The 55,979-nt window shown below is 71.7% G+C and carries 55 protein-coding genes (2 of these 55 only partly in view); 32 read left to right on the forward strand and 23 right to left on the reverse strand.

Annotation, left to right across the window (positions count from 1 at the left end; translation table 11 throughout):
- The 9 genes from DPM19_RS01690 to DPM19_RS01730 form a co-directional block, all read left to right on the forward strand.
- A protein-coding gene (locus DPM19_RS01690) for an NAD(P)-dependent oxidoreductase (protein ID WP_199484774.1) crosses the window boundary here: on the forward strand, window positions 1-251 show its end. 589 nt of this gene lie to the left of the window's left edge; 251 of the gene's 840 nt are visible here — the last part of the coding sequence; its start codon lies beyond the left edge, outside the window; the stop codon is at window positions 249-251.
- 69 nt (window positions 252-320) lie between these two features.
- Entirely contained in the window at window positions 321-1,784 is a 1,464-nt protein-coding gene (locus tag DPM19_RS01695; RefSeq protein ID WP_111862955.1) for an aldehyde dehydrogenase family protein, read from the forward strand.
- 38 nt (window positions 1,785-1,822) lie between these two features.
- Window positions 1,823-2,014, forward strand: coding sequence for a ferredoxin (locus DPM19_RS01700; protein WP_111862956.1), 192 nt, complete (start codon window positions 1,823-1,825; stop codon window positions 2,012-2,014).
- Window positions 2,015-2,047: 33 nt separating this feature from the next.
- Window positions 2,048-3,436: a cytochrome P450 gene (locus DPM19_RS01705; RefSeq protein WP_111862957.1), complete on the forward strand. Its 1,389-nt coding sequence runs from the start codon at window positions 2,048-2,050 to the stop codon at window positions 3,434-3,436.
- Window positions 3,437-3,496: 60 nt separating this feature from the next.
- Entirely contained in the window at window positions 3,497-5,182 is a 1,686-nt protein-coding gene (locus DPM19_RS01710) for a thiolase C-terminal domain-containing protein (protein ID WP_111862958.1), read from the forward strand.
- A 31-nt stretch (window positions 5,183-5,213) separates the two neighbouring features.
- A complete protein-coding gene (locus tag DPM19_RS01715) occupies window positions 5,214-5,513 on the forward strand; it encodes a hypothetical protein (protein WP_111862959.1) in 300 nt (99 codons plus the stop codon).
- 5 nt (window positions 5,514-5,518) lie between these two features.
- Entirely contained in the window at window positions 5,519-6,721 is a 1,203-nt protein-coding gene (locus DPM19_RS01720; protein WP_199484775.1) for an NAD(P)/FAD-dependent oxidoreductase, read from the forward strand.
- A 14-nt stretch (window positions 6,722-6,735) separates the two neighbouring features.
- A complete protein-coding gene (locus DPM19_RS01725) occupies window positions 6,736-7,512 on the forward strand; it encodes a FadR/GntR family transcriptional regulator (protein ID WP_111862961.1) in 777 nt (258 codons plus the stop codon).
- Between the two features lie 76 nt (window positions 7,513-7,588).
- A complete protein-coding gene (locus tag DPM19_RS01730) occupies window positions 7,589-8,350 on the forward strand; it encodes a FadR/GntR family transcriptional regulator (protein ID WP_199484776.1) in 762 nt (253 codons plus the stop codon).
- A 9-nt stretch (window positions 8,351-8,359) separates the two neighbouring features.
- On the opposite strand, the gene DPM19_RS01735 is transcribed toward DPM19_RS01730, so the two are convergent.
- The 5 genes from DPM19_RS01735 to DPM19_RS01755 all read right to left on the reverse strand — a co-directional run bounded on the left by DPM19_RS01735 (window position 8,360) and on the right by DPM19_RS01755 (window position 13,034).
- On the reverse strand, window positions 8,360-9,253 hold the full coding sequence (locus DPM19_RS01735) for an enoyl-CoA hydratase/isomerase family protein (protein WP_111862962.1): 894 nt from the start codon (window positions 9,251-9,253) through the stop codon (window positions 8,360-8,362).
- Between the two features lie 83 nt (window positions 9,254-9,336).
- A complete protein-coding gene (locus DPM19_RS01740; RefSeq protein WP_111862963.1) occupies window positions 9,337-10,140 on the reverse strand; it encodes an enoyl-CoA hydratase/isomerase family protein in 804 nt (267 codons plus the stop codon).
- Window positions 10,141-10,219: 79 nt separating this feature from the next.
- The gene (locus DPM19_RS01745; RefSeq protein ID WP_111862964.1) at window positions 10,220-11,425 is read right to left on the reverse strand and encodes a thiolase family protein; all 1,206 of its coding nucleotides are present in this window, start codon (window positions 11,423-11,425) and stop codon (window positions 10,220-10,222) included.
- Entirely contained in the window at window positions 11,415-11,828 is a 414-nt protein-coding gene (locus DPM19_RS01750; protein WP_111862965.1) for a Zn-ribbon domain-containing OB-fold protein, read from the reverse strand. The genes DPM19_RS01745 and DPM19_RS01750 overlap by 11 nt, the downstream gene beginning before the upstream one ends.
- Before the next feature lie 336 nt (window positions 11,829-12,164).
- Window positions 12,165-13,034 carry a hypothetical protein gene (locus tag DPM19_RS01755; protein WP_111862966.1) on the reverse strand — a complete coding sequence of 290 codons (870 nt, stop codon included), beginning with the start codon at window positions 13,032-13,034 and terminating at the stop codon, window positions 12,165-12,167.
- Between the two features lie 176 nt (window positions 13,035-13,210).
- Here DPM19_RS01755 and DPM19_RS01760 point away from each other — a divergent pair, with 176 nt between their 5' ends.
- The 4 genes from DPM19_RS01760 to DPM19_RS01775 all read left to right on the forward strand — a co-directional run bounded on the left by DPM19_RS01760 (window position 13,211) and on the right by DPM19_RS01775 (window position 16,924).
- Window positions 13,211-14,416 (forward strand): amidohydrolase family protein, encoded by a 1,206-nt coding sequence (locus DPM19_RS01760; protein WP_199484777.1) that lies wholly within the window; start codon window positions 13,211-13,213, stop codon window positions 14,414-14,416.
- Between the two features lie 179 nt (window positions 14,417-14,595).
- Window positions 14,596-15,507: an enoyl-CoA hydratase gene (locus DPM19_RS01765; RefSeq protein WP_111862967.1), complete on the forward strand. Its 912-nt coding sequence runs from the start codon at window positions 14,596-14,598 to the stop codon at window positions 15,505-15,507.
- Window positions 15,507-16,298, forward strand: a complete 792-nt coding sequence (locus DPM19_RS01770) for an SDR family NAD(P)-dependent oxidoreductase (RefSeq protein WP_111862968.1) — start codon at window positions 15,507-15,509, stop codon at window positions 16,296-16,298. The genes DPM19_RS01765 and DPM19_RS01770 overlap by 1 nt, the downstream gene beginning before the upstream one ends.
- Before the next feature lie 44 nt (window positions 16,299-16,342).
- Complete coding sequence (locus tag DPM19_RS01775) at window positions 16,343-16,924, forward strand: TetR family transcriptional regulator (protein WP_158566673.1); 582 nt, start codon at window positions 16,343-16,345, stop codon at window positions 16,922-16,924.
- Between the two features lie 21 nt (window positions 16,925-16,945).
- On the opposite strand, the gene DPM19_RS01780 is transcribed toward DPM19_RS01775, so the two are convergent.
- From DPM19_RS01780 to DPM19_RS01815, 8 genes are read right to left on the reverse strand one after another with little or no spacing between them, the layout of a single operon-like run.
- Window positions 16,946-17,773, reverse strand: a complete 828-nt coding sequence (locus DPM19_RS01780; RefSeq protein ID WP_199484779.1) for an amidohydrolase family protein — start codon at window positions 17,771-17,773, stop codon at window positions 16,946-16,948.
- Entirely contained in the window at window positions 17,770-19,446 is a 1,677-nt protein-coding gene (locus tag DPM19_RS01785) for a class I adenylate-forming enzyme family protein (protein ID WP_111862970.1), read from the reverse strand. Before DPM19_RS01785 ends, DPM19_RS01780 begins: the two co-directional genes overlap by 4 nt.
- A 36-nt stretch (window positions 19,447-19,482) precedes the next feature.
- The gene (locus DPM19_RS01790) at window positions 19,483-20,211 is read right to left on the reverse strand and encodes an enoyl-CoA hydratase/isomerase family protein (protein WP_158566674.1); all 729 of its coding nucleotides are present in this window, start codon (window positions 20,209-20,211) and stop codon (window positions 19,483-19,485) included.
- Between the two features lie 5 nt (window positions 20,212-20,216).
- Window positions 20,217-21,416 (reverse strand): amidohydrolase family protein, encoded by a 1,200-nt coding sequence (locus DPM19_RS01795; protein ID WP_199484780.1) that lies wholly within the window; start codon window positions 21,414-21,416, stop codon window positions 20,217-20,219.
- Between the two features lie 55 nt (window positions 21,417-21,471).
- Complete coding sequence (locus DPM19_RS01800) at window positions 21,472-22,629, reverse strand: acyl-CoA dehydrogenase family protein (protein WP_111862972.1); 1,158 nt, start codon at window positions 22,627-22,629, stop codon at window positions 21,472-21,474.
- Window positions 22,629-23,648, reverse strand: coding sequence for an acyl-CoA dehydrogenase family protein (locus tag DPM19_RS01805; RefSeq protein ID WP_111862973.1), 1,020 nt, complete (start codon window positions 23,646-23,648; stop codon window positions 22,629-22,631). The genes DPM19_RS01800 and DPM19_RS01805 overlap by 1 nt, the downstream gene beginning before the upstream one ends.
- 11 nt (window positions 23,649-23,659) lie before the next feature.
- Entirely contained in the window at window positions 23,660-25,207 is a 1,548-nt protein-coding gene (locus DPM19_RS01810) for an AMP-binding protein (RefSeq protein ID WP_111862974.1), read from the reverse strand.
- A 10-nt stretch (window positions 25,208-25,217) separates the two neighbouring features.
- Window positions 25,218-26,513, reverse strand: a complete 1,296-nt coding sequence (locus DPM19_RS01815) for a cytochrome P450 (protein WP_111862975.1) — start codon at window positions 26,511-26,513, stop codon at window positions 25,218-25,220.
- Between the two features lie 146 nt (window positions 26,514-26,659).
- Between DPM19_RS01815 and DPM19_RS01820 the strand changes: the two genes are divergently transcribed.
- A complete protein-coding gene (locus tag DPM19_RS01820; protein ID WP_111862976.1) occupies window positions 26,660-27,295 on the forward strand; it encodes a TetR/AcrR family transcriptional regulator in 636 nt (211 codons plus the stop codon).
- A gap of 1 nt (window position 27,296) precedes the next feature.
- Complete coding sequence (locus DPM19_RS01825) at window positions 27,297-28,118, forward strand: acyl-CoA thioesterase domain-containing protein (protein WP_111862977.1); 822 nt, start codon at window positions 27,297-27,299, stop codon at window positions 28,116-28,118.
- A gap of 14 nt (window positions 28,119-28,132) precedes the next feature.
- Here the strand turns inward: DPM19_RS01825 and DPM19_RS01830 are convergent, their stop codons facing one another.
- Window positions 28,133-28,738 carry a TetR/AcrR family transcriptional regulator gene (locus DPM19_RS01830; RefSeq protein ID WP_111862978.1) on the reverse strand — a complete coding sequence of 202 codons (606 nt, stop codon included), beginning with the start codon at window positions 28,736-28,738 and terminating at the stop codon, window positions 28,133-28,135.
- A gap of 472 nt (window positions 28,739-29,210) precedes the next feature.
- Here DPM19_RS01830 and DPM19_RS01835 point away from each other — a divergent pair, with 472 nt between their 5' ends.
- The 9 genes from DPM19_RS01835 to DPM19_RS01875 all read left to right on the forward strand — a co-directional run bounded on the left by DPM19_RS01835 (window position 29,211) and on the right by DPM19_RS01875 (window position 36,956).
- Window positions 29,211-30,269, forward strand: coding sequence for a ferredoxin--NADP reductase (locus DPM19_RS01835; RefSeq protein WP_111862979.1), 1,059 nt, complete (start codon window positions 29,211-29,213; stop codon window positions 30,267-30,269).
- Between the two features lie 97 nt (window positions 30,270-30,366).
- Entirely contained in the window at window positions 30,367-31,110 is a 744-nt protein-coding gene (locus tag DPM19_RS01840) for an SDR family NAD(P)-dependent oxidoreductase (RefSeq protein ID WP_111863343.1), read from the forward strand.
- A 75-nt stretch (window positions 31,111-31,185) separates the two neighbouring features.
- Window positions 31,186-32,442: an aromatic ring-hydroxylating oxygenase subunit alpha gene (locus DPM19_RS01845; protein WP_111862980.1), complete on the forward strand. Its 1,257-nt coding sequence runs from the start codon at window positions 31,186-31,188 to the stop codon at window positions 32,440-32,442.
- Between the two features lie 5 nt (window positions 32,443-32,447).
- Window positions 32,448-32,783, forward strand: a complete 336-nt coding sequence (locus DPM19_RS01850; RefSeq protein ID WP_111862981.1) for a hypothetical protein — start codon at window positions 32,448-32,450, stop codon at window positions 32,781-32,783.
- A 46-nt stretch (window positions 32,784-32,829) separates the two neighbouring features.
- On the forward strand, window positions 32,830-33,672 hold the full coding sequence (locus tag DPM19_RS01855; protein WP_111862982.1) for a TauD/TfdA dioxygenase family protein: 843 nt from the start codon (window positions 32,830-32,832) through the stop codon (window positions 33,670-33,672).
- A gap of 59 nt (window positions 33,673-33,731) precedes the next feature.
- Entirely contained in the window at window positions 33,732-34,997 is a 1,266-nt protein-coding gene (locus DPM19_RS01860; protein ID WP_111862983.1) for an aromatic ring-hydroxylating oxygenase subunit alpha, read from the forward strand.
- A 5-nt stretch (window positions 34,998-35,002) separates the two neighbouring features.
- Window positions 35,003-35,338: a hypothetical protein gene (locus DPM19_RS01865; protein WP_111862984.1), complete on the forward strand. Its 336-nt coding sequence runs from the start codon at window positions 35,003-35,005 to the stop codon at window positions 35,336-35,338.
- Window positions 35,335-36,576, forward strand: a complete 1,242-nt coding sequence (locus tag DPM19_RS01870; protein WP_111862985.1) for a metal-dependent hydrolase family protein — start codon at window positions 35,335-35,337, stop codon at window positions 36,574-36,576. The genes DPM19_RS01865 and DPM19_RS01870 overlap by 4 nt, the downstream gene beginning before the upstream one ends.
- Before the next feature lie 59 nt (window positions 36,577-36,635).
- On the forward strand, window positions 36,636-36,956 hold the full coding sequence (locus tag DPM19_RS01875; protein WP_111862986.1) for a DUF4286 family protein: 321 nt from the start codon (window positions 36,636-36,638) through the stop codon (window positions 36,954-36,956).
- Window positions 36,957-37,047: 91 nt separating this feature from the next.
- Here the strand turns inward: DPM19_RS01875 and DPM19_RS01880 are convergent, their stop codons facing one another.
- Window positions 37,048-38,418, reverse strand: coding sequence for a permease prefix domain 1-containing protein (locus tag DPM19_RS01880; RefSeq protein WP_199484781.1), 1,371 nt, complete (start codon window positions 38,416-38,418; stop codon window positions 37,048-37,050).
- The gene (locus DPM19_RS01885) at window positions 38,415-38,789 is read right to left on the reverse strand and encodes a PadR family transcriptional regulator (protein WP_111862988.1); all 375 of its coding nucleotides are present in this window, start codon (window positions 38,787-38,789) and stop codon (window positions 38,415-38,417) included. Before DPM19_RS01885 ends, DPM19_RS01880 begins: the two co-directional genes overlap by 4 nt.
- 171 nt (window positions 38,790-38,960) lie before the next feature.
- Here DPM19_RS01885 and DPM19_RS01890 point away from each other — a divergent pair, with 171 nt between their 5' ends.
- Together DPM19_RS01890 and DPM19_RS01895 are read left to right on the forward strand one after the other, a co-directional pair.
- Window positions 38,961-40,037: an NAD(P)-dependent alcohol dehydrogenase gene (locus tag DPM19_RS01890; RefSeq protein WP_111862989.1), complete on the forward strand. Its 1,077-nt coding sequence runs from the start codon at window positions 38,961-38,963 to the stop codon at window positions 40,035-40,037.
- A gap of 61 nt (window positions 40,038-40,098) precedes the next feature.
- On the forward strand, window positions 40,099-41,130 hold the full coding sequence (locus DPM19_RS01895; RefSeq protein ID WP_111862990.1) for a DUF2889 domain-containing protein: 1,032 nt from the start codon (window positions 40,099-40,101) through the stop codon (window positions 41,128-41,130).
- Here the strand turns inward: DPM19_RS01895 and DPM19_RS01900 are convergent.
- The 3 genes from DPM19_RS01900 to DPM19_RS01910 all read right to left on the reverse strand — a co-directional run bounded on the left by DPM19_RS01900 (window position 41,115) and on the right by DPM19_RS01910 (window position 44,280).
- Window positions 41,115-42,425, reverse strand: a complete 1,311-nt coding sequence (locus DPM19_RS01900) for an MFS transporter (protein ID WP_111862991.1) — start codon at window positions 42,423-42,425, stop codon at window positions 41,115-41,117. The two genes, DPM19_RS01895 and DPM19_RS01900, sit on opposite strands and share 16 nt — an antisense overlap.
- Window positions 42,426-42,555: 130 nt before the next feature.
- Window positions 42,556-43,842 carry an RNA polymerase sigma factor gene (locus DPM19_RS01905; protein WP_111862992.1) on the reverse strand — a complete coding sequence of 429 codons (1,287 nt, stop codon included), beginning with the start codon at window positions 43,840-43,842 and terminating at the stop codon, window positions 42,556-42,558.
- Window positions 43,843-43,857: 15 nt separating this feature from the next.
- Entirely contained in the window at window positions 43,858-44,280 is a 423-nt protein-coding gene (locus tag DPM19_RS01910) for a YciI family protein (RefSeq protein WP_111862993.1), read from the reverse strand.
- 335 nt (window positions 44,281-44,615) lie between these two features.
- Between DPM19_RS01910 and oxc the strand changes: the two genes are divergently transcribed.
- The 6 genes from oxc to DPM19_RS01940 all read left to right on the forward strand — a co-directional run bounded on the left by oxc (window position 44,616) and on the right by DPM19_RS01940 (window position 53,133).
- Window positions 44,616-46,343, forward strand: coding sequence for an oxalyl-CoA decarboxylase (oxc, locus tag DPM19_RS01915; RefSeq protein WP_111862994.1), 1,728 nt, complete (start codon window positions 44,616-44,618; stop codon window positions 46,341-46,343).
- A gap of 28 nt (window positions 46,344-46,371) precedes the next feature.
- A complete protein-coding gene (locus DPM19_RS01920; protein ID WP_111862995.1) occupies window positions 46,372-47,607 on the forward strand; it encodes a CaiB/BaiF CoA transferase family protein in 1,236 nt (411 codons plus the stop codon).
- Window positions 47,604-49,250 carry an AMP-binding protein gene (locus DPM19_RS01925; protein WP_111862996.1) on the forward strand — a complete coding sequence of 549 codons (1,647 nt, stop codon included), beginning with the start codon at window positions 47,604-47,606 and terminating at the stop codon, window positions 49,248-49,250. The genes DPM19_RS01920 and DPM19_RS01925 overlap by 4 nt, the downstream gene beginning before the upstream one ends.
- Before the next feature lie 69 nt (window positions 49,251-49,319).
- Window positions 49,320-50,291 carry an NAD(P)-dependent alcohol dehydrogenase gene (locus DPM19_RS01930; protein WP_199484782.1) on the forward strand — a complete coding sequence of 324 codons (972 nt, stop codon included), beginning with the start codon at window positions 49,320-49,322 and terminating at the stop codon, window positions 50,289-50,291.
- Window positions 50,292-50,382: 91 nt separating this feature from the next.
- Window positions 50,383-52,113 carry a SpoIIE family protein phosphatase gene (locus tag DPM19_RS01935; RefSeq protein WP_111862998.1) on the forward strand — a complete coding sequence of 577 codons (1,731 nt, stop codon included), beginning with the start codon at window positions 50,383-50,385 and terminating at the stop codon, window positions 52,111-52,113.
- A 72-nt stretch (window positions 52,114-52,185) separates the two neighbouring features.
- On the forward strand, window positions 52,186-53,133 hold the full coding sequence (locus tag DPM19_RS01940) for a DUF5954 family protein (RefSeq protein WP_111862999.1): 948 nt from the start codon (window positions 52,186-52,188) through the stop codon (window positions 53,131-53,133).
- Window positions 53,134-53,148: 15 nt separating this feature from the next.
- Here the strand turns inward: DPM19_RS01940 and DPM19_RS01945 are convergent, their stop codons facing one another.
- The 4 genes in view from DPM19_RS01945 to DPM19_RS01960 are tightly spaced (at most 16 nt apart) and all read right to left on the reverse strand, a layout consistent with a single transcriptional unit that may run on beyond the window.
- Window positions 53,149-54,273, reverse strand: coding sequence for an alanine racemase (locus DPM19_RS01945; RefSeq protein ID WP_111863000.1), 1,125 nt, complete (start codon window positions 54,271-54,273; stop codon window positions 53,149-53,151).
- Window positions 54,270-55,097, reverse strand: a complete 828-nt coding sequence (locus DPM19_RS01950) for an amidohydrolase family protein (protein WP_158566675.1) — start codon at window positions 55,095-55,097, stop codon at window positions 54,270-54,272. The genes DPM19_RS01945 and DPM19_RS01950 overlap by 4 nt, the downstream gene beginning before the upstream one ends.
- Complete coding sequence (locus tag DPM19_RS01955) at window positions 55,094-55,954, reverse strand: IclR family transcriptional regulator (protein WP_111863001.1); 861 nt, start codon at window positions 55,952-55,954, stop codon at window positions 55,094-55,096. The genes DPM19_RS01950 and DPM19_RS01955 overlap by 4 nt, the downstream gene beginning before the upstream one ends.
- 16 nt (window positions 55,955-55,970) lie before the next feature.
- Window positions 55,971-55,979, reverse strand: partial view of an N-acyl-D-amino-acid deacylase family protein gene (locus DPM19_RS01960; RefSeq protein WP_111863002.1) — the 3' end only. Its footprint extends 1,569 nt past the window's final position; the window shows 9 of its 1,578 coding nt (coding positions 1,570-1,578); the start codon falls outside the window, past its right edge; the stop codon is at window positions 55,971-55,973.

Genomic DNA, 55,979 nt, shown 5'->3' on the forward strand with positions numbered 1-55,979 from the left:
CCCAGGAGCTGGACGTCGATCCGGAGCAGCTCGCGGTCGTGCTGTCGAAGGGCTCGGGCAACAGCTTCGGGACGAGCATCGTGGGGCGGCCGGACTTCACGCTCGGCCCGATGGGCCAGGCCGCCGGCGGGCTGCTGAACAAGGACGTCGGCCTCGTCGCCGACCTGGCCGAGGCCGCCGGCGCCAAGTCCGCCGCCACCGTGCTCGACGCCGCGGACGCCGCGCTCCGGTCGATGGGGCACCCCCGATGACCGGCCCGGCACCCGCCGACATCCCCGTGCCTCCGGCGGAGGCCCCCACCCACGACCTGGAGGTCCGCAATGGCCGCTCTTAACGAACGGATGCTCATCGACGGAGAGTTGGCGGCGGCCGCCGGCGGCCGTACCTTCGCCAACCTCAACCCGGCGACGGAGGAGGTGATCGGCCAGGTCCCCGAGGCCGAGGTCACCGACCTGGAGCGCGCGATCCACGCCGCCCGGCGCGCCTTCGACACCACCGACTGGTCCACGAACGTGGAGCTGCGGAGCCGCTGCCTGGTACAGCTGCGCGACGCGCTGCGCGAGAACGTCGAGACGCTGCGGTCCCTGTACGTGGCCGAGACCGGCTGCCCGGTGGGCCAGACGCCGGGCGTCGCGCTGGACGCGGCGATCGGCTACCTCGACCACTACATCGGGCTACTGGCGGGCTACGAGTTCGAGCACCCGATCCCGACCAAGACCATCATGGGCATGCCCGCCAACCGGGTGATCCGGCGGGAGGCGGTCGGTGTGGTCGCCGCCATCACCCCGTGGAACTACCCGTTCTACCTGAACATCTGCAAGGTGAGCGCGGCGCTGGCGGCGGGCTGCACGATCGTGCTGAAGCCCGCCCCCGACACCCCGTGGAGCGCGCTGGTGCTCGGCGCACTCGCGGCCGAGCACACCGACATCCCGCCCGGCGTGCTGAACGTGGTCACCACCAGCGACAACGAGGTGGCCCAGGTGCTGGCCACACACCCGGAGGTCGACGCGGTCACCCTGACCGGCTCGACCGCCACCGGCCGCAAGGTGATGGCGGCGGCGTCCGGCACCGTCAAGCGGGTGACGCTGGAGCTGGGCGGCAAGTCGGCCGCGGTCTTCCTGGACGACTTCCCGCTGGAACTCGTCGCCGGGCCGCTGGCCGGCGCCGTGTGCATCCACGCGGGCCAGGGCTGCACGCAGCTCACCCGGCTGCTGGTCCCGCGGGCCCGCCTGGACGAGGCGGTCGACCTGGCCGCAGCGGCCATGGGGCAGGTCCAGTGGGGCGACCCGACCGACCCCGCCAACGTCATGGGGCCGGTCATCAACGCCGCGCAGCGCGACCGGATCCTGGGCTACTACGAGTCCGCCGCCAAGGACGGCCGGGTCGTCGTGGGCGGCAAGCCGACCGACCGGTTCGAGCGCGGCTACTTCGTCGAGCCCACCCTGATCACCGATGTGGACCCCGGCGCGACCGTCGCACAGGAGGAGATCTTCGGCCCGGCGCTGGTGGTGCTGCCCCACGACGGCGACGACGACGCCGTCCGGATCGCCGACGGCACCATGTACGGCCTGTCCACGGCCGTCTTCGGCGTCGACCAGGAGCGGGCGATGGGGCTGGCCCGCCGGTTCCGGACCGGCACGGTCAGCGTGAACGGCGCGCAGTGGTTCGACGTCGAGTCGCCGTTCGGCGGCTACAAGCAGAGCGGCCTCGGCCGCGAGTGGGGCACCGAGGGCCTGGAGGACTTCCTGGAGGTCAAGACCATCTCCTTCCCGCCCGCCCGCTGACCGCGGCGCCGATCACCATCCGAGAAAGAGGATCACCCGTGCAGGTCCGCGTCGACTCCGACCTCTGCCAGGGCCACACGCTGTGCGCGATGGCCGCCCCCGACCTCTTCGCCCTGCGGGACGAGGACGGTCACGCCTACGCCCCCGACGAGAACGTCCCGGCCGCACAGGAGGAACGGGCCCAGGAGGCGGCCCGTTCCTGTCCCGAGCGCGCGGTCCAACTGTCGTGACGACCATCGGCCGCCTCCGGCCTGGAGAAGTTCATGGACACTGAAGAGAGCCGCACCGAAGAGAACCGCGCCGGTGACGCGGAGCGCAGGAAGCCCGCCATCAGCCTGGACCGGCTCTCCTCCCGCTACCGCCTGGAGTTCGAGGAACTCTCGACCGAGTTCCACGGCAAGTGCCCGGTTGCCTGGAACGACACCCACGGCGGCTACTGGTTCACCAGCGGCCACAAGGAGTTGTTCGATCTCGCCCGGCGCGCCGACGTCCTGTCCAACGACTTCGACGTCGAGGGTGTCAGGCGCGGCTACCAGGGGATCAGCATCCCGTCGCCGACCGGTGAGCGCCGCTTCCGGGGCGGGTTCCTGGAGATGGACCCGCCGGAGCAGCGGTACTACCGGCAGGCGCTGAACCCCTACCTGTCGCCGGCGGCGGTCCAGGGATGGAAGCCGGTGATCGAGGAGATCACCCGGGCCTGTCTCGACGAGAAGATCGAGAGCGGCCGGATCGACTTCGTCGACGACCTGGCCAACATCGTGCCGGCGGTGCTCACCCTGGCGCTGCTCGGCATGCCGCTGAAGGACTGGGACGTCTACTGCGAGCCCATCCACGCCATGGTGTACACCCCGATGGACTCGCCGCTGTACGAGCGGGTGCGGGAACTCCAGATGACCATGGGCGTCCACATGATGGAGACGATCAACGGCATCCGGAACAACCCGCGCCCGGGTCTGATCGACGAGCTGGTCACCTGCGAGATCAACGGTTACCGGCCCGACGACATGGAGATCTTCGGCGTCCTCCTGCTGCTGATCGGCGGCGGGTTCGACACCACGACCGCGCTGACCGCGCACTCGCTGGAGTGGCTGTCGGAGCACCCCGACCAGCGGGAGCGGCTGAGCCGGGAGCGGGAGACGCTCCTGGACAGCGCTACCGAGGAGTTCCTGCGGTTCTACACCCCCGCGCAGGGCGACGGGCGCACGATCTCCCAGGACTGCGTGATCAACGGCACGGAGTTCAAGGAGGGCGACCGGCTGTGGCTGTCGTGGGCGATGGCCAACCGGGACGAGAAGGTCTTCGAGGACCCCCACACCATCCACCTGGACCGGAAGGGCAACCGGCACAACAGCTTCGGGCTGGGCATCCACCGGTGCATCGGGTCGAACGTGGCCCGGGCGACCTTCAAGATCATGCTCACCCAGGTGCTGGACCGGATGCCCGACTTCGTCTGCGACCCCGCCGGCGCCGTGCACTACGACACCACCGGCGTCATCAACGGCATGAAGCACCTGCCGGCCACCTTCACCCCCGGCAAGAGGCTGGGCGCCGGCCTGGACGAGACGATCGCGAAGATGCAGCGCGTCTGCGACGAGCAGCGTCTCGCCGAGCCGGTCACCGTCCGCAAGGCCCGGGCGAAACTCGATGACTGAACGATCGGAGTACCACGTGATCCAGCTGGTGAACGGCCCGGCGGCACGGGAACCGGGCCGGTGAGCGCGCCGCGCCGGCCGCTGCCGTTCGTCACCCCCTGGAACGAGTTCTACTGGACGGCGGGTGCGGACGGGCGGCTCCGGATCCAGGAGTGCGCGTCCTGCGCGGCACTGATCCATCCGCCGAAGCCGTCGTGCCCGCACTGCCGGGGTGCGGAGGTGGGCGTGCGGGAGGTGTCGGGGTTCGCGACGCTGTTCGGGTTCACCGTCAGCCACCGGTTCGCGCTGCCGGGGCTGCCGACCCCCACCATCGTCGCCCAGGTCGCGTTGGAGGAGGACCCGCGGGTCCGCCTCACCACGCGCCTGGTGGATTGCGTCGAGGAGGATCTTCGGCTCGGTATGCGGATGGAGGTGACGTTCGAGCAGGTCGAGGACGTGTGGTTGCCGTTGTTCCGGCCCACCGCCGAGCAGCCCGAGCAGCCGGCCCCGCTGCCGGAGGACGAGCTGCCCGCCGCGGCGGCCCGGGCCCTGTCGGCCCGGCTGTCGGCCCGGACCGCGCCGGCCGGCCGCAAGTTCGAGGACGACGTCATCCTGTCGGGAGCCGGGCACTCGGCGATCGGCCGCCGCCAGATGCGCGACCCGCTCGCGTTGACGGTGGAGGCGTGTCGGGCGGCGGTGGCCGATGCGGGTCTGGCGATGGAGGACATCGACGGTCTGTCGACGTATCCGGGTGGTGGCCTGGAGCACGGGATGGGTGAGGGTGGGGTCACCGCGTTGGAGGCGGCGCTGCGGATCCGTCCTGCCTGGTTCAACGGTGGTGGGGAGACGTTCGGGCCGGGCGGGTCGGTGATCGCGGCGATGCTGGCGGTCTCCGCCGGGCTGGCCCGGCACGTGCTGTGCTTCCGGACCGTGTGGGAGTCCACGCACACCCAGCTGCTGAAGGAAGGCCGCCTGCGCCTGGGCGGGGGCGGCCGCGTCACCGGTGACATGGGCTGGGGCATGCCGTTCGGCGCGACCTCGGCCGCGCACGTCCTGGCGCAGACCGCCCAGCGGTACATGCACCGCTACGGCGCCACCCGGGAGACCCTGGGCTGGATCGCGCTCAACCAGCGGGCGAACGCGGCGCTCAACCCCACCGCGGTGTACCGCGAGCCGATGACGATGGACGACTACCTGGGCGCACGGATGATCACCACGCCGTTCGGGCTCTACGACTGCGACGTCCCCTGCGACGCCTCGGTCGCGGTGATCGTCTCGGCCGCCGACACCGCGGGCGACCTGCGGACCCGCCCCGTCCGGGTCGAGGCCGTCGGCACCCGGATCACCGAGCGGCTGGAGTGGGACCAGAGCACGTCCACGCACGAGCCCCAGGTGATGGGCCCGGCCGCGCACCTGTGGACCCGGACGTCGCTGCGTCCCGACGACGTGGACGTGGCGCAGCTCTACGACGGCTTCACCTTCAACTGCCTGTCCTGGATCGAGGCGCTGGGTTTCTGCGGGATCGGGGAGGGCCGGGATTTCCTGGACGGTGGCAAGAACATCGCCCGGGACGGGGTGCTGCCGCTGAACACCCACGGCGGGCAGCTCTCCCACGGCCGCACCCACGGCATGGGCCTTCTCCATGAGGCGATCGTGCAGCTCCGCGGCGACGCCGGAGAACGCCAGATCGACAACGCCCGCGTGGCCGTGGTCAGCAGCGGCGGCCTCACACCCAGCGGAGTCATGCTGCTCCGCACCGACACCTGACGGCATCGAGCGGACCGATACGGAGGACACGATGAGATTGCGCGTAGGACAGACGATCCGCAGCGCGGTGGACGCGACGGCGCTGGTGGTCATCCGGTGCCCGGACGACGACCTGACGGTCACCTGCGGCGGGCGTGAGATGACCGAGGAGGGCGGGACGGGGGAGCAGGCGACCGCGGCCGGCGGCCCCGGCATGGCGCTGGGCAAGCGCTACACCGCCGACGGCGTCGACATCGAACTGCTCTGCGTCCAGGCCGGAGACCACCCCGTCGCCGTCAACGGCACGGAGGTGGCGCAGCAGAACGCCAAGCCGCTGCCCGCCTCGGACTGACCGACGTGCCGAAAACACCTGAGACACCTGAGCACGTCGTGGTGGTGGGCGCCGGCCTCGGCGGCCTGCGCACGATCGAGCGGCTCCGCGCGGACGGGTACCCGGGCCGGATCACCCTCATCGGCGCGGAGGAGCACGAGCCCTACGACCGCCCGCCGCTGTCCAAGCAGGTGCTGTCGGGCGACTGGGAGCCGGGCCGGGCGGTCCTGCGGGATCGGGCGGGCCTGGCCGGGCTCGACGTGACCGCACGGCTGGGCACCGGCGCCGTCGCCCTGCACGGTACGACCGTCGAGCTGGACGACGGCGGCACCGTCGCCGGCGACGCGGTGGTCATCGCGACCGGGCTGGTGGCGCGGCGGTTGCCGCACCAGCCGGACGGGGTGGCCGTGCTGCGCACCCTCGACGACGCCCTCGCGCTGCGGCGGGCGCTCGGCACGGCCCGCTCGATGATCGTCATCGGTGCGGGGTTCGTCGGCGCGGAGGTCACGTGCGCGGCGCTCCGCAGGGGCGTCCGGGTCACCGTGCTGGAGGCGCTGGACGCGCCGTGCCAGCGGGTGCTGGGGCGGCGGGTCGGCGAGCTGGCGACCCGGCTGTTCACCGAGGCGGGCGCCGACCTGCGCTGCGGGACGCGGATCGGCCGGCTGCTCGACGGCCGCACGGTCGAGCTGGCCGACGGGAGCGTGCTGTCGGCCGACCTCGTGCTCGCCGGCGTCGGTGCCGTCCCGGACCTGCGCTGGCTCGACGGCGCCGGGGTGCGGGTGAACGACCGGCTGGCGTGCAACGAGCGCGGCCGGGTCGTCGGCATGAGCGGCGTCTGGGCGGTCGGGGACGCGGCCGCCTGGTGGAACCCGGCGACCGGCGATCACCACGGCGGCGAGCACTGGACCCTGACCGGTGAGCAGGCGGCCCGCGCCGCCTGCGACATCCTCGGCACCGAGCCGCCGGCGGCCGGGCCACCGTATGTGTGGTCCGACCAGTTCGGCCTCAAGGTACAGGTCATCGGGCGGACCGACACCGCCGACGAGCTGGTCCAGCTGCATGGCACCGGCCTCGACGGCGGACCCGTCAAGGGCACCGTGGTCGGCTACCTCGCCGGCGGAGTCCTGGCCGGGGCCGTCTCCTTTGGCGCCCCGGCCCGCTTCGCCCGCTACCGCGCGCTCGTCGCGTCCGGCGCGCCCCGCGAGAAGGTGCTCGCTACCATCGAGTAGGGGGAAGACGGGCCATGACTGGAGGGCGTGTGGCCGACGGCAGGCGGGACGGGACCCGGCCGCGGGAGAAGCCGCATCGGATCGCGGACGAGCTGCGCGCCCTCATCGCGTCGGGTGAGCTCGGCGAGGGCGACTCGCTCGGCCGGGAGCCCGAGCTGGTCGAGCGGTTCGGGGTGTCGCGGCCGTCGCTGCGCGAGGCGCTGCGCATCCTGGAGGCCGAGGGCCTGATCACCATCGTGCGCGGCGTGCGCGGCGGCGTCGTCGTGCACGAGCCGCACGAGCGGATGGCGGCGCGGACCGCCGCGCTCGTGCTGCAGTCCAACGACGTGCCGATCGACGACGTGTTCGAGGCCCGCGCGATGGTCGAGCCGCTCGCGGCGAAGCTGATCGCCGGGCGGCCCGGGCGGGAGGCCGCGGTCGGCGAGCTGCGCGCGCTGGTGGAGCGGCAGCGCGGCCGCGTCGACGACCCCGAGGAGTTCCACCTGGCCAGTGCCGAGTTCCACGAGCGGCTGGTCTCCCTGGCCGGCAACCAGACGCTGAACCTGGTGGCCGAGATGGTCACCGAGATCCTGTACCGGGCGGTCACCGCCGTCCGGGAGGACGGCCACACCGTCGGCTCGGTGTCCAGCCGGCGGCGCAGCATCCGGTCGCAGGAGCGGCTGCTCGCGCTGCTCGCCGAGGGCGACGCGGACGGCGCCGAGAAGCACTGGCGCGCGCACATGCAGGCCGTCCGGCGCGTCCTGCTGGGGCACATGGGCATGACCGTCGTGGATCTGGAGCACCACTCCTGAGCCCGCGGGCACGATACGATCAGGACGATCAGGCTGGAAGCCGACACGCGCGCCGGCCGATGTGGGGACGGTTCAGGTGGTTGCCGAAAAGCAGGGCGAGGGCCGTTCCCGGGGGAAGCCGCAGCGGATCGCGGACGAGATCCGCGCGATGATCGTCAGTGGCCGGCTGGGCGAGGGCGACCTGCTCGGCCGGGAGCCCGAGCTGGTCGAGCGGTTCGGGGTGTCGCGGCCGTCGCTGCGCGAGGCGCTGCGCATCCTGGAGGCGGACGGTCTGATCACGGTGCTGCGCGGGGTGCATGGCGGGGTCATCGCGCACCGGCCCGACCAGCGGATGACGGCGCGCACCGGGTCGCTGGTGCTGCGCGCCCGCAACGTGTCGCTGGCCGACGCGTTCGAGGCCCGGGCGCTGCTCGAACCGCTCGCCGTGCGCGCGATCGCGGCCCGGCGGCACCGCCGCACCGCCATCGCCGAGCTGCGCGCCCTGGTCGACCGGCAGGAAGAGACGATCGAGGACCTGGAGCGGTTCGCCGTCGCCAACGCGCGCTTCCACGAGCGGCTGGTGGCGCTCGGCGGGAACCGGACGCTGGCGGTCGTCGTCGAGATGCTCAACGAGATCGTCGTCCGGTCGATCGCGGCGGTGGGCGACACCGGCGACGGGGCCGGGTCGCCGGCGACGCGGCGGCTCGGCCTGCGCTCCCAGCGGCGCCTGGTGGAACTGCTGGAGGCCGGGGACCCCGCGGCCGAGGGGTACTGGCGGGAGCACATGACCGCGGTCGGGCGGGTCATGCTGGGGCAGGAGGCGTCCCGGGTGGTCGATCTGCTCGTCCGCGACGCCTGACCGGGGAGCCTAGGGCTCGGGAACCTCGAAGTGCTCGTCGCGGAGCTGGAACGCCCGCTTCACCCCGTGCTCGGCACGGACCTTCACGAAGTTGAACTCGTCGTCCTCGAACTGGAGGTTCGTGCCGAAGGCGTGGAACAGGTAGCTCGCGACCTCCTCGCCCTGGTACGCCTGCAACTGCTCCACCAGCCGGAAGGCCTCCTTGGCCATGACGATGCCGTCGGCGGGCATCTTGGCCGCCTTGCGCGCCCACCAGGCCGCGCGGTCGGCGACGCGGGCGTCGTCGTCGAGCACCTCGGTGAAGACGCCCAGGTGCGCGATCTCCGCCGCCTCGATCGTGTCGCCGGTGAGGAGCATCCGGCGGGCGAGCACCGGCCCCAGCCGGTGGAAGAACATGTGCAGCGATCCCAGGGCCGGGCCGAGGAAGCGGGTCGCGGGCATGCCGATCCTCGCGTTCCCCGCGACCACCGCGATGTCGGCCATCAGCGCCAGCTCGAAGCCGCCGCCGAGGGCGAAGCCGCGCACTTCGGCGACCGTGACCTTCGGGTAGCCCATGAACTCGTGGTAGAAGTCGAACGTCCGGCGGTCGACGCCGAGGCGCCTGCGCTGGCTGGGCCGCCGCCGCTGTCGCGCGCCGCCCGGGGCGCCGCCCTCGCCGCCGCGCGCCTTGTCGCCGTACCAGGCGTAGGCGTTGCCCATGTCGGCCCCGGTGCTGAACACCCCTTCCGCGCCGCGCAGGTGGACGACCTTGACGGCGTCGTCCATCGCCAGGTCGTCGAGGTGCTCGCCCAGCCGCCGGCGCATCGCGGCGTCGTAGGAGTTGCGCCGTGCGGGGTTGTTCAGCGTGATGAGCGCGACGCCCGTCTCTTCATCACGTTCCAGCAGGACCCGATCGTCGGTCACGTGAATCGTGCCCTCCGTTGGTTGCGGCCGCTCCGACCCGCAACGATAATATCTAGATATTTTATCGGTAAATATCCAGCTCTTCAGCGGGCGCGCCAGACCGGTTCCCGCTTCTCGACGAACGCCCGCGGCCCTTCCAGCGCGTCCTCGGTGAGCTTGACCCGCTCCCGGAACGCCTCGGCGAGGATCTCGCCCTCGTGCAGAGGCAGGTCCAGGGTCTTGTGGATCGCCAGCCGGGTACCCCGCACGGCCAGCGGCGCGTTGCGGTTCACCAGCCCGGCCACCTCGCGGGCCCGCTTCAGCAGCATGTCGTGCGGCACGACCTCGGAGACGAGCCCGAGCTCGTAGGCGCGCTCCGCGCCCATCCGCTCGTGCCGGCCGGTCAGCGCCATGCGCAGCGCGACGGTCCGGGGGAGCACCTTGGCCAGGCGCACCGACTCGCGGCCGGAGACCAGGCCGATGCTCACGTGCGGGTCGAAGAACTCGGCCCGTTCCGAGGCGATGACGATGTCGCCCGTCGTCACCAGGTCGAGCCCGGCGCCGCAGCACAGCCCGTTCACCGCGACGATGATCGGCTTGGCCATCGTCCGGAACGGCGGGGTCGCCTCCTGCGGCGCCTCCCAGTGCGCGTACCTCGACAGGAACGGCTCGGGGGCGATGCCCTTGCCGTCCTCGGGGATGTCGGTGACGTCGGCGCCCGCACAGAACGCCCGGCCGTTGCCGGTGACCAGCACCAGCCACACGTCGTCGTCGTCTTCGGCGGCCCGGTAGGCGATGTCCAGTTCGCGGATCATCGCCGGGTTGACGGCGTTGAGCCGGTCGGGCCGGTCGAAGGTGATGGTGGCCACGCGGTCGGCCACGTCGTACCGGATCGTTTCGAAGTCCACGAGCTGTCTCCCCTCACCGGTGGCCGGCCCGGCCCGCACGGCCGGCGCGTGCGCCGGCCGTGTGGGCGGACGGACACGGTCACGCGGCGGCGCGCTCCAGGATGTGCACGCCGCAGGCCGAACCGAGCCCGATCACGTGGGCCAGGCCCACCTTCGCGCCCTCGATCTGCCGGTCGCGGCCCTCGCCGCGCAGGTGCTGGCAGACCTCCCAGATGTTGGCGATCCCGGTCGCCGCCACCGGGTGGCCCTTGGACTGCAGCCCGCCGGACACGTTCACCGGGGTGGAACCGTCCCGCCAGGGGGCGCCCGACTCGAAGAAGTCGACGGCGCCGCCCTCCTCGCACAGCATGAGGTTGTCGTAGTGCACGAGCTCGGCGGTGGCGAAGCAGTCGTGCAGCTCCACCAGGTCCAGGTCGGACGGGCTCACCCCGGCCTGCTCGTATGCCTGCTTCGCCGCGTTGCGGGTCAGCGTGTTCACGTCCGGCAGGACCTGGCACGCCTCCTGCCACGGGTCGGAGGTCAGCACCGACGCCGACACCTTCACCGCGCGGCGCTGCTGCTCCTTCGGCAGGGTCTTCAGGACGGAACCCGAGGTCACCACCGCGGCGGCGGCGCCGTCGCAGTTGGCCGAGCACATCGGCCGGGTGTTCGGGTAGGAGATCATGATGTCGTTCATGATCTCTTCGAGGGTGAACCGCTTCTGGTAGGCGGCCAGCGGGTTCAGCGTCGAGTGCGCGTGGTTCTTCTCGCTGATCCGCGCGAACAGTTCGAAGCTCGTCCCGCCGTACTTGTGCCCGTACTCCTGGCCGATCTGCGCGAACACGCCGGGCATCGTGCCGGTCCCGACATGCCCCTCCAGGCCGGCGACCGCGCCCTGCCGCCCCCGCGGCGTCCACGTGTCGTCGGCGGGACGTGCGGCCTGCTGGCCGAGCAGCCCGGCACCCGACAGCTTCTCGACGCCCACCGCGAGTCCGTAGTCGGCCTCGCCGGCCTTCACCGCCATGATGGCGGTGCGCAGCGCGGTGGCGCCGGTCGCGCACGCGTTGGCGACGTTGTACACCGGGATGCCGGTCTGGCCGATCTGCTTCTGCAGTTGCTGGCCGATCCCGGCGTTCGCCGCCATCAGGTTGCCGGCGGCCAGCACGCCCATCTGCTTCATGGTCACGCCGCTGTCGGCCAGGGCGCCCATCGCCGCCTCGGCCGCGAGGTCGACGGTGTCCTTGTCCTTGTGCTTGCCGAACTTGGTCATGTGGATCCCGAGGATCCAGATGTCGTCACTGGCCATCGATCGTCGTCTCCAGGGGCTCGAAGCCGAAGCCGATCGCTTCGGTGCCTGCGCTGTCGGTACCGACGAGGTACGTCGTCAGCCGTACCTTCATGCCGAGCCGCACGTGCTCGGGGTCGGGTGTCACGTTCACGAGGTTCGCCTTCACGCTCGTGCCCGCGCAGTCGACCGTGGCCGCGACGAACGGGACGGGGACTCCGGGGGCGGCCACGGCCACGATGGTGAACGCGCGCACCTCCCCGGCGGTCGCGACCGCCGCCTTCCGGAACTCCGTGCCGAAGCACGCCGCGCACGCGTTGCGCCGGTCGAAGTAGCGCGCGCCGCAGCCGGCGCACTCGTTGGCGACGAGATGTGGCTCCTCGCCCAGCATCAGGTAGTCGACCAGGGGAACTTGCTCTGGCATGCCGGTGGCCTCCTCAAAGCCTGCGCGGGAACGGGGGCGTGGCGGGCGTGGGCCGGAACACGCGCTCGGCGTCGCCGCGCAATGGTTTCGGTGAACTCCCATTCCGTGAAGTTTTCCGCTTCGTGCTCGCTCTATATCTCGCGAGCGGTGGGCGCATATCGCTTCTGAATGGTGCCGAACGCCTGGGCTGATCCGTCGTTGGTAGCGGGCGGGGATGGTTGCCCGTACTATTCTGCACTACGCGATGAACGCATATCGACGGCACCCCTGCTTCGGGATTCACGGGTCCAGGGTAACGGTGTTTTATCCGCATTGGAAGGGGGCCTGAGCTGCGGTTCAGGGGCTGTCCGCCGGGGGCACGACCTTGAGCACCGCCGAGGCCGAGGTCACCCTGCGGTCCTCGTTGCCCTCGTCGTGCAGGGTCAGCCGGACGCCGACCCGGCCGCCGGTGCCGTGCACCGCCTCTCCCTCCGCGCGGAACGGGCCGGCCTTCCCGCGGGCGAGGAACATGACGTGCCAGGTCTCCATCTGCAGGCGATCGGTGCCGGTCAGGGCGGCGGCCAGGTCGATCGCGGCCGTTTCGAGCAGGACGTGCTGCGGCCCGATGTGCAGCGCGGCGTCGGGCGAGGCGAGCTCGACCTGGAGTTCGGGCAGGGCCCAGCGGCCGTCGGCGCGGCGGAAGGCGCCGAACGCCTCCCAGAGCGGCGGCAGGTCGGGGGAGTCCACGATCTCCAGCCTGTCCTCGGGCATCTTCTCCAGCCCCTCGGGCACCGCGCCGATCCGGACGCCCTGCCCCTCCATGAACGCGATCACCCGGTCCGGGTCGTCCGCGTCGACGATCTTGGACCTGCTGTAGCCCATGCGGGTGCCCGAGTGCAGGACCTGCGACTCCACCACCTCGATGCGCCGCACGTCGCGGGCGCCGTCGAGGATCTGGCATGAATGGATCACCGGGTTCGGCACGGTCTCCAGATCCGACCCCACGCTGCCCTCGGGTGCGCTGATCGACAGCGGTGCGACAAGCAGGCCGCCGGCGGCGTTGCGCATGTCGCGGCGCAGGGTCACGGTGTTGTCCTCCGGCCCGGTGTTCATCGCGCCGTGGTTCCGGCCGATGTACCGGTAGCTCAGCAGCCCGGTCCAGCGCCGGCGCAGTTCGGCCTGGTACGCCGTCGGGTCGTCCTTCAGCTCTCGGATGTCGCGCAGCATGCGGCCTCCCAGGCCGCCGGAGCGGCCCGTGTCGTTTCTTGTCTCCGGTTGAAGGTAAGGGCGTCGGAGTCGCCGGACAAGGGGCTTCCGAGTTGCGGAAAACGATGTTACCGTCACCTTGAAACACGCTTACCACGAGGCTGGAGGTCGCGGTGTCTCGCCGACTTGATTTCCCGGTGTTCGATGCGGACAACCACATGTACGAGACCACGGACGCCTTCACGAAATACCTGCCGGAAAGCCATGCGGGACTCGTGAAGTACGTCCAGATCAACGGCCGTACGAAGATTGCCCTGAAGAACACGATCAGTGAGTACATTCCCAACCCCACCTTCAACAAGGTGGCCCCGCCCGGCGCGCAGGAGCTGGAGTTCAGGCTGAAGAACCCCTCCTCCAAGACGCGGCCCGGCGACAAGGAGATCGCGCCGCCGCCGAAGTACATCGAGTCGCCGCCCGCGTTCTTCAACCCGGCGGACCGGCTGGAGCTCATGAACGAGCTGAGCATCGACCGGGCGCTGATGTGGCCGACGCTCGCCAGCCTGCTGGAGGAGCGGCTCGCCGACGACCCGGAGGCCACGCACGTCGTCGTGCACGCCCTGAACCGGTGGATGCACGAGCACTGGACCTTCAACTACGAGGACCGGATCTTCCCGACACCGGTGATCACGCTGCCGGTCGTGGACGAGGCCATCCGCGAACTGGAGTGGGTCCTCGAACGCGGCGCCCGCGCCATCCTGATCCGGCCCGCCCCGGTGCCGGACCTCGGAGGCCGCCGGCGCTCGTTCGCCCTGCCCGAGTACGACCGGTTCTGGAAGATCGTCGAGGACGCCGGCGTCGTGGTCGGCCTGCACGCCTCCGACGACGGGTTCGTGCGCTACCTCAACGAGTGGGAGGGGCGCACCAGCGAGTACCTGCCGTTCAAGTCCAAGCCCTCGGCCTTCTCGGCGGTGGTGAGCTCCGAGTACCGCACCATCAAGGACGTCATCGTCTCGATCATCGCGCACGGGCTGGCCACCCGCTTCCCCGACCTGCGCTTCGTCCCGGTGGAGAACGGCAGCGCCTGGGCCCGACCGATGATCGCGAACCTGAAGAAGGTCTACGAGCGGTCGCCCGACATCTTCCCTGAGGACCCGCTGGTGGCCCTGCGGCGGTCGATCTACATCCACCCGTTCCACGAGGAGGACGTGCTCGGCCTGGTGGAGGCGATCGGCGCGGACCGGGTCATCTTCGGCTCGGACTACCCGCACCCCGAGGGGCTGTTCGACCCGGTGACGTTCGTCGACGAGCTGGACTCCCTGCCCAAGGAGGACCAGGCCAAGATCATGGGCGGTAACCTCGCGCAGATCATGGGCGTCGACCCCGCCAAGGGCGCGCTGCCCTAGCCGGGGCGGGCCCGTTCGACCCCGCCGCGGGCATCGTCCGATCCCGACCTCGCCGCCGGCGTCGTCCGGACGGGCCGACGGGAACGCGGGCCCGGCCGTCGTGACGGCCGGCCCGCGCCGCCCGGTGGCCGCGCGGGAGCATGGTGTTGTCCGAAACTGGGAGAGGTGTGGAAGACCGGATGGCAGAGTACGAGTTCATCAGCACCGAGTCGTTCGACGACGGCGCGATCACGCGCATCATGCTGGACCGGCCCAAGCAGCGCAACGCGCAGAACCGCGGCATGCTGGTCGAGCTGAACGACGCGTTCCTGGCCGCCGAGGCCGACGACGACGTCCGCGTGGTGATCCTGGGCGGCATGGGGCCGATGTTCTCCTCGGGCCACGACGTGGGCTCCAAGCAGGCCATCGCCGAGCAGGTGCCGGGGCCCGAGCAGCACGTCTCGTGGCGGACCAACGGCGGCACCCGGTCCGGTGTCGAGCGGCTGTACCTCCAGGAGTGGCACTACTTCTTCCAGAACACCAAGCGCTGGCGCGACCTGCGCAAGATCACGATCGCGCAGGTGCACGGCAACGTGTTCTCCGCCGGCCTGATGCTGATGTGGGCGTGCGACCTCATCGTGGCCGCCGACGACACGATGTTCGCCGACGTGGTGGGCCAGCGCCTGGGCATGTGCGGCATGGAGTACTTCGCGCACCCCTGGGAGTTCGGGCCGCGCAAGACCAAGGAGCTGATGCTCACCGGCGACTCCATCGACGCCGCGGAGGCCCACCGCCTCGGCATGGTGAGCAAGATCTTCCCCGAGGGCGAGCTGGGCGACCGGACCCTGGACTTCGCCCGCCGCATCGCCGCGCTGCCCACGGCGACGGCACTGTTCATCAAGGAGTCGGTCAACCAGACCGTCGACAACATGGGCTTCTCCAACGCCCTGAACGCCACCTTCACGCTGCACGAGCTCAACCACGCGCACTGGGCGGTCGAACACGAGGACCGGTTCCCCGTCGCCCGCCCCGAGGACGGCATCGTCGACTGGCGCAACGCGCCCCCCGTCCAGCCCGCCCACCCCAACACCCCCGGCGGATCCGCGTCCTGATGGACCTGCTGCTGGCGGGCAAGCGGATCGTCGTCGTCGGCGGCAGCGCGGGCATCGGCCGCGCCGCAGCCCGGCAACTCGCCACGGAGGGCGCCCGCGTCGCGATCGTCGCGCGCGGGCGGGAGCGGGCGGAGGCCGCGGCGGCGGAACTGGCGGACGCCGGCGCGGCGGAGGCCATCGTCGTCACCGCCGACGTCGGCCGGCCGGGCGAGGCGGAACGGGCCGTCTCCACCGCGGCCGACCGGCTCGGCGGCCTGGACGGCATCGCCGTGACCACCGGGCTGCTGGGCCACGAGCCGATCGAGGTCGGTGACGACCGGTGGGACGAGGTGTTCCACGACGTCCTGCTGGGCACCGTGCGCAGCGTCCAGTCCGCCCTGCCCCACCTCCGCCGCGGCGGGGGGACCATCGTCACCACCGCGGCGTACAGCATCCGCGCACCCGAGATCGCGCGGCTGCCGTACGCCTCGCTCAAGAGCGGTGTCGCCACGTTCACCAAGGGCATCGCCAAGGCGTACGGCTCCGCGGGGATCCGGGCGAACTGCGTGTGCCCCGGGGCGATCGAGACCGAGGCCATGGCCCGCCTGCGCGCCCGGATCGCCGAGGAACGCGGGATCCCCGTCGAGGGGGCGCTGGAGCGGGTGATGACCGAGGAGTGGAACCTCGACATCGCGCTGGGCCGTCCCGGGCGCCCGGCCGAGGTCGGCGAGCTGATCGCGTTCCTGCTGTCGCCCCGGGCCGGCTACCTCACCGGAGCTCTGGTCAACATTGACGGCGGAACCGATTTCTGAGCGTCGCTAAAGTAAGGGCGGGACGGGACGAGGTTGGGAGCACGGTGAGTCTGACGACCCACACCAGAGGCGAGCTGGCGGTGCTCCGGGCGGTGATCGGACTGCTCGAGACGGAGGGCTACGAGGCCGTCCGGATCCGCGCGGTGTCGGCCCGCGCGCACGTGTCGACCCGGACCATCTACCAGAGTTTCGGCAACCGCGACGAGATGATCGCCTCGGCGCTCCAGCAGTGGATGCAGGAGAACATCAAGGAGCCGGTGGAGGCGATCGCGCCGATCCCCGGCAAGCCGATCGACGAGGGCCTCATGCGCCTCTTCCGGCAGATCTTCGAGCCCTGGGAGCGCCACCCCCGGCTGCTCATGGCCGTGGACGCCGCGCGGAGCCGCCCCGGCGGCGACCGGCTCGTCAGCTTCGGCAAGCGCGCCTTCCAGCCCGCGATCCGCCAGGTGCTGCGCGACACCGACCCCGCCTACGCCAGGGACGTCAGCGAAATCCTCTACCACGTCGTCAGCGGGCTGCTCGGCCAGTTCCGCACCGGCGACCTGCCGGTCACCGGCCTGCTGCCCATCATCGAGCGGACCGTCCACCGGCTGACCGAGTCCCGCGTCCACCCGCCGGCGGAGTAGGCGGGGCCCTGATCCTGGCGTTCATGCCGGGGCGAGGCCGAAGAACTCCGCCGCGTTGCCGTGCAGGAAGGCGTCCAGCACGTCGGCCGGCAGGTCGAGGGCACGCGCCTCCCCGACGCAGCGCGTGATCGACAGCACCGGCGAGTCGGACGCGAAGATCACCTGATCGCGGCCCCGGCCGCGCATGAAGCGCAGCAGCTCGGCCGGGAGCCGGCGCGGCGCCCAGGCGGAGGTCATCAGCCGCAGGTTGCGGTACTTCAGCATGAGCCGGATGGCCACGTCCCACCAGGGGTCCGCGCCATGGTGCATGCACAGCTTCAGCTCAGGGAAACGCTGGCACACCCGGTCCAGGTGCATCGGGTGCTGCGCCTCGCCGCCGATCGGGGGTCCGGGCAGGCCGGTGGCCAGGCAGAGCGGGAGGTCCCATTCGCAGCACTTGGTGTACAGCGGGTAGTACACCGCGTCGCTCGGCGGGTACTGCCCATCACCCCAGAAAGCGGGCCCGACCTGCGCGTACGCCACCGGGTGGGAGCGGCGGAACGCGTCGAGCGCGCGCAGCGTCGGGATGGGCCGGAGCAGGTCGAGCCGGCCGATGCCGAGGGCGAACCGGTCCGGGCGGGCCTCCACGTAGGAGAGCGCGCGGCGGGACGGCTCGGCGAGGCCGGTCAGCAGGATCGCCCGGGTGACGCCGCCGGCGTCCATCTCCGCCAGGAGCGCGTCGAGGGGCGTGCTGGCCAGCATCTCGTCCCCTGCCTTGAAGTAGTCCTCCTTGACCCGGACCATCCAGTCCGGCTGCGCGCGGTCGCCGAAATCGACGTTGACCAGGCAGTCGATCACTTCGGCGGTCACGAGTCCACCGCCGCGAGCAGCGCGGTGCGCAGGACCTTGCCGGCCGCGTTCCGCGGCAGCGGTTCGGTGCGCAGCCGCCAGGACGTCGGGACCTTGTACGGCGGCATCGCGGCCCCGCACCAGTCCGCCAGTTCCCGCTCGCCCGCGGCGGCCCCCTCCCGCAGGACCACGAAGGCCCGCACCGCCTGCCCGGTGACGGGGTCGTCGATCCCGGCGACGGCGCACTCTAGGACGTCGCGGTGCGCCTCCAGCCGGTTCTCGACCTCGGACGGGTGGACGTTCTCCGCCGAGACGAAGATCATGTCGCGGGCCCGGGAGTTGACGTAGAGGAGACCGTCCTCGACCCTGCCGACGTCGCCCATCGCCAGCCACCGGCCGGGGCCGATCACCTCCGCCGTGGCCCGCGGGTCGTTCCAGTAGCCCAGCATGGTGTAGGGGCTGCGGACGTGGATGAGGCCCTCGGCGCCCGGCGGCAGGTCGTTGCCCGCCCTGTCCCGGACGGCGATCTGCACGCCGTCCTGGATCGGCCCGGTCGACTCCGGGAACGCGGCGAAGTCGGCCCCGCCGATGCTGGCGACGATGCTGCCGCCCTCGCTGCTGGTGTACCCCATCCGGAAGCCCTGCGCGGCGGCCGGGAACGCGGCGCAGAGCAGCCGTTTGACGGTGGGGCTCATCGGCGCGCCGCCGACCACCACGCTCGCCAGGCCGGACAGGTTGTACCGGTCCCGCGCGGGGTGCGCGGCGACGCGGGGCGCGGCACTGCCGACCGACAGCCAGACGCTCACCCGTTCGGACTCGAGCGCGCGCAGGGTGCGTTCCTCATCGAACCGGCCGGGGCGCATGACGAGCAGCCCGCCCGAGACCGTGAACATGAGGACGGCCCCGTACAGGGCGGACAGGTGGAACAGCGGAGGGGACACCAGGACCCGGGCCGGCGGGGGCGGCGCCGCGGGCGGCGCGCCGGCCCGGAGCAGCGCGTTGAACCGGTTGCAGGCGACGAACCCGAGGAGCGCACGGTGGCTGTGCGCGACGGCCTTCGGGCGCCCGGTCGTCCCGCTGGTGAAGATCAGCAGCGCCGGGGCGTCCTCCGCCGGCCGCGGCACGGCGGGCAGCTCGTCCGGTGTGCGGGTGATCCGGGCGTGCAGTTCGGGGGTGAACTCCAGCCGCGGAACCTCCGGGGCGACGCGCGCCAGCAGGTCCAGCCGCCGCCCGTCGCCCAGGACGGCGCGCGGCCGCACCAGCGCCAGCGCGGAGTCGAGTTCGGGCTCGCTCCAGAAGCTGTTCATCGCCGTCGCCACGGCACCGGCCGCCAGCGCGGCCCAGAAGCCGATGACCCAGTCGATGCCGTTGGCCGCGAACAGCGCCACCCGGTCCCCGGGGGCCACCCCGTACTCGTCGCGCAGGATCCGCGCCAGGCGGGCCACTGCGGACAGGTGCTCGCCGTAGGTCAGCCTGCGGTCGTCGTCGGCCAGGTACTCGCGGTCGGGCCAGGTGCGCGTGGCGTCGGTGAGCAGGTCGAGGACCGAGGTCGAGCGCCGCTCGAACACGGCCATCCGCTCGCCGAGCACCTCCGCCACGACGACGGCGTACGGCCCTTCCGGGGCGATCAGAGAGCGCCCGAACGGGGTGCTGGACGCGTGGCGGAACGTCTCGCGCACGAGGTCTGCGCTCATGTCGGCTGCGGTTCCTCTCGGCAGGGGTTCGGGGGCTCAACCACGCAGCGCCGCCACCGCGCGCTGCTGGGCCGAGGCCTCCGCTTCCAGGGCGTCAGGGAAGGAGGTGGTCCAGGCCCGGTCGATGAGGTCGAGCGTTTCGGCGGCCACGACGGGCGAGCACGCCGCGACGCGCTCGCACCACCGGCCGGTCACCGCGTCGAGTTCGCCGGCCGGCACGACGGTGGTGGCCAGGCCGAGCCGCCCCGCCTCCGCGCCGTCGACGAGCCGGCCGGTGAGGGTGAGTTCCTTGGCCCGGTGCGAGCCGACGGCGCGGGGCAGCAGCCAGCTCAGCCCGCCGTCGGGGACCAGGCCGTGCCGGGAGAACACGGCGCCGAACCGGGCCCGGTCCGACGCGATCACGAGGTCGCAGCCCAGCGCGATGCTCATGCCCACGCCGACGGCCACCCCGTCGACCTTCGCCACGGTCGGCTTCGGCATGCCGTGCAGCCGGACGATGATCGACGCGATCTCCCGCATCTTCGCCGCGACCTGTTCGGACGAGCCGTTGATGTTGCCGGACAGGTCGGCGCCGGAGCAGAATTCGCCGCCCGCGCCGGAGAGCACGAGGACCCGGGCGCCGGGATCCCGCTCGAACCGGTCGAGCGCCTCGGCCAGCAGCCGCCAGGACTCGGCGTCGAGCGCGTTCTTGACCTTCGGGCGGTTGAACAGCAACTGCGCGATCTTCCCCGGCCGGTACAGGACGGGCGCGGCGGTGTGGCCCATCGCGCTCAGCCGCCCACGGGCAGGCCGAGGCATTCGGCCGCGTTGTCGCGCATGATCCGGCGGACGGCGTGGTCGTCGAACCCGGCCAGCTCCTTGACGTAGTCGGTCGGCTCGGCCAGGCCCTCGCCGTGCGGCCAGTCGGAGCCGAAGAGGACCCGCTCGACGCCGATGTGCCCGGCGAGTTCGGCGACGTCCTCCTCGAAGTACGGCGCTACCCACACGTGCGCGCGCAGCGTGTCGCCCGGGTCGGCTGCGAAGTGCTTGGGCTGCTGGTTGGCCAGTTTGCGCAGCCGTTTGATCAGCAGCGGGACCCAGGCGGACCCGTTCTCGATGCTCATGACCTTGAGCTCCGGGTGCCGGTCGAACGCGCCGTGGATGATGAGCGAGCCGATCGAGTCGTGGATGGCGCGGTCACCGGCCAGCAGCTTGGTGAACGGGTCGATGTGGAACGGGTCGTAGTCCGCGGGGCCGCCCCACAGCGCCGACAGGCTGGTGTACCCGCTGTCGGACAGGTGGAGGGCGACCGGCACCCCCGCCTCGGCCAGCCGCGCCCAGACCGGGTCGTGCGCCGGGTCGCCGAGGGAGCGCGGCCGGCCGTCCGCGCCGGGCACGGGCGCGGGGCGGACGCTGACCACCCGGGCACCGCGGTCCAGGACCCGGTCCAGTTCGGCGAGCGCGGCGCCCGGGTCGGCGAGTGAGAGCATCGGCGCGGCGTAGAGCCGGTCCTGGTGGTGGAAGCCCCAGTCCTCGTCGAGCCAGAGGTTGAACGCCGACAGCGTCGCCATCGTCGCGGGGACGTCGTGGCGGAGCGCCTGCTCCACCCCGCAGCCCTGGGTGGGGAAGAGCAGCACCGCGGCGAGTCCCTGCTCGTCCAGCCGGTCCAGCCGCGCGTCCCGCAGCCGGTACTCCGGGTGGATCGGCTCGACGACCCGCAGGCTGGCGGGGTCCACGCCGGCGGGGATCCGCCCGCGGAAGTAGGGGTCCAGGGCGCCGGGCACGAGCACGGGGTCGAAGGTGGGGTCGGGGATGAACCGGTTGACCTTCTCACCGATGAGGATCATCGTCCGGTCGTTCGCCTGGACGACCTGCACCCCGCGCCGGCGGAACCGCCGGTCGAGGTGCCGGGTGAACGAGTCCACCGTCTCGTAGTAGTGGTTGTCCGCGTCGATCGGCTGAAACGGGCGGCCACCGAGGGTCATGGGCATGGCGTTCTCCTCTCTGGTCGGTTCTGGCCGGTTCCGGTCGGTTCCGGAGCGGTTCTCACGGCGAGCGGGGGAGCCCGAGGCCGCGCTCGGCGATGATGCGGCGCTGTACCTCGCTGGACCCGCCCCAGATCGGCATGATGACGGCGTGCCGGAACTCCTCCACGAAGGCGCCGCCGGCCACGGCCCGGGGGTCGCCGACCTCGCGCAGGCCCTGCGGGCCGAGGAGGTCGAGCATCACGGCGGAGAACCGCACCCGCGACTCGGCGTGGAAGAGCTTGTGCATCGACGACTCGACGGTCGGGGTCCCGCCGGTCGCCTCGATCCAGCAGCTGCGCCGGCCCAGCAGCTTGGCGACCTCGACGTCGATGGCGAGCCGGGCCAGCCGGTCGCGCACCACCGGGTCGTCGATCGACGCCGAGTGCGCCGCGCCGGTGTCGCGGGCCGCCCGGACGAGCTCGTGGAGCAGCCGCGAGTCGTCGCCGATGCCGCTGCGCTCGTGGGTCAGGGCCGTCATGAGGACGTCCCAGCCGCCGTCGACGGCGCCCACGCGGGCGCTGTCGGGCACCCGGACGTCGGTGTAGTGGACGGTGTTCGTGCGTTCGCCGCCGAGCGTGCGGATCGGATGGACCTCGATGCCGGGGGTGTCCATGGGGACGAGGAACACGGTGAGCCCGCGGTGCTTGGCGACCTCGGTGTTCGTGCGGGTGAGCAGGAAGACGTAGTGGGCCTCCTCGGCCAGGGTCGTGAAGACCTTCTGGCCGTTGACGACCCACCCGTCCCCGTCCCGGTCCGCCCGGGTGCGCGCGGACGCCACGTCCGAGCCGCCCTGGGGCTCGGTGTAGCCGAGGCAGATCAGGATCTCGCCGTTGATCGCGCGCGGGATGACCTCGGCGCGCATCCGCTCCGTCCCGGTGGCGAGGATCGTGCGCGCCACGAGCATCGTCATGCCCATGCCCTCGGTGGGCGCGTGCCGTTTCTTCAGTTCCTCCCGCATGGCCATGAGCTCCAGCGGGCTGCGCCCCTGGCCGCCGTACTCCTTCGGCCAGCCCGCGGCCAGCCAGCCCCGCTCCGCGAGCGCGCGGTGCAGCGGCCAGTCGTGCATCGAACCGCTGCGCCGGACGCGCTCGCGCACCCGTGGCGTCAGGTGCTCGTCGAGGAACGCGGCGACCTCCGCCCGGAAGGCCTCGCTCTCGGCGCCGAGACCGAAGTCCATCAGGGTGCTCCTCCTCCGGCCGCGCCGAAGAGCCGGTCGGCGAGGCGCTGGTACTCGCGCTGCACCGGACCCCAGACGAGCGGGTGGGCCCGCGCGCGCCGGTAGTACAGCTGGATGTCGTAGTCGAGCGTGAAGCCGTAACCGCCGTGGTAGTGCAGGCTGTCGCCGGCGACGGCGACGGCCTGGTCGGCGGCGAAGCAGAACGCCATGCTCGTCAGGGCGGCGGCCCGGGGGTCGTGCACGTCGGCGGCCCACGCGGCCTCCCGCACCAGCAGCCGCGCCCCGTCGACGGCCGTCGCGTGGTCGGCCAGCGTGTGCGCGACGGTCTGGAACGCGCCGACGGGACGGCCGAACACCTGGCGTTCGCGCACGTACTCGACGCCGAGTTCCAGGGCCCGGGCCGCCAGCCCGACCAGCTGTGCGGCGGTCAGCAGCTGCCAGTCCCGCCGCGCGTCCTCGAACGCCTCCCGCGCCCGCCCGCCCCGGGCGAGCGGTTCGACCGGGCCCGCCGTCAGGTCGCGGTCGGCGAGGGGCAGGTCGCCGAGGTTGGGCGCCGCGCGCAGCGGCGGGTCGGCCAGGACGGCGGTGAGCGCGTCCCCGTCGTAGCGCAGGACGATCTCCGCCACCGCGCCCGCGGGGACGAGTTCCGCCCGCGCCGCGCCGGTGGGGTGCGGCACCAGGGTCGCGATCGCCCCGGCCGCGCACCGGGCCGCGAGCGCGTCGGCGGCCGGGCCGCCGCACCGCCCGAGCAGCCTGGCGGTCACCAGGGTCTCGACGACCGGGGCGCTGGCGAGATGGCGGCCGGCCTGCTCGGCGATCAGCACGAGCCGCCCGGCCGTGGCGGCGTCGGGGCCGAGCGCGAGCTCCGGTACGCCGAGCCCGTGCAGCGCCGCCCACAGCGCGGGGTCGAAGCCGAGGCCCTCGGCGGCCCGGACGCGGTCGGTCGAGGACTCCTTGGACAGCAGGGCGGCCAGGACCGCCACCATCTCCTCGTCCTCGGGATCGAGCGCCAGATCCATCGAACGCCTCCTCAGCCCTCGGGGTCGCGCAGGAGGCGGTCGCGCAGTTCGCGCTTGAACAGCTTGCCGGTGTCCGAACGCGGTAGCTCGTCGGCGAACCGGATGCGGCGCGGGCACTTGTAGCGGGCCAGCCGGGCGGTGCACCAGTCCGCCAGTTCGGCCGCGAGCGCGGGCCCGGCCGCGGCGGGATCGACGGGCCGGACGACCGCGACGGCGATCTCACCGAGGTCGTCGTCGGGCAGCCCGACGACCGCGGCGTCGTACACCCGCGGGTGTTCGATGAGGGCGTTCTCCGCCTCCTGGGGGTAGATGTTCACCCCGCCAGAGATGATCATGAATGATGCGCGGTCGGTCAGGTAGAGGTAACCGTCGCCGTCGATCCGCCCGATGTCGCCCACGCTGCGCCAGCCCTCCGGGCTGGTCGTCTGCGCGTCCTTCTCCGGGTCGTTGAGGTAGGTGAAGCCGGTGGGGACCTCGGCCCAGATCACGCCCGTCTCGCCGGTGGGCAGCTCCCGCCCGTCGGCGTCGCAGATGTGCAGGGGGCCCAGCAGCGATCGGCCCACCGAGCCGGGGCGTTCGAGCCACTCGGCGGGGGTGATGAAGGTGAAGCCGGCCCCCTCGGAGGACGACCAGTACTCGTGGACGATCGGCCCCCACCAGTCGATCATGGCCCGCTTCACCTCGACGGGGCAGGGCGCGGCGGCGTGCACGACCCCCCGCAGACTGGAGACGTCGTAGCCGTGCCGTTCCCGCTGGTCCAGCTTGAGCATGCGGGTGAACATCGTGGGCACGAACTGCCCGTGCGTCACCCGGTGCTCCTGGATCAGCCGCAGCGCGCCGTGCGGGTCGAACCTGGTCATCAGCACGACGGTGCCGCCGAGCCGGAGCACCGCCATCGTCCAGATGATCGGGGCGGAGTGGTGGAGCGGCGCGGGGCACAGGTAGACCGAGGACCGGTCGACCCCGATCAGCCCGACGAGGAACGTGAACGTGTCCTCCTCCGGCGACCGGGGCGCGAGGCGGAGCGGGCGCCGGATGCCCTTGGGCCGGCCGGTCGTCCCGGAGGAGTACTGGAGGAGGTCCCCTTCGAGGTCGGTGTCGCGCTCGTAGTGCGGGGCGCTTGCGAGCACGGCCTCGTAGTCGTCCCAGTCCGGGTGCGCGCCGCCGCGCAGCAGCCGGTGCTCGACCTTGGGGGCGCGCCCGGCCGTCAGCTCCGCGTGGACCGCGAGGTTCGCCGAGGCCAGCACGGCCCGGGCGCCCGAGTCGTCGAGGATGTAGGCGATCTCGGCGACGCCCAGGTGACTGTTCACGGTGACGTGGTACAGCCCCGCGAGCCGGCAGGCCCACGTCATCTCCAGGTAGGCGGGCGCGTTCTCCGAGACGATCGCGACGACGTCCCCGACCTGGAGGCCGCGCAGGCGTAGCGCGCCGGCCAGCCGGGACGCGCGGTCGGCGAGCTCCCCGTAGGTCAGCGACTCGCCGGAGTCGCAGACGACGGCGAGCCGGTCGGGGTCGGTTCCGGCGTGGGGGAGGGCCTGGACGGCGGCGCTGGTTCGCATGGCCGGCCCCTCAGCTCAGCGTGACCGGCAGGGATTCCACGCCGGCGATGAAGCTCGACGTGCTGCGCCGGAACTCGCCGTCGAGGCGGAGCCCGGGATACCGGGTGAGCAGTTCGGTCAGCATGGTGGATATTTCGAGCTTGGCCAGGCGGGAGCCGAGGCAGAAGTGCGGGCCGATGCCGAACGCCAGGTGCGGGTTGGGGTCGCGGGAGAGGACCAGGTCGTGCGGGCGGTCGAACACCGCGGGGTCGCGGTTGGCGGCCGTGTACCAGACGACGACCTTGTCACCGGCCCGGATGTGCTGGCCGCCGAGCTCGACGTCCCTGGTCGCGGTGCGGCGGAACTGCATCACCGGGGAGACGTACCGGACCAGCTCGTCGGTGCCGCCGGCCAGGAGTTCCGGGGCCTGGGCCAGCTCGCCCCACAGCCCGTGCTCCTGGAGCGCGATGACCGCTCCGGACAGCGAGTTCCGGGTGGTCTCGTTGCCGGCGATGATGAGCAGCAGCCAGAACATGCAGAACTCGTCGTCGGTGAGCCGTTCGCCCTCGACCTCGGCGTTGGCGATGTGCGACATGATGTCGTCGCCGGGGTTCGCGCGGCGCTCGGCCGCGATCCGCCGGCCGTAGTCCATGAGCTCCGTGAACATCGCGACGGACCCCGTGGGGTCGCCGGCGAGTTCGGCGTCCTCGAAGCCGATCAGGGCGTCGGACCACTTCACGATGAGGTGGTGGTCCTCCTCGGGCATCCCGAGCAGCGCGCCCAGGATGCGCGTCGGGAGTTCCATCGAGACGCTCGGGACGAGGTCCACCGATCCGGCGCCGGCGAGGCCCTCGGCGATCTGGCGGGCCTGGGATTCGACGGTCCTGCGCAGGGCGTCGACCGCGCGGGACGAGAACGACGGGAAGACGATCTTCCGCATCCGGGAGTGCTCCGGCGGGTCCATGAAGAGCATCATCAGCCGCAGGCCGGCGAGCGTGATCTCGTCGGCGGTGAACAGTTGGACGCCGCCCAGGTAGGAGGAGAAGACGGCCGGCTGCCGGGAGACCTGGTGCACCAGCTCGTGGCTGGTGACCGCCCAGAAACCCGGTGACGGCGGGGCGGGCAGGCCGCTGGAGGCCGCGCTCGCCCGGTGCTCGACCGGCCGCTCGTCCTGCCAGGCCACCGGTGCCGCCGCGCGCAGGAGGTCGAACGCGGCGTGCGGCGGGCCCGCCAGGTACGTCGTGGGGAGCGAGAGATCGACGTCGCAGAGGTCCGCGACACGGGCCGCACCTTCGGGAACCGTCTGGGGTTGCTGGACTTCGTCCATCCGTCACGTCCGTTCGGTTGCCGTTCCGGGGGTGTTCCTCGGCAGAGGACGGTGTGGATCACAGCGACTCGTCGTGTGACCTGTCACACTGCCCGACAGTACACTTTTACTTTCGTGTCCTGTCAAGAAGTGGTTATGTTGACCGGGTGCGCACACACGGATGGGGAGGATCACCTCCTGCGGGTGACGAGGAAGCGATCCTCAGGATCAAGAACGCGACGCACCGGTGCGTCGCGGAGCACGGCGGCACCACCACCATCGCCCACGTCGCGGCGGCCCTCGGGATCAGCCGGCAGACCGTCTACCGGTACTTCCCGAGCACGGAGGCACTGCTGATCGCCGCGGCGCTGGACGGGACGCAGCCCTTCCTGGCGCGGCTCGCGCGCCGGCTCCACCCCGTCACTGACCCCGGCGAAGCACTGGTCGAGGCGATCACCTACACGATCCACCAGATCCCGGCGGAACCGTACCTGCGGCTGCTGCTGGACGCCGGGCGCGGCCACTCGCTGCTGCGGAGCGTGACCTCGCAGCCGGCCCGCGACATCGGCCGGACCCTCCTCGAACAGACGGCGGTGGCCTGGGACGCCTCGGGGATCGGCCCCAAGCAGATGGACGAGCTGATCGAGTGGACCCTGCGCACCATCCAGTCGTTCCTCATCGACCCGGGCGACCCGGAACGCACCGAAACGGAACTCCGGGGCTTCCTGCGGCGCTGGCTCGCGCCCGGGGTCATCGCCGCCGCCGTCTCAGGCATCACGGACGACTCGCCGGTGGTGTCCTGACATGACCGCCGAGAACGCGGCGCCCAGCCGCGCGCTGTTCGAACGCGACGGCCGCCTGGTCGTCCCCACCGACCACGCCCGCGGCCCCTGGCGCCCGGACGCGCTGCACGGCGCCGCCGTCGCGGCGCTGCTCGCGAGCGCGATCGACGTACCAGGGCGGACCCCCGCGCGCATCACCTTCGACCTGCTGGCGCCCGTCCCCAACGCCCCGATGGCCCTGGCCGTGACGGCGCCCGAGGGCGGTCAGCGGGTGGTCCGGCAGACCGTCACGCTGCTCGCGGACGACGCGCCGGTGGCCCGCGCCCAGTGCGTGGCGGTGCGCCGGACCGAACTCGACCTGCCCGAGGGGGCGCTCGACCACCCCGACCCGTTCGCCGGAGTGCCGGTGCCGGACCTGAGCCGCCCCCGGCCGGGTGTCAGCGAGGCCGTCGGCTGGGAGTGCTTCGACAGCGGCGCGGTGTCCATGCGCGGGCTGAAGTCGCCGGCGCCGGAGCCGGGGAGCACCGGCCTCTGGGTCAACCTGCTCGTGCCGGTCGTCGCCGGTGAACCGACCCCCGGGATCGCCCGGGTCGCGGCCGCGGCGGACTACGCGTCCACCGCGACGAACGTGCGGCTGCCCTACGGCAGGTGGACTTTCATGAACGCGGAGCTGAGCCTGCACGTCGCGCGGGAACCGGCCGGGCCCTGGATCGGCCTGACGAGCACGGGCGTGGTCCAGCCCAACGGCTGCGGCTTCAGCATGGCCACCCTCTACGACTCCGCGGGACGGCTCGGGCAGTCCGCGCAGGCGCTCGTCGTCGAGGACCGGCAGCGCGCGGGCTGACCGGCCCGGTCGTCTCAGCCCGCGCCGGGGCCGGACTGCCGTTCACCCTCGATGTCGCGGAGGTGTTTCTCGACGAGGGCGATGGTCTCCTCGTGGCCGGTGAAGAGATCGAACGCCTCCTCCATCAGCAGGAAGCGGGAGATGCCGGACAGCATCAGGATCATGGTGATGGGCGAGCAGATGTCCGGGCCGATCCCGTAGCCCTCCAGCAACTTGGACACTGCGTCGAGCTGCATCGTGCGGAATCGCCGGGAGTACTTGGAGATCTCGCTGCGGATCGCCTTGCGGTGGTTGGCCAGCGCGATGAACTCCATCGTGAGCGCCGTGTGGGACTGGTCGTGTATCGACTCCCACAGGGCCCACAGCGGCTGGGCGGAGGACAGCGCCCGGGCCTGCCGCTCGAAGCTCTGGTCGGCCCCGCGCCGGAACAGCGCGATGAACAGGTCGTCCATGGTGCCGAAGTGGTAATACACCATTGCTGAGTTCACGCCGGCCCGGTCGGCCACCCGCCGGGAGCTCACCGCGGCGTAACCCTGCTCCATCATGAGCTGCTCGGCCGCGTCGAGGATGGCGGTGCGGGTCTTCGAACTCTCTGTGCCGCTCCCCTGGCCCGATCCCATGGCGTACTACCTCCGTCGGCGGGACGGCCCACGCCCCGTTCCGGGCGGCATTCTCCCACCTCGCCCCCGGCGGGCGGCTGGCGGCCGCGCACGCCGGTTCGCCGTCCGGGTGCGGCATCCGGCACCCCTGCCACGTGCTCGATGTGGTGATACGTCATCGGATGGGCACCTTCGGTGGTCGATGCCCTTCGACGCCGCCCCTTGACAGTCACCGGATCAATGTCATAGAAGATCTATTAATCAGTCGATTAATTACTTAGGAGATCATTGTAAAAGAGTGGTCCGGCGCCTCTGGTGAAGATCGGAGAGCCGGGCGATGTGCAGTGTTTTCGGAGTCGAGTCGGGAGTGGTTTTGCCGTGAGTTCATGCTGCCCTGCGGAGGGCCATTGCGGGGGAGAGTTCGCGCTTCGAGTTCGCGCCCTGCACCTTTTCCGAGGGAAAGCGGTCGTGTCGCCGGCGGCCGGTGCCCGTGATGCAGCGCAGTGACGTGGCCCGCCGGCCGGCCGGATCGCCGCGCGACCGCGGGGTCCATGCGCTGCGGGTGGTCCGGGCGGTACGCGAGACCGCGGACGCCAGATCGTTCGTGTTCGAGATACCTGCCGAACTTGCCGACAAGTACATTTATCAGGCCGGTCAGTTCCTGACCTTCCGCCTGGAACTGGACGGCCGGACGCATCTGCGGTCCTACTCGATGTCGTCTTCGCCCGCGATCGACGATCAGGTTCGGGTGACCGTCAAGCGGGTGTCCGGCGGGGTCGTCTCGAACTGGATGAACGACACCCTCCAGCCGGGGGACGAGATCGAGGCGACCGTCCCGGCCGGGGCCTTCGTCCTGGGCGAGGTCGAGCGCGACGTCGTCGCCTTCGCCGGCGGCAGCGGCATCACCCCGGTGTTCTCCATCGTGAAGACCGCGCTGGCGACCTCGTCACGGCGGGTGCGGCTCCTGTACGCGAACCGGGATCGGGATTCGGTCATCTTCGGCGCGGAACTGGCGGAACTGGCCGAGCGGTACGGGGACCAACTGGCGGTGACACACCACCACGACGCCGACTCCGGCCTCGTCCGGGAAGGCGAGATCCGCCCCCTCCTCGACTCCGCGGGTGACGCCGAGTTCTACCTCTGCGGTCCCGAGCCGTTCATGGAACTGGTGGAGCGCACCTTGCTGGCCGCCGGGGTCGGCACCGACCGCATCCACATCGAGAGGTTCACCCCGCTGGATCCGGCCGGGCCCGTGGAGCCCTCCGCCGAAGCGGCGGCGCCCGTACGGGTCACCGTCCGGATCGGCCGCGACACCGTCACCGGAGATCACCGCCACGGTTCCACGATCCTGCAGACGGCGCGCTTCCTGGGGCTGCGACCGCCCTCGTCGTGCGAGTCCGGAAGCTGCGCGACCTGCATGGCCCGGGTCGTCGAGGGCGCGGCCTCGATGCGCAACAACGAGGCGCTGACCCCGGAGGAGGTGGCCGAGGGATGGGTGCTCACCTGCCAGGCCGTGCCGACCGGTCCGTCCGTGCATGTCGTCTACGAGTAGAGGAGAACGCCCCCGTGACAAGCTCACCAGGGCACCGCACCAGGTGCCTTCCGGCGTGCGGCCCCGCCGCACGGCCCCGGCTCGCGGCGGGGTCCGCATGAAGCGGGTGGCCGTGGTGACGGGCGGCGCGTCGGGAATGGGGCTGTCCATCTGCCACCATCTCGCCCGGCGCGGTCATCAGGTCGCCGTCATGGACGTCGACGGCCCGGCCGTGCGGCGGGCCTGCGCGGAACTCCGGGCGGCCGGCGCGCGGGCGCTGGCATGCGAGGCGGACGTCACCGACCGGCCGGCGGTCGAGGAGGCGTTGCGCGAGGTCCGTGCCGGGCTCGGCCCGGTGGAGATCCTCGTCACGAGCGCCGGGCTGGTGGCGTTCGACTCCTTCACCGACATCACGCCCGAGTCGTGGGACCGGGTCCTCGAGGTCAACCTGACCGGCACCTTCCACTGCGTCCAGGCAGCCGTCCCGGACATGCTGGCGGCCGGGTGGGGGCGCATCGTCACGATCTCGTCGTCGAGCGCGCAGCGCGGCTCGCCCGGCATGGTCCACTACACGGCGTCCAAGGGCGCCGTCATCGCCATGACGAAGGCACTGGCACGGGAGTACGCCGGGTTCGGCATCACGGTGAACACCATCCCGCCGTCGGGCATCGACACCCCGATGTCCCGCAGCTCCCAGGCGGCGGGTCACCTGCCCGGCAGCGAGGTCATGGCGAAGGCGATCCCGGTCGGCCATCTCGGGACGGGCGACGACATCGCCGCGGCGTGCGCCTTCCTCTGCTCCGAGGAGGCCGGCTACATCACCGGCCAAGTGCTCGGAGTCAACGGCGGGGCGGTGATATGAGCACCGCCCCGGCGCGGTGCCCCGCACCTTTTCCCGCTGAACCACGTCCGAGCCACCCGGAATGGAGGAACGACCATGGCGCGTTGGCCGAAACCGGCTGAAGGAAGCTGGACGGAGCATTACCCGGAGATCGGAACAGGGCTGATCTCCTTCGAGGATTCTGTTTCGCCGGAGTTTTATGAGTTGGAGCGGGAGGCGATTTTTCGGCGGGCCTGGCTGAATGTGGGTCGGGTGGAGCAGTTGCCGCGGAAGGGGAGTTACTTCACCAAGGAGGTTCGGGTTGCCCGGACTTCGGTGGTGGTGGTGCGTGATGGTGGGGGTGGGGTGCGTGCTTTTTTCAATGTGTGTCGGCATCGGGGGAACAAGCTGGTGTGGGATGAGTTTCCGGGGGAGGAGACCTCGGGTTTTTGTCGTCAGTTCACCTGCAAGTACCACGGGTGGCGGTATGGCCTGGACGGTGCGCTGAACTTCGTTCAGCAGGAGGGTGAGTTCTTCGACCTGGACAAGGAGGACTTCGGTCTGGTCCCGGTGCACTGCGAGGTGTGGGCGGGGTTCATCTTCGTCAACCTGGCCAGGGAACCCGAGCAGTCACTGCACGACTTCCTCGGCCCGATGGTCACCGCACTCGACGGCTACCCCTTCGACAAAATGACCGAGTGGTACGTCTTCCGGGCCGACAACAGAAGCAACTGGAAGATCTTCGCTGACGCCTTCCAGGAGTACTACCACGTGCCCGCCCTGCATCCGCAGCAGGTCCCGATCGAGGTGCGCACGCCAGGGTCGGGTTTCGAGTGCGCGCACTTCCAACTGGACGGCCCGCACCGCGTGGTCAGCACCGGCGGCGCCCGCCGCTGGACCCTGCCGCCCGAGTACATGTATCCCATCGAGCGGGCCACCCGCAGCGGCCTGGTCGGCCCCTGGGAGTCGCCGGAGATCGGCGAGCCGCCCCCGGGACTCAACCCGGGCCGCATCGACCCCTGGGGCATCGACAACTTCCAGATCTTCCCCAACCTGGAGATCCTGATCTATCGCGGCTGGTACCTCCTCTACCGCTACTGGCCGACCTCGCACAACACCCACCACTTCGAGGCGATGCTCTGCTTCCAGCCCGCCACCACGGTGCAGGAACGGGTGGAGCACGAGGTGGCGGCGGTCGTGTTCAAGGAATTCGCGCTCCAGGACGCCGGCATGCTCACCGGCACGCAGACCGCGCTGGAGTCCGGAGTGCTCGACCGGTTCCCACTCAACGACCAGGAAGTGCTGGTCCGGCACTTCCACAAGGTGGTCGCCGACTGGGTCGCCGACTACCAGAAGAACCACGCGGAGGTGTGAGGAAGATGACCGACCGCCTGCTGCCCGCCGGGTTCGCCGAACTCGAACCCTTCGCCGGGACCTGGTGCCTCGCCACGGAGACCGAACGGTACGCCCGGCGCATGGCCAGTTCCATGGAGGAGATGCGGACCTTCTACGACGCCTTCTTCCCCCGGCTGGAGGAGGCCGTCGCCCACTGCGACACGTTCCCCCTCGACGCCCTTCCCGAGGACGCCCGGCGGCTGTTGCAGCTCGTGTACTCGCTGGTCATGGTCTCCATGTCGATCGAGATCTTCCACCAGCCCAAGGCGGTCGACGCCGCCGACGCCGAGATCGAACGCGTGCGGGAGCCGGTTCCGTGACCGGCCGACCGCGACGGCCCGGAAGAGGACAGGGAGGAGCGGCACCATGGCAGTGATCACAGTGCGGAAGCTCGGCCGGGACGTCGGCGCCGAGGTCGTCGGCGTCGACCGCGACCGGATGCTGTCCGACGGCGCCCTGCCCGCCGCGGTCATGGACGCGCTCGAAGCGCACGGCGTGCTGGTGTTCCGGAACCTGCACCTCGACGCGGAGACCCAGGTGGCGTTCTGCCGCAGGCTCGGGGACGTGGACACCTCGCCCGGGCACCATCCGGTCGCGGGCATCTACCGGGTCAGTCTCGACACCACGAAGAACTCCTCCGCCGCCTACCTGCGCGCCACCTTCGACTGGCACATCGACGGGTGCACCCCGGAGGACGACGCCTACCCGCAGTCGGCCACGATGCTCACGGCCCGGGCCGTGGCCGCCGCGGGGGGTGAGACCGAGTTCGCCAGCACCTACCGGGCCTACGACGACCTGACCGACGAGGAGAGGAAGCGGTTCGCCGACCTGCGCGTCGTGCACTCCCTGGAGGCGTCGCAGCGCTCGGTGACGCCCGAGCCCACACCGGAGCAACTGGCCGCGTGGCGGCGGCGCCCCGTCAAGGAACACCCGCTGGTCTGGACCCACCGGTCCGGCCGCCGTTCCCTGGTGCTCGGTGCCTCCGCCGACCGGGTCGTGGGCATGGACCACGAGGAGAGCCGGGTGGTGCTCGACGGCCTGCTCGACCGGTGCACCGAGCCCGAACGGGTGTACCGCCACGAGTGGTCGGTGGGCGACACGGTGATCTGGGACAACCGGGGCGTCATCCATCGCGCGGCGCCCTACGAGCCCGACTCGCCCCGGGAGATGCTCCGCACGACGGTGCTGGGCGACGAACCGATCCAGTGACCGATGAGCGGGCGAAGCCCCATCACCCCCACCGCTGAACCTCACGAAGGAGTACAGGCATGTCCCGTCTGCCCAAGCCGCCCGAAGGAAGCTGGACGGAGCACTACCCGGAGTTGGGCACCGCGCCGGTGTCGTACGAGGACTCCATCTCGCCGGAGTTTTATGAGTTGGAGCGGGAGGCGATTTTCCGGCGGGCCTGGCTGAATGTGGGTCGGGTGGAGCAGTTGCCGCGGAAGGGGAGTTACTTCACCAAGGAGGTTCGGGTTGCCCGGACTTCGGTGGTGGTGGTGCGTGATGGTGGGGGTGGGGTGCGTGCTTTTTTCAATGTGTGTCGGCATCGGGGGAACAAGCTGGTGTGGGATGAGTTTCCGGGGGAGGAGACCTCGGGTTTTTGTCGTCAGTTCACCTGCAAGTACCACGGGTGGCGGTATGGCCTGGACGGTGCGCTGAACTTCGTTCAGCAGGAGGGTGAGTTCTTCGACCTGGACAAGGAGGACTTCGGTCTGGTCCCGGTGCACTGCGAGGTGTGGGCGGGGTTCATCTTCGTCAACCTGGCCAGGGAACCCGAGCAGTCACTGCACGACTTCCTCGGCCCGATGGTCACCGCACTCGACGGCTACCCCTTCGACAAAATGACCGAGCGCTTCTACTACCGCGCGGAGGTCGGCGCCAACTGGAAGCTCTACATGGACGCTTTCCAGGAGTTCTACCACGCCCCTGTCCTGCACGCTAAGCAGACGCCGGCGAAGTTCTCGACGGCGGCCCAGCAGTCGGGTTTCGAGGCGCCGCACTACCAGCTCGACGGTCCGCACCGGCTGGTCAGCACGTCGGGCATCGTGGCCTGGGAACTGGCCTCGGACATGCGCAAACCGATGGAGGACATCACCCGCAGCGGGCTGTTCGGCCCCTGGGACGGGCCGGAACTCGGCGAGATGCCCCCCGGGCTCAACCCGGCGGGCTGCGACCCCTGGGGCCTGGACTCGTTCCAGCTGTGGCCGAACTTCGTGATCCTGATCTGGTCGGGAGGCTGGTACCTCACCTACCAGTACTGGCCGACCTCGTACAACACGCACACGTTCGAGGGCAACCTCTACTTCGTGCCGGCCAGGAACGCCCGGGAGCGGGTGGCCCACGAGATGGCCGCGGTGACCTTCAAGGAGTACGGGCTGCAGGACGGCAACACGCTCGAGGCGACGCAGATGTCGCTGGAGTCCCGGGCGGTCACCCACTTCCCGCTGAACGACCAGGAGATCCTCTGCCGGCACCTGCACAAGGTCGCGGCCGACTGGGTCGAGGACTACAAGAAGAACCACACGGAGGTGTGACGGACATGGCCGACAGCCTGCTGCCCGCCGAGTTCGCCGACCTGGAGCCGTACGCGGCGGACTGGTGCCTGGCGACCGAGACCGAGCGTTACGGAAAGCGTCTCGCCACGTCGATGCAGGACATCCAGGCGTTCTACGACGCGGTCGTGTCGCGGGCCGAGGCGGCGATCGCGCACTGCGACCGGTTCCCGCTGGACGCCATGCCCGAGGACGCGCTCAACCTGCTGCACCTGCTGTACTCGATGATCAATGTGTCGTTCTGCGTGGAGGCATGGGGCCAGCAGCGGGTCCCCGACACGGGCGCGGCCATGCTGGACTGCCTCATCGAACCCGTCCCATGACCGACGCGATCGTCCTGCGGGCCGGGCGCTGGGTCGACGTCGACGCCGGACGGGTCCGGTCGCCGGCGGTGGTCGTGGTGGAGGGAGGGCGCATCACCGCGCTGAACCCCGCCGAGCCGCCCACCGCCGCGACCGAGATCGACCTGGGCGACCTGACCCTGCTGCCCGGCCTGATGGACATGGAGATCAACCTGCTCATCGGCGGGCCCGACAACCCGACGGGCCTGCCGAACCCGCTGCACGGCGTGCAGGACGACCCGGTCTACCGCACGTTGCGGGCGACGGTGAACGCCAGGACGACGCTCCTCGCCGGGTTCACCACGGTGCGCAACCTCGGGCTGATGGTGAAGACGGGCGGCTACCTGCTCGACGTCGACCTGGCCCGGGCGATCGACCAGGGCTGGGCCGCGGGCCCGCGGATCGTGGCGGCCGGCCACGCCATCACGCCCACCGGCGGGCACCTCGACCCCACGATGTTCCAGCGGCTCGCACCGCACATCATGCCGTTGAGCGTCGAGGAGGGCATCGCCAACGGCGTCCCCGAGGTGCGCAGGGCGGTCCGCTACCAGATCAAGCACGGCGCGGGGGTCATCAAGATCTCGGCGTCCGGCGGGGTGATGTCCCACGGCACCACCGCCGGCGCGCAGCAGTACTCCGACGAGGAACTTGCGGCGATCGTCGACGAGGCGCATCGTGCGGGGATCAAAGTGGCCGCCCATGCCCACGGCGACGCCGGGATCAGGGCTTGCATCCGTGCCGGGGTGGACTGCATCGAACACGGTTCGCTCGCCAGCGATGAGACGATCCAGCTGATGGTCGACCACGGCACGTTCCTCGTTCCCACGAGCTACCTGTCGGAGGGGCTCGACCTCTCCAAGGCGCCCCCCGCACTGCAGAGAAAGGCCGCGGAGGTCTTCCCCCGGGCTCGGCGAACGCTGGGTAAGGCCATCGAGGCCGGAGTGAAGATCGCCTGCGGCACCGACGCCCCCGCGATCCCGCACGGGCACAACGCCAAGGAGCTCTGGGCCCTGGTCGACCGCGGCATGACCCCGATGCAGGCCCTGCGCGCCGCGACCGTCACCAGTGCCGAACTGATCGACGCCGACGACCGGGGCCGCCTGGCCCCCGGCCTGCTGGCTGACATCATCGCGGTGCCCGGCGACCCGTCCCAGGACATCACGGCCGTTCAGGATGTCCGGTTCGTGATGAAGGACGGCCAGATCTACAAGAACGACTGAACCGGGCCGAGACCCGGCCCCGCCCCCACCCGACGACCTCCATAGAAGGAGCCCGGCGAATGCCCAGGGGAATTCTCTACGTCGAGTCGCGCCCGAGCTCACCGGAGCAACTGGCCGATTTCCACCGGTGGTACGACGAGACGCACGTGCAGGAGATCGTGGCCGTCGACGGGTTCGTCTCGGCTCGCAGGTTCGCCCCGCTCGGCGACGATGGCCCGTTCATCGCGATCTACGAGATCGAGGCGGATGACGTCGAGACGGCGCAGGCGAAGCTCGCCGAGGCCACCAAGGCGGGCGGGATCTCCGCACCCGTGGGCGTGCAACTCGACCCGCCCCCCACGATCCGCTTCTACCGGGAGATCACCGCGTACACCCCCTGACCCGGCCCTTGCCGCGGCGCGGCGGCCCCGATCGAGCCGCCGGGCGGGCTGCCCGGCCCGGTGCGCCGGTGACCGGCGCACCGGGCCCGGCTCAGGCGAAGTCGAACAGCGGCGGGAAGGTGAGGACGACCGTCCAGGCCCAGGCGGCGTACACGACCATGTAGCGGGTCTGCCAGCGTTCCAGGTGGGCGAAGGGCATCCGGCCGCGCACGAAGCCGAGGAGCAGCCAGGCCGACCACGCCAGGTTGGCGAGCAGGATGATGTTCTCGCCCAGCGCCGCGGTCTTGTTGGGGGTGAAGCCCCATTCGGTGATCCGGCCGGTGATCGCCAGCAGCACCAGGGCGTCGATGACCAGGGCGCTGACGACGAGCGCGAGTTGCATGCGGTCGAAGAAGCCGGGCGGGGCCGTGAGGTCGCGGGCGGAGATGGAGTACAGCAGCAGGCCCAGCACGACGACGAGCAGCAGGTCGAAGAGGATGAGCGCGTCGCGCTCGACGTCGATGCCGTTGTTGGTCCAGGCGACGGCGACCAGGAAGGCTAGCAGGGTGGCCGCGAACAGCGGGGTGAAGACGCGGGTCAGCACCGGCGCCATGTTCTCGATGACGCTCTGCTTGGCCTCCACCAGCCAGGCCGACACGATGACCGCGGCTGCGAAGCCGCAGGGCGCCAGCCACGATCCGATGAACTCCTCGGCGTCGAGGCCGATGGCGTTGAAGGTGCCGGCCGTGAAGGCCATGAGCATGCCGCCGCCCGCGCCGAGGAGGTTGAGGTAGATCAGCCACTCCCCGCTGAACCGGACGAAGTCCATCCGCCGCCGGTCCGAGCGCCAGTCGCCGCCCGTGTAGGCGACGCCGACGACCAGCCACAGCGCGAGCGGCAGGTGGATCGCCGTGATCGCGAGGCTCTGCGAGCCGTCGTCCAGCGGGTACGCGTTCGCGGCGATCGCGCCGAGCACGAACAGCGCCGCGAGCGCCCCGATGACGCGAGGACCGACCCGGCGCTGCCACACGAAGTAGGCGGCCAGGGGCGGCAGCACGAAGAGGCTCATGTTCCGCACGTAGAAGCTGCCGTCGTCGTCTGCGATGTCGACCCCGAACAGGCTCGGCACCTTGACCGCGAGCGCCGCGACGGCCGCGCAGAGCAGCATGACGGGCAGTTCGCGACGGGAGCGGGCGGCGGCCGGCGCGCTCGGCTCCTTGGCCAGCACGAGCTGCTTCCACAGCCGTTCGGAGTGCTCGCGGGCGAACTCCCGGGACAGCTCGTCGAGGGTGCCCATGCGCTTGACGGCGATGAGGAACGCCTCGTCGGCGCGCAGGCCCGATTCGGTCAGCTCGGTGATCCGGTTACGCAGGTGGTCTTCCAGCTCCTCGGCGTCGGTGCTGTGCATTTCCCGGCGGCGGTGCACGTAGGCCCGCCACTCGGCGATCTGGCCTTCCAGTTCGCTGTCGCCGGCGATGGTCATCGTCCCCCCTCCCATGCCGGTGCCGTGATCGGCTGGATGGCCTGGGTGGAGTTCCAGACGCCCCGCAGGGCGTCGACGACCGCGGCCCACTGGCGGCGCTGCTCGGCGAGCTCGGCCAGGCCCTGTTCGGTGATGCGGTAGTACTTGCGGCGGCGTCCCTCCGGTGGGGTCTGCCAGGACGCCTCGACGTGGCCGAGCCGCTCCAGGCGGTGCAGCAGCGGGTAGAGCAGACCGTCGGTCCACTCCAGCTGCCCGCCCGACAGCTCGTTGACCTGCTTGAGGATTGCGTAGCCGTAGCTCTCGCCCTCCGCGAGGATCCCCAGCACGAGCGGCGTCGCCGAGGCGGCGACGAGGTCCTTGGTGATGCGCATCCGACCTCCTAACCCTAGAACTGTGATGCATAGTAGTTCTAGGTATTCAATCGCACAATCCCCGACTAGGCGGACGCGCACCCGCCGGCGGCCGGGACGCAAGCGATGGCTTACTGTGCTACACATCTGTCCGGCAACAGCTGTTGCCGCCGGCGAGTGGAGTGGGTGGACATGCGCATTCAGGCCGCGATCCTGCGGGACCCCGCCAAGCCGTTCGTCATCGAGGACGTCGAACTCGATGAGCCCGGGCTGGGGGAGGTGCTCGTCCGCGTCGTCGGGGCGGGCATGTGCCACACGGACGTGCTCTACCGGATGTTCCCTGAGCTGGCCATGCCGATGGTCTTCGGGCACGAGGGTTCGGGAGTCGTCGAGGCGGTCGGGCCCGGCGTCACCCGGGTCAAGCCCGGAGACCACGTCGTCATGAGCTACGACTCCTGCGGCTGGTGCGCGCAGTGCCTCGCCGGTACGCCCCCGTACTGCGACGAGTTCATGGCACGGAACGTCTCGGGGCTGCGCATCGACGGGACGACCGGCACCACCGACCTGGCCGGCGAGCAGGTCGCGGCCCGCTGGTTCGGCCAGTCCTCCTTCGCCACCCACGCCATCGCGACCGAGCGCAACGTGGTCGCCGTCGACGCCGCGCTGCCCCTGGAGACGCTCGGGCCACTGGGGTGCGGTCTGCAGACCGGGGCGGGCTCGGTGCTGATCGCCATGGGGGTGCGTCCCGCGTCGAGCATCGCGGTGTTCGGCACCGGAGCGGTCGGCCTCGCGGCGGTCATGGCGGCCAGGGTCGCCGGCGCCGCGGAGATCATCGCGGTCGATCTGCATCCCGCCCGGCGGGAACTGGCCCTCGAACTCGGCGCCACCAGGGCGATCGACGGTGCGGACCCCGACCTGGCCGGCGCCGTCGGCCAGGTCGACTACTCCTTCGACACGACCGGTGTCCCGGCGGTGATGTCCACGGCCGTCGGCGTGCTGCGGCCGGGTGGGCTGTGCGGGCTGGTCGGTGCCGGTGGCGGGGAGCTCACGCTGCAACCCGAGCTGTGCGCGGGGCGCAACGTCCGCTACATCCTTGAGGGCGAAGCCGTCCCCCAGCTCTTCATCCCGCAGCTGATCACGCTGTGGGAACAGGGCCGCTTCCCGTTCGAGCGGTTGATCCGCACGTACCGGCTGGACCAGATCAACGACGCCGAGCGCGACTCCGCGGACGGCACCACCATCAAGCCCGTCCTGCTGCCCGGTGCGTGAATGACCGGACCGGCACCGGGCGGGTGAACGCTCGCTCCCATGAAAATGGGATCATCGGGACATGACGGCTTCAACCGAGCGCTCGTTTCACCCCCACCACGGACCGCACGATCCGCTGCCGGGCACACCGGAACGCCGTCCGGGGTCGGTCAGGCGCACGACGACCGTGGACCTCCTGCGGCCCGACGGCATCGGCGGCGAAGTGATCGTGGACGCTCGGGGCAGGGACCTGGTCACGGACGCGAACGGACGGCCGCAGGTCGCGGCGCGGTCCCGGATCGGCGGGCGGATCGACTATCCCGGCGGCTGCGTGCTGCGGGAGATCGGGACCGTTCCCGCCCAGCCCGGCGTCGAACGGCTCGTCGGCGCCGCCGTCGCCGCCGGCTTCCGGGCCAAGGTCGGCGCGGCCCTGCCCGCGGCGGCCGCCGGCCGCGCCCTGTCCCACCTGCTGCTCGACGACCTGCCCGGCACCGTACTCGTGAGCGGCTACGCGGTACAGGCGGACCTGGGCCATGTCGACATGCGCGCCGACCGGGCGCTGGCCGAGGCGTTCACCGCGGGACGCACCGACCTGTGCTCGGGATTCCGCCGGGACGGCACGATGCTCACCGAACTCCGGGAGACCGGGCTCATGCCGATGCCGACCGGTCCCGTGGCGCCCGGACCGGAGCCCTCGCCGGACCCGCTGGCCTGGCACGAGCACGACGCTCTGCCCGCGGGCGCGATCCGCCGCCGGCGGCGCATGGACCTGACCGCCGCGGCCGGCACGGTCCGGGTCGACGCGACGTTCCGGGACACCCACGTCGACGGGGACGGAGTGGAGACCATCGTCCACGAGTACGTCCTGGACGCCCTCATCGACCGTGCGGAACTGCGCATCCTGGAGATCGAGGCCGTGCCCAGGGTCCTGCCGTGGACGGAGTGCCCGGCGGCCGCGGCCAGCGCCGGGGCGCTGGCCGGGCGGACCGTGGGCGAGCTGCGGACCTGGGTGCGCAGGCAGCTCACCGGCACCCTGACCTGCACGCACCTCAACGACCTGCTGCGCTCGCTGGACGACGTCGATCACCTGGTTTCGCTTCACCCCGGGTCGTGATCGCGACCCTGGTCCCGCGGTTCCCGGCGCCCGGCGCGGGTGCCGCCGAACCGGCCGGTGTCCACGAACAGCAGCGTCGCGACACCGGCCAGCGGGAGCACGGTGAGCTGCCAGACCCCGGCACCGCCCCAGCCGACCGAGCCGACGAGCCGGGAGAACAGGTAGCCCGCGAGGGCCGCGGGGATGTAGAAGGCCGCGACGTACAGGCCGGACGCGCGGCCGATCATTTCCGGCCGTACGGCCCGCTGCATGGACGAGTAGAGGTTGACGAACAGGAAGCCGCTGCCGATCGCGCCCTCGGCGAAGGACAGCGCGATCTGCGGCCCGGCCGTGGTCGGTCCGTTGAAGAGCAGGAATCCCACCAGGGATCCGGCGACCAACGAGCCGATCATCACGGTGCGCTGGTCGAGCCGGTCGCCGAGCCATCCGGCGGGCAGGCCGACCAGCGCGCCGGCCCCGAACATGCCGGCCGCCAGCCCCGCCTGGCCGGTGGAGAGCTGGAGCTCCTCCTGCAGGAACGTCGGGTAGAGGCCGAGGTAGCCGTACATGGCGAGGCCCACCACGACGGCGGTCAGCGTCAGTAGCACGACGTTGCGGTTGACGAGGGTGGCGGGCACGGGGTCCGCGCTCCGCACGGGCCGCGTGCCCGCCGGATCGCCCGCCGTCCGCTCGGTGAACGACTTCTCGACCAGTAGGGCGATGAGTACCACGAACACCAGTCCGACCAGGCCGTACACCCAGAAGGGGGTCTGCCACCTCCCGGTCGAGGCGGACAGCCCGGTCCCGAGCAGCGGGCCGAGGAAACAGCCGAACCCGTAGGCGAAGTTCAGCGCGCCCAGCGCCATCGCCCGGTTGGTGAAGAAGTAGGCGCCGACGGCGGAGAACAGCGCCGCGTTCTGCATCGCCTCGCCGACCCCGGACAGCGCGCGGTAGGCGAACATGTCGAGGAAGCCGAGGGACACCGCGGTGAGCATCGTGAACACCGAGTAGATGACGATGCCGACGAGCATCACGCTCTTGCGGGAGAGCCGGTCGAGCAGGTACCCGGTCGGTAGGCCGGCCACGCCGATGCCCAGGGTGAAGACGGTGGCCAGCAGGCCGCCCTGGGCGAGGCTGAAGCCGTACTCCGGCCGGATGCCGGGCAGCAGCACGGGGAAGACCTGCCGGTCCATCGCGTTGACGACGTAGGACGCGGCCATCAGCACAAGGCTCGCCAGCGCGACGGCCCTGGCCGGCTTCGCCCGGCCCGCGCCGGAGTCCGGAGCGGGGCTCCGTTCAGGGCCCGCTTCGGGCATCCCCGCTCTTCGGCCGCGCAGGCATGGTCATGGCCCTCCCAAGACGGCGAGTCGTCTGAAATGCACGATATAAGTCCTGGTCAAGTGGTGGTTCCGGAGCCGGGGCCCGCCGACGGTGCACCGGCGCCGGTCAGCCGAGGTCGGCGAGCTTGCCCTCCAGCACCGCCCGTTCGCGCTCGTTGCCGCACAGCCGTACGGCGCGCTCCAGCTCGGTGCGCGCCTCGCCGGTGCGTCCCAGCCGGACGAGCAGTTCCCCGCGGACGCTCGGCAGCAGATGCGAGTCCGGCAGCGCCCCGGCGGCCACCAGCCCGTCCACGATCGGCAGGGCCGCGGCCGGTCCCCGCGCCATGGAGACCGCCACCGCCCGGTTGAGGTCGACCACCGGCGATGGCGCGAGCCGGCCGAGCGCCTCGTAGATGAGCACGATGCGTTCCCAGTCCGTCGCGGCGACCGACGGGGCGACGGCATGGCACTCGGCGATCGCCGCCTGCAGGCCGTAGGCGCCCAGGCCCCGGCCGGCCCGCTCCGCGCGGGCCAGCGCCGCCCGTCCCCGGCGGATCGCGGCGCGGTCCCAGCGGCGGCGATCCTGCTGTTCCAGCAGCACCGGCCGGCCGTCCGGCCCGGTACGGGCGGGGAAACGCGCCGCGGTCAGTTCGAGCAGCGCCAGCAGGCCGTGGACCTCGGGTTCGTCCGGCATCAGCCGGCTCAGCACCCGGGCGAGACGTTGCGCCTCGCCCGCGAGGTCGAACCGGATCAGATCGGCACCGGAACTAGCCGAGGACCCTTCCGTGAAGATCAGGTAGACCACGCTGAGCACCGAGCCGAGCCGCTCCGCCCGGTCCCGGGCCGGCGGCACCTCGAACGGCACCCGGGCGGCCTGGAGGGTCTTCTTCGCCCGGGTGATCCGGGCCTGCACGGTGGCGGTCGGGACGAGGCACGCCCTGGCGATCTCGTCGCTGGTCAGACCGCCGACCACGCGCAGGGTGAGCGCCACCCGCGCCTCCCGCGACAGCACGGGATGGCAGGAGACGAACATCAACGCGAGCATGTCGTCGTCGATCCGGTCCGGATCCCACAGCATGTCCTCGGCCTCCCTGGTGGGGTCGGCGGGGGAGCCTCCCGAGACGGCGCCCCCCTCGCCCAGGTCGTGGGCGAGGGCGGCGTACCTGTCGTCGAGGGCCGAGCGCCGGCGGAACGCGTCGATCGCGCGGCGCCGGCCGACGGTGAGCAACCACCCCGCGGGGTTGCGGGGCACGCCGTCCCGCGGCCAGGTCACCAGGGCCTCGGCCAGCGCCTCCTGGGCGAGGTCCTCGGCCAGCGCGAAGTCACCGGTGTACCGGGCGAGCGCGCCGACGATCCGGGCGGACTCGATCCGCCAGGCGGCGGCGACGGCCGCACGGCCGGTGGGGTCGGCCATCTCTCGTCGATCCGCTCAGAGCTGGCCGGTGGCCTCGCGCCACGCCCGCTCCTTCCTGATCCATTCGTTGTCCTGCGGGAGCTCGTCGATCGTGGTGACCCGGCGGATCTCGGTCTTGAAGCCCGGGCCGGTGAGCGGCATCCGCCTGGCCCACTCGACGGCCTCCTCCTGCGACGCCACGCTGAGGATGTAGAACCCGCCGAACAGCTCCTTGGTCTCGCCGTAGGGGCCGTCGGTGACCACGGGCGGCTCGGCGGAGTGGTCGACGACCACGCCCTCGGCGGCGTCGTCGAGCCCCTCCGCGGCGACCAGCACGCCGGCCCGGATCAGCTCGTCGTTGTACCTGCCGACGGTCTCGATCATCTTGTCGAAGTCGACGTCCGCCATCCCCGCGAAGGCCTCGTCGCCGGTGGCGCGCATGATCAGCATGTACTTCACAGTTCCGTCTCCCTGGATCGTCCGGGTCCCTTCCGGACCCTTTCACCCCTAGGTCGAACGGGGGGCGCCGGCGATCGACACGGCCCCGGATTTCTTTTCCGGCGGATTCCTCCGGCACGGGCGCGGGCGGAAGGCGACCCGTCATCGACCGGAGGGACAGGGCCGCATAACGCGGCGGCCGCCGGGTAGCTTCCGTCTAGGTTCGCTTGACATTGCGGTGGTTCGGGGGCAATAGCGGCCTTGGCGTCGCCGGCCCGGTCGATCCGGGCACGAGGGGAGCCTCCTCAGCGAACCGGTTTCCCAGGGGGCAGGAAATCCAGAGGCAGGAGCCGGGCATGGCATCAGACGCCGCCTACACGGTCACGCATCCGGACGAGGAAACCATCGACGGTACGGCGCTGGCGGTCGACGCGCTGCGGGCCAACGGGGTCGAGACGGTGTACGGCGTGGTCGGTATCCCGATCACCGATCTGGCCCGCACCGCCCAGGCCAGGGGGATCCGCTACATCGGGTTCCGGCAGGAGCAGGCCGCCGGGCACGCCGCCGCCGCGGCCGGGTTCCTGACCGGGCGGCCGGGCATCTGCCTGACGGTGTCGGCGCCGGGGTTCCTCAACGGCCTGGTGGCGCTGGCCAACGCGACGACCAACTGCTTTCCGATGATCCAGATCAGCGGGTCCAGCGAGCGCAACATCATCGACCTGCAGCAGGGCGACTACGAGGAACTGGACCAGTTCAACGTCGCCAAACCCTTCGCCAAGGCCTCGTTCCGGGTGGACCGGCCGCAGGACATCGGGATCGGTGTCGCCCGGGCCATCCGCGCCGCGGTGTCTGGCCGGCCGGGCGGCGTGTACCTCGACCTGCCCGCGGCGGTGCTGCGGGCCACGATGCCGGCCGCCGCCGGTGCGGCCTCGCTGATGCGGGTGGTCGATCCGGCGCCCGCGCGGATCCCGGCGCCCGAGTCCATCGCCCGGGCCCTGGACCTGCTGGCGGGCGCCGAGCGCCCGCTGATCGTCCTCGGCAAGGGGGCCGCCTACGCCCGCGCCGACCAGGCCATCCGGTCGTTCGTCGAGACCACCGGCATCCCCTACCTGCCGATGTCGATGGCCAAGGGGCTGCTCCCCGACGACCACCCGCAGTCGGCCGCGGCGGCCCGGTCGCTGGTACTCGGGCAGGCCGATGTCGTGATGCTCGTCGGGGCCCGGCTGAACTGGCTGCTCGCGCACGGGCAGGCGCCGCGCTGGGCGGCGGCGGCCAGGTTCATCCAGATCGACGTCGACCCGATGGAGATCGACAGCAACCGTCCGATCGAGGCGCCGGTGGTCGGCGACATCGCCTCCGCGATGGCCGGCTGCAACGACGGCCTGTCGTCCGTCAAGATCGCGGTGCCGGACGCCTGGTGGGACGCGATCAGGGACCGGACCGCGAAGAACGTGGCGAAGCTGCGGGCCAAGCTCGACGCCGACGCCCATCCGATGAACTTCGCGACCGCGCTGCGCGCGATCCGCGACGTGCTGGACGACCACCGCGACGTCCACCTCGTCAACGAGGGCGCCAACACGCTCGACTCCGGCCGCGACATCGTGCCGATGTACCACCCGCGGCACCGGCTCGACTCCGGCACCTGGGGAACCATGGGCGTCGGCATGGGGTACGCCATCGCCGCCGCCGTCGAATCGGGCGGGCCGGTCGTGGCGATCGAGGGCGACAGCGCGTTCGGGTTTAGCGGCATGGAGATCGAGACCATCTGCCGCTACCAGCTGCCGATCATCACGATCGTCTTCAACAACGGGGGCGTCTACAAGGGCGACGAGGTGAACACCTACTCCGCCGACCCCGCTCCGACGGTCCTGCTGCACTCCAGCCGCTACGACAAGCTCATCGCCGCGTTCGGCGGGACCGGCTACCAGGCCGACACCCCGGATGAGCTCGGCCACGCGCTGCTGGCCGCGTTGAAGGCCGGCCGCCCGGCCCTCATCAACGCCGTCATCGACCCGAGCGCCGGCACCGAGAGCGGCCACCTGAGCCACCTGAACGCCACCGGCTCGCTCCAGCCCGTGCACTGAGCGCGCCACCGATCCGAAAGGAACCGCCATGACCACGGTGACCACCGCCCGCGGGGCGGCCACCCCGGACGAGCACCGCGACCCCGGCAAGCCGCACGCCCTGGAGCACATCACCGTCGTGGACTTCACCCGCGTCCTGGCCGGGCCGACCTGCACCCGGATGCTCGCCGACGCCGGCGCACGGGTGATCAAGATCGAACGGCCCGGAACCGGCGACGACACCCGCCAGATGGGCCCGTTCGCCAGCGACGGCACCTCGGAGTACTACCGGTTCGCCAACCTGGGCAAGGAGAGCATCGCGCTCAACCTCAAGGACCCCGGCGACCTCCGCCTGACGAAGGCGATGATCGCCAAGGCGGACGTGGTGGTGGAGAACTTCCGTCCCGGCGTCATGGCCAAGCTCGGCCTCGACCCGGCCGAGCTGGTGCAGGAGAACCCGCGGCTGATTGTGTGCTCGATCTCGGGTTTCGGCCAGTACGGGCCGCTCCACCTGCAAGCCGCCTATGACACGGTCATCCAGGCCATCTCCGGCATCATGGATTCGACCGGCGAGCCCGACGGCGACCCCACCAGGGTCGGCACCTCCATCTCCGACATCCTGGGCGGCGTCTTCGGGTACTGCGGCATCGTCACGGCCCTGGCGGCGCGGGAGCGCACCGGCAAGGGGACCACCATCGACGTCGCCATGCTCGACGCCACGTTCTCCACGATGGAACAGGGCCTGATGGACGCCCTCGGCGTCCACCGGCGCCCGCACCGGATCGGGAACCGGCACCCGTCGATGACGCCGTTCGACACGTTCCGCTGCGCCGACCAGCTCATCGCGATCTGCGCCGGCAACGACCACCTGTTCGGCATCCTGGCCGACACCCTCGGCAAGCCCGAACTGGCCACCGACCCCCGCTTCGCCACCAACGTGGACCGGACGAACCACCAGGCGGACCTCAAGGGCGCCATGGAGGCCGTGCTGCGCACCGACACCGCCGCCGCCTGGCACGAGCGGCTGGAGGAGGCGGGCGTTCCCGCCAGCCCGATCCTCAACGTCGACGACACCCGCAGGCTCGAGCACATCAAGGTCCGCGGCATGGTCAAGGACGTCGGCGGGTTCCAGGTCCCCGGCAACCCGATCAAGTTCGGCGCCTACAACTCGCTGGGCACGATGATCCCGTCGCCGGAGCTGAACAACCGTGGCGACGCGCTGCGCGCCGAGTTCGCCGCCGCCGCTAACCCCGGTACGCCGGACGGCGGCGCCACACGATCGTGACCTCGCGAGCGAAACGCCCGGACCGCGACCAGGGGCGCGCGGCGGCCCGGGCCCGGGAGGAGGAGGCCGTCATGCCGGCCGGCACCGCCGTGCCGAGCCGATCCGGCATGGCCGGGATGATCGAGAGCAGCATCCGCCGCACACCCGACCGGGTCGCCCTCGGGGTGGCCGACGGCAGCCTGCGCCTGTCCTACCGGCAACTGGACCGGCTGGTACGGGCGCTCGCCCGCCGGCTCGCGGCGGCCGGGATCACCCGGGCCGACCGGATCGCCGTCTACAGCGACAACCGCCCCGAGTTCGTCCTGGCGCTGCTCGCCGCCTGGGCCACCGGGGCGGCGGTCGTCCCGATCGACCCGCAGCTGACGGGCGACGAGGTGCGCACCCGCCTGGCCGCCACCGGCACCAGGGCCGTTCTCCTGCCCTCCGGCCTGCGCGGCGGCTACCCCGCCGACGCGGGCCCTATCCCGGTCTGGTCGATCGGCATCGACGCCGCCCGCTCCGAGGTGGCCGTCACCGGCGCTGACCAGGTCGCCTCGCCGCCCGCATCGCCGCCCGCCGGGGCCGGCGACCAGGAGTTCGCCGTCCTGCTGTTCACCACAGGAAGCACCGGCACGCCGAAGATCGTGCCGCTGGACCACGGCAACCTGGCCGCATCCGTCCGCGGCATCCTGGCCACCTGCCACCTCGGCCCCGACGACGCGACGCTGCTGGTCATGCCCCTGTTCCACGGGCACGGCCTCGTTGCCGGCCTGCTCGCCACCCTCGCCAGCGGCGGCGCCGTCCACCTGCCGGCCACCGGGCGTTTCTCCGCGCACCTGTTCTGGGACGAGATCGTCCGTGCCCGGGCGACCTGGTACACCGCCGTGCCCACCATCCACCAGATCCTGCTCGCTCGGGCCGCCACCGACTACCCGGCCACCGACCCGCCCGCGCTGCGGTTCGTCCGCAGCAGCAGCGCGCCGCTCGCGCCCGCGGTCCTGCACGAGACGGAGCAGCGATTCGGCGCACCCGTGATCTCCGCGTACGGCATGACCGAGACCGCGCACCAGGCGGCGTCGAACCCGCTGCCCCGCGACGGCCCCCGCAAGGACGCCTCCGTCGGCCTGCCCACCGGCCCGCAGATCCGCATCGTCACCGCCGCCGGCACCCCGGCCGCCACCGGCGAGACCGGCGAGGTCCGCGTCCGCGGAGCCGCGCTCACCGCCGGCTACCTCGACGACCCGCAGGCCACCGCCGCAGCCTTCACCGACGGGTGGTTCCACACCGGTGACCTCGGCTACCTGGACTCCGACGGTTACCTGTTCCTCAACGGCCGGATCAAAGACCTGATCAACCGCGGCGGGGAGAAGATCGCGCCACATACCGTCGAGGCGGCCCTGCTCGCCCACCCCGCCGTCCTGGACGCGCTGGCGTTCGCCATACCCGATTCCAAGTACGGCGAGGAGGTCAACGCCGCGGTCATCGTGCGCGCGGGCCGGCACACCACCGAGGCCGAGCTGCAACGGCACTGCCGCGCCCGGCTCACGGCCTTCGAGATCCCCAAGAAGATCTACTTCCTCGACCGGTTCCCCCGCACCGGCAAAGGCGACGGAGACCGCCGCGCCCTCGCCGCCGCCCTCACCCGCAAAGCGCCGCCCGGATGACCCCGCCGCCCGGGCCGCGAGGGGGCCACTTCGCTGCGGCGCCGCGCGCGTTGCGGTTAGGGTGCGCCCATGAAGGCAGCGGTGCGCCACCGGTACGGGCCGCCGGACGTGGTCCGGATCGTCGAGATGGACCGGCCCTCGGTCGGCGACCATGACGTCCTCGTGCGGGTGCACGCGACGACGGTCAACCGGACCGACTGCGCCTACCGGGCGGCCAGGCCCTTCTTCATGCGCGCGCTCACCGGCCTGACCCGGCCGCGGCGCACCGTGCTCGGGACCGAGTACGCGGGGGTGGTGGAGGCGGTCGGCGGCGGCGTCACGTCCTTCGCGGTCGGCGACCGGGTGTTCGGGTACAACGAGGGCGCGTTCGGAACCCACGCCGAGTACCTGGCGGTTCCGCAGGACGGCGACATCGCGACCATGCCGGGGAACGTGACCTTCGAGGAGGCCGCGCCCGGTACCGAGGGCGCGCACTACGCGCTGGCGTTCCTGCGGTCGGCGGGCGTCCAGGCCGGGCACGACGTCCTCGTCTACGGCGCGACCGGCGGTATCGGCTCGGCGGCGGTGCAGCTGCTGAAGCACGAGGGGGCCACCGTGACCGCGGTGTGCGAGACGGCGCACCTGGAGCTGGTGCGGGGCCTGGGCGCGGACCGGGTCGTCGACTACACGGCGGGGGACTTCACCCGGGACGAGCAGCGCTACGACGCGGTGTTCGACGCGGTCGGCAAGAGCACGTTCGGCCGCTGCCGGCGGCTGCTCAAGCCCGGCGGGCTGTACCTGTCCTCGGAGCTGGGCCCCTGGGGGCAGAACCTGCTCCTGCCGCTGGTCACGCCCCTGTTCCGCGGCAGGAAGGTGAAGTTCCCCTTCCCGCAGGAGGGCCAGGAGGTGGTGCGGCACTTCCGGGACCTGATCGAGGCGGGGGAGTTCAGGCCGGTCATCGACCGGCGGTACCCGCTGGAGCAGATCGTCGACGCCTACCGGTACGTCGAGACCGGGCGCAAGATCGGCAACGTCGTCATCACCGTCGTCCCGCCGAGCTGACCCCACCTCCCCATACGTCCTCGTTTTTGTAAAAACGTTTACAGATCATTACTCACAGAGGGTGATCGGGCGGGTGAGATGGGGGAGCGCTATGGAATCTGTTGACGACGCTCCCCACCCGCGGGCCTACGGGAGCCTGGCGAGGTACGGGCTCGGCGAGGAACTCACGCGAGCCCTGTTCCACGGGCTGCCCCTGGGGCTCTGCATCGTGGACCACACCGGGAAGATCATCATGGTCAACCCGCTCACCGAGCAGCTGCTCGAACGTCCCGCCCACGAGATGATCGGGGCCGACGCGCACGACCTGCTGCACCGGAACCCCGACGGCAGCCCGATCCCCCCGGAGGACTGCCCCCACATCGCGGCCCTCAGGTCGAACACCAGCGTCTTCACCGACGAGGCGTGGTACACCCTGGGCGGTGGCGGGCTCATCCCCGTGGGCCTGATGGTCGCGCCGGTCCAACTGGGCGAGGGGGCAGAGCCGGGCGCGGTGTTGCTCGCCTACGACCTGCGCCAGCACAAGGCCGTGGAACAGGAGCAGGCGGCCCACCTCGTCGTGCTGGAGGGGCTGACCGACCGGCTGTCCCTGATGGCGGAGATCAGCACCGTGCTGGCCTCCGCCCTGGAGGTGGAGGAGGCGCTGCGGCGGCTGTCCCGGCTGGTGGTGCCCTGCCTGGCCGACTGGGCGGTGATCGACCTGCTCGAACCCGACGGCACCCTGCGCAGGGTCTCGATCATGTCGCGGAGCGGGGAGTGCCCGGCCGGGGCGGGGTGGGAGCAGACGCTGACGGAAACCGCCTGGCCACCGCTGGCCCGGGTGCTGCGCGGCGACCCTCCGGTGCTGCTCGGCGCGCGGGAACTGGCCGGCGTGGTCGAGGCGGGGGTCACCTCGCAGAAGGTGCACGAGATGATCGGCGCCACGTCGGTGATCGTCGCCCCGCTGCGCACGCCCCGCCGCGTGCTGGGCGCGCTCTCCCTGATCCGCTCCGGTTCCTCGCCCGCCTACGACGCGGCCGACCTGTCCCTCGTCAGCGACATCGCCGAGCGGGCCGGGCTCGCCGTGGACACCGCCGACATGTTCGAGGAGCAGCGCCGCATCGCCGAGACCATGCAGCGGCATCTGATCACCCCGCTCCCTCGGGTCGAGCGGCTGGAACTGGCCGCGCGCTACCAGCCCGCGCCGCGCGGCTCCCAGGTCGGCGGTGACTGGTACGACGCCTTCCCGCTGCCCTGCGGGGCGAACGTCCTGGTCATCGGTGACGTGATGGGCCACGACCTGCAGGCCGCGGCCAAGATGTCGCAGATCAGGAACATGCTGCGGATGGCGGCCTGGGCCCGGCGCGTGCCGCCCAGCCACGTGGTCGACCAGCTCGACGACGCGCTGCCACACATCACCGACGACCTGATGGCCACCCTGGTGCTGGCCCTGGTCGAGGAGCGGGAAGACGGCTCCTGGTGGCTGCACTGGACCAGCGCGGGGCACCCGCCGCCCCTGCTGGTCGACGCCGACGGCTCCGCCCGCTACCTGGAACAGGGGCAGGGCCTGCTGCTCGGCACCGGAGTCCGCACCGAACGGCCCGACGCCGGCGTGCTCATCCCGGCGGGCGGCACCCTGCTGCTCTACACCGACGGCTTGATCGAAACCGTGCAGGACCCCCTCGAAATGGGCATGGATCGGCTACGCCGGCACGCCACCGCACTCTCCGGGAGCCCGCTGCCGTCCTTCTGCGACGAGATCCTCGCGCGGATGCGGCACGACGTGATCGACGACATTGCGCTGCTCGCCCTGCGCCCGTCGTCCCCGGCCGGGAACCGGGGCTGACCGCGGGCGCACCGAAGCCGCGGATTCGGCGAATTGCGTGCATGCCCCGTCGCTCACGGTGAGGATGGGGGCATGACCTTCTCGTTGATGCCCGGGTACGACCACATCAATGTGGTCGCCGACCTCGATCCGGCCGCGGCGGTGCGGGACGAGGAGACCGGTGCGCGGATGCGCTCGTATCCCCGGATCTGCCCGGCGGGGTCGCCCGACTTCGGGTACGCGGTGCAGACCGGCACCGAGTGGCGCATCGGGGGCACCGGCGCGTCCGGGCCGTCGGGGGCCCGCTACGACCTGGCCGGCCACCTGCGCGGGCGCGCGGAGGAGGAGGCGGACTCCGCGACCGCGCGGGCGATGCTGGAGGCGGCCGGCCGGCTGGACCCCGAGGAGGGCGAGCAACTTCCCAAGGACGAGTGGGAGGTCGGCGACCACCGCTACCGGGTCATCCGGATGGAGAAGTTCACCCTGCTCGGCGACCGCGAGCTGGAGCCCCCCAGGTCCACCGACACCGACCCGCCCGACGAGGCCCGGATGCTCCGCGGCCACCTCATCGACCCCCGGGCGCCGGCCGGGCGGTGGGAGGCGCAGCTGAGGCTGAACCTGGTCGGGTACATGCCCGTCCCCGGTACCGTGCCGGCCGCGGTCCAGACCGAGGCCCGCCACGCGCTCCGTACCCATGCCGGGGTGGTGCTGCTGCCGCCCACCTTCACCGTCGTGGAGATCAAGGAAGACTCCTGGGAACCCCTCACCGGCGCGGACGGCCCCGCCCAGGCCCGCAGCCACCTGGCGAGCTACTTCACCGAACTGCTGCCCCGGCTGCGCGAGTTCCGGGGCGACCCCGCCACCGCCACGGAACTCGCCGAGTGGGCCGGGGCCGCCGAGCGGATCGCGGCGACGACCGGGCACGAGTTCACCGCGCTGGGCCGGCGGTTCCGCACCGTGCGCGTCTCCAGGATGCTGCGGCTGGGCCGGGACGGCCCGGAGGGCCCGCGCCCCTCTGACCAGGAACGCTACGGCCCCTGAGGCCGGGCGGGCCGGTCAGTGCCGTGCCTCGATCGGGCTGCGTTCCACGGCCCGGTCGCCGGCCACGAAGTGCAGGGCGCTCCACATGTTGGTCGTGCCGCAGGCGTGGTTGGGGACGATCCGCAGCAGGTCGCCCACGCGCAGGCCGGAGGTGCCGGGGCCGGTGAGGTACCCGTGCTCCTCGTTGCCGCCGGTGAACTCGACCCCGTCCAGCGGCCCGCCCGCCGCGTCGCAGACGATGCCGAGGGTTCCGGCGGTCGCGATGGAGTCGGAGCTCATCGCCTTGATGCCCGCATCGACGATCACCGTTCCGGGGCGCTGGGCGCTGACGACACGGGTCAGCACGGTCTGCGCGCACTGCTCGATCCGGGCGCTGCCGAGGCCGACCTGGTTGGCGTCGAAGTAGACGTAGGTGCCGGGCCGGGCCTCGGTGACCCCCGCGGCGAACGGCGCGGACGTCGCGCCCGGCGTCGAGCCGACCGAGACCAGCGGGCACGCGTGCCCGGCGGCGCGCAGCGCCTCGGCGACCTGCACCAGCGTGCGCCCGGCGAGGTCGCCCGCGGCCTCCAGCCCGGCGCGGTCGGGGCCGTGCGCGGCGAGGTGGCCCTCGTGGGTGAGTACGCCCCGCAGTTCCAGCGCGGGCAGCGCGGCGAGCGCGGCGGCGGTCGGGACAGCCCGGTCGGGATCGACGCCCGCGCGGTGCAGGCCCGTGTCGACCTCCAGGACGAACGGCACCGCGACCCCGGCGGCCTCCGCCGCCCGCGCCAGCGGTGCCGCCGCCTCCACCGAGTCGAGCGCGACGGTCAGGCCGCCCCGGGCGAGCGCACCGACGGCGAAGGCGACCTTGGCCGGCCCGACCGGCTGGTGCGCCCACAGCACGTCCGCGACGCCAGCGTCCTGGAGCAACGTGACCTCGGCGGGGGTGGCGCAGGTGAACCCGATCGCGCCGTGCGCGAGCTGGCGGCGCGCGACCGCGAGGCACTTGGAGGTCTTGAAGTGGGGGCGCAGCGCGACCCCGGCCGCGTCGAGCGCGGCGGCCATCGCGGTCAGGTTGGCCTCCATGCGGGGCCGGTCGACGAGCAGCGCGGGCGTCGGCAGCTCGGCCAGGTCCGTCCCGCCGGGCGGGAACGCGGCGGTCATGCGAGGCCCATCTGCGGGCGCGGGTCGCCGTCCAGCAGCCACTCGACGGTCTCCTTCTTGATCTCGGGGAAGCCGGACGGGCGCTGCCCGACCATCTCGCGCAGCCCGGCGACGGCCTCCGCGGGTGTCCAGAGCGGGAAGTCGGAACCGAAGACGAGCCGGTCCACCACATCCCACTCCTGGGCGCGGGCCAGCGCCAGGTAACCGTCCATCGGACGGGCCCAGGCCGCCGACACGTCGGCGTACACCCGGCGGTTCTTGCGCAGCGTCACGATCGTCTCGCGCTGCCACGGGTGCCCGAGGTGCGCGATGATCTGGACGAGGTCGGGGTGGCGGCGCGCGACCTCGTCCACGCCCAGCGGGTTGCTGACCGACAGGTCGCCCGCCGGGCTCGGCGTCGCACCCATGTGCCACAGGACGACCAGACCTGCGTCGGCCGCGGCCCGGTAGAACGTGTCGTGGACGGTGTCGCGCGGGTCGAACAGCGCCAGCACCGGGTACAGCTTGATGCCGCGCAGGCCGCGTGCGACGCCGTCGGCGAGCTGGTCGAGCACGTCGGGATCGGTCGGGTCGAGCGCCATGAACCCGATCGTCTCGGTGGCGGTGTCCGCGCAGAACCGCTCGGTGTACTCGTTCGGGGTGAGGACACCGGCGGCGGTGGCGCGGATGCCGAACACGCACGCGGCGGTCACGCCCGCCATCGCACGGTCGTAGTCGGCCGGGCCGAACTCGTGGGCGCCCTGCCCGTAGACGGGGCGCCAGTGGTCGTCCCACTCGTGGCCCCAGTGCTCGGGCCGCTGGCAGTGGGTGTGAAAGTCGATCAACCATCCTCCTGGGTGCGGGGTGCGCCGGAGCGCAGGAACGAGTGCAGGTACTGCAGGGCCGCGACGACGTCGGCGTCGGCCGCGAGGGCCGCTCCCGCCGCGCGCAGCCGGTCCAGGTAGCGGGCCTGCCGCTGGTCGTCGAACTCGGCGGACGGCCCGGACACGCTGACGGCCGCCACGCAGACGCCGTCCACCTCGAGCGGGGTCGCGACGCAGCGCAGCCCGACGCTGCCCTCGTTGTCGTCGAGGGCGTACCCGCGTTCGGCGGTGGCCCGCAGGTCCCGGGCCAGGGTGTCGGCCGTGACGAGGGTGCGTTCGGTGCGGGCCGGGAACGGCTCGGGCGGCAGGTGCGGCGCGAGGCCGGCGGGGTCGACGCGGGCGAGCAGCATCTTGCCGAGCCCGGTGCAGTAGGCGGCGTCGCGGGTGCCGGGCATGGTGTGGAAGCGGATCGGCCGGTCGGGCTCGCGGACGCACACGTGCAGCACCTCCCGCCCGTCCAGCACGCCGAGGTTGGCGGTCTGCCCGGTGTCCGCGGCGACCCCGGCGAGGTGACCGCCGGCGATCTGGGACAGGTCCAGCCCGGACAGGTACCCGGTCGACAGGGTCAGCGTCTTGTGGCCGAGCCGGTAGGCGGGGCGCTCGTCGGCGCGGACCACGTAACCCATCTCCTCCAGGACGGCGAGGAGCCGCACGAGCGTGCTCTTGGGCAGGCCGGTGTCCTCGTTGAAATCGTTCAGCGTCAGTGTCCCGCCCCGCTCGGCGAGCCGTTCCAGCAGGGCGAGGCCGCGGGCCAGCGCGTTGGCGTGGTAGTTGGCCGAGACCGGGCGGTCGCTGTCCACGTCGGTGGTCGGTGCCATGGTGCCTCGTCTCCGATCAGGGGGT

The sequence above is a fragment of the Actinomadura craniellae genome (assembly GCF_003289645.1).
GTDB lineage: Bacteria > Actinomycetota > Actinomycetes > Streptosporangiales > Streptosporangiaceae > Actinomadura_D > Actinomadura_D craniellae.

Coding starts and splice junctions, on each gene's coding strand:
- DPM19_RS01865 (WP_111862984.1), top strand. CDS start 35,003: ATGGCCGACAGCCTGCTGCCCGCCGAGTTCGCCGACCTGGAGCCGTAC.
- DPM19_RS01870 (WP_111862985.1), top strand. CDS start 35,335: ATGACCGACGCGATCGTCCTGCGGGCCGGGCGCTGGGTCGACGTCGAC.
- DPM19_RS01755 (WP_111862966.1), bottom strand. CDS start 13,034: ATGCTGCGCGACATCCGAGAGCTGAAGGACGACCCGACGGCGTACCAG.
- DPM19_RS01830 (WP_111862978.1), bottom strand. CDS start 28,738: ATGGGATCGGGCCAGGGGAGCGGCACAGAGAGTTCGAAGACCCGCACC.
- DPM19_RS01945 (WP_111863000.1), bottom strand. CDS start 54,273: ATGACCGCCGCGTTCCCGCCCGGCGGGACGGACCTGGCCGAGCTGCCG.
- DPM19_RS01855 (WP_111862982.1), top strand. CDS start 32,830: ATGGCAGTGATCACAGTGCGGAAGCTCGGCCGGGACGTCGGCGCCGAG.
- DPM19_RS01715 (WP_111862959.1), top strand. CDS start 5,214: ATGAGATTGCGCGTAGGACAGACGATCCGCAGCGCGGTGGACGCGACG.
- DPM19_RS01745 (WP_111862964.1), bottom strand. CDS start 11,425: ATGGCCAGTGACGACATCTGGATCCTCGGGATCCACATGACCAAGTTC.
- DPM19_RS01790 (WP_158566674.1), bottom strand. CDS start 20,211: ATGGGCCACACCGCCGCGCCCGTCCTGTACCGGCCGGGGAAGATCGCG.
- DPM19_RS01785 (WP_111862970.1), bottom strand. CDS start 19,446: ATGAGCGCAGACCTCGTGCGCGAGACGTTCCGCCACGCGTCCAGCACC.
- DPM19_RS01850 (WP_111862981.1), top strand. CDS start 32,448: ATGACCGACCGCCTGCTGCCCGCCGGGTTCGCCGAACTCGAACCCTTC.
- DPM19_RS01835 (WP_111862979.1), top strand. CDS start 29,211: ATGCAGCGCAGTGACGTGGCCCGCCGGCCGGCCGGATCGCCGCGCGAC.
- DPM19_RS01935 (WP_111862998.1), top strand. CDS start 50,383: ATGGAATCTGTTGACGACGCTCCCCACCCGCGGGCCTACGGGAGCCTG.
- DPM19_RS01905 (WP_111862992.1), bottom strand. CDS start 43,842: ATGGCCGACCCCACCGGCCGTGCGGCCGTCGCCGCCGCCTGGCGGATC.
- DPM19_RS01795 (WP_199484780.1), bottom strand. CDS start 21,416: ATGCCCATGACCCTCGGTGGCCGCCCGTTTCAGCCGATCGACGCGGAC.
- DPM19_RS01805 (WP_111862973.1), bottom strand. CDS start 23,648: ATGGATCTGGCGCTCGATCCCGAGGACGAGGAGATGGTGGCGGTCCTG.
- DPM19_RS01875 (WP_111862986.1), top strand. CDS start 36,636: ATGCCCAGGGGAATTCTCTACGTCGAGTCGCGCCCGAGCTCACCGGAG.
- DPM19_RS01765 (WP_111862967.1), top strand. CDS start 14,596: ATGGCAGAGTACGAGTTCATCAGCACCGAGTCGTTCGACGACGGCGCG.
- DPM19_RS01885 (WP_111862988.1), bottom strand. CDS start 38,789: ATGCGCATCACCAAGGACCTCGTCGCCGCCTCGGCGACGCCGCTCGTG.
- DPM19_RS01955 (WP_111863001.1), bottom strand. CDS start 55,954: ATGGCACCGACCACCGACGTGGACAGCGACCGCCCGGTCTCGGCCAAC.
- DPM19_RS01890 (WP_111862989.1), top strand. CDS start 38,961: ATGCGCATTCAGGCCGCGATCCTGCGGGACCCCGCCAAGCCGTTCGTC.
- DPM19_RS01840 (WP_111863343.1), top strand. CDS start 30,367: ATGAAGCGGGTGGCCGTGGTGACGGGCGGCGCGTCGGGAATGGGGCTG.
- DPM19_RS01930 (WP_199484782.1), top strand. CDS start 49,320: ATGAAGGCAGCGGTGCGCCACCGGTACGGGCCGCCGGACGTGGTCCGG.
- DPM19_RS01940 (WP_111862999.1), top strand. CDS start 52,186: ATGACCTTCTCGTTGATGCCCGGGTACGACCACATCAATGTGGTCGCC.
- DPM19_RS01920 (WP_111862995.1), top strand. CDS start 46,372: ATGACCACGGTGACCACCGCCCGCGGGGCGGCCACCCCGGACGAGCAC.
- DPM19_RS01895 (WP_111862990.1), top strand. CDS start 40,099: ATGACGGCTTCAACCGAGCGCTCGTTTCACCCCCACCACGGACCGCAC.
- DPM19_RS01695 (WP_111862955.1), top strand. CDS start 321: ATGGCCGCTCTTAACGAACGGATGCTCATCGACGGAGAGTTGGCGGCG.
- DPM19_RS01725 (WP_111862961.1), top strand. CDS start 6,736: ATGACTGGAGGGCGTGTGGCCGACGGCAGGCGGGACGGGACCCGGCCG.
- oxc (WP_111862994.1), top strand. CDS start 44,616: ATGGCATCAGACGCCGCCTACACGGTCACGCATCCGGACGAGGAAACC.
- DPM19_RS01825 (WP_111862977.1), top strand. CDS start 27,297: ATGACCGCCGAGAACGCGGCGCCCAGCCGCGCGCTGTTCGAACGCGAC.
- DPM19_RS01860 (WP_111862983.1), top strand. CDS start 33,732: ATGTCCCGTCTGCCCAAGCCGCCCGAAGGAAGCTGGACGGAGCACTAC.
- DPM19_RS01705 (WP_111862957.1), top strand. CDS start 2,048: ATGGACACTGAAGAGAGCCGCACCGAAGAGAACCGCGCCGGTGACGCG.
- DPM19_RS01900 (WP_111862991.1), bottom strand. CDS start 42,425: ATGCCCGAAGCGGGCCCTGAACGGAGCCCCGCTCCGGACTCCGGCGCG.
- DPM19_RS01880 (WP_199484781.1), bottom strand. CDS start 38,418: ATGACCATCGCCGGCGACAGCGAACTGGAAGGCCAGATCGCCGAGTGG.
- DPM19_RS01810 (WP_111862974.1), bottom strand. CDS start 25,207: ATGCGAACCAGCGCCGCCGTCCAGGCCCTCCCCCACGCCGGAACCGAC.
- DPM19_RS01800 (WP_111862972.1), bottom strand. CDS start 22,629: ATGGACTTCGGTCTCGGCGCCGAGAGCGAGGCCTTCCGGGCGGAGGTC.
- DPM19_RS01815 (WP_111862975.1), bottom strand. CDS start 26,513: ATGGACGAAGTCCAGCAACCCCAGACGGTTCCCGAAGGTGCGGCCCGT.
- DPM19_RS01845 (WP_111862980.1), top strand. CDS start 31,186: ATGGCGCGTTGGCCGAAACCGGCTGAAGGAAGCTGGACGGAGCATTAC.
- DPM19_RS01770 (WP_111862968.1), top strand. CDS start 15,507: ATGGACCTGCTGCTGGCGGGCAAGCGGATCGTCGTCGTCGGCGGCAGC.
- DPM19_RS01750 (WP_111862965.1), bottom strand. CDS start 11,828: ATGCCAGAGCAAGTTCCCCTGGTCGACTACCTGATGCTGGGCGAGGAG.